This window comes from Streptomyces sp. TRD_SC_5 (assembly GCF_056836825.1).
On the sequence record NZ_JBWZZS010000001.1, the window covers coordinates 3630585 to 3688255 of the forward strand.

Sequence of the window (57671 nt, forward strand, 5' to 3'; positions counted from 1 at the left end):
GACGGTGCTCACCCGCGTCCTCACCTCGGGCGTGGTCATGAGCATCGAGAAGAGCGACCGGGAACTGCCCGGTCTGGAACGGCTGCTCACGAAGCAGACCGGCCGCGCGAAGGCCGTCCTGGTCAACAGCCGCACCGGGGCCGTCCACGCGGCCCTCACCGGCCAGGGCATCGGCCACGGGGACACCGTCTCCCTGGCCGGTGCGGACACGGACACGACGGCGTTCGTGAACTGGCTCGGCGTCACCGTGAGCGACGAGGGCCCGGCGGGGTACGACTACCTGGCGCTGGATTCCACCAACGCGGACCGGCTTGCCGAGCTGGCCGCAGAATCCACCGCCCCCGCGCTGGTCGTGGACCTGACCGGGCTCGGCTTCGGGCCGGCCGCGGCCGTCCTGACCGACGACCCCGGCATCTGGAACCGCGCCGAGCGGCTGAAGATCTTCGGCGCCCACGACCTGCGGACGATGTGGACGCAGGAGGAGGCCGACCCCGGCCTGGTACCCGGTGTCCAGTTCAACTACCGCCTGAGCCCGCTGGTGGCCGCCTGCGCGCGGATGGCCCTGACCCAAGCGGCGCGACCCGCCGCCACATCCGGAGCACGTTCATGATCACTGACTTCCCGGCAGCCCCGCTGCCCCTGCCCGCTGCCGCGGAGATCGAGGAAGAACTCGCGGCCCTCGGCGGCGGGGCGATGATTCCCAAGGCCATGCGCCGCACGCTCTTCCCCGTCATCACCAAGGAAGACGTCTTCAACCTGATGCTCGCCCAGCGTCAGGCGCCCCAGAAGGTCGTCGCCGACTTCGCCGAGGCCTACCGTCGTTACGTCGGCGCCGAGTACGCCCTGCCGACCGCCAGCGGCACCTCCAGCCTGCACATGGCTCTCGTCGGCGCCGGCGTACAGCCCGGCGACGAGGTGATCGTGCCCGCGTTCACCTTCATCGCCACCGCCCAGGCGGTCGTGGCAGCGCATGCCGTCCCGGTGTTCGTCGACATCGACCCGCTCACCTACTGCATGGACCCGCAGGCAGCGGCCGCGGCGATCACCGGTCGCACCCGCGCCCTCATGCCGGTGCACGTCCACGGCCTGCCCGCCGACGTGAGCGCGCTGCGGGCCCTGGCCGACCGGCACGGCCTCGCCCTCGTCGAGGACGCCTCGCACGCCCACTCCGCCAGGATCGGCGGCCAGGTGGCCGGGTCCTTCGGCGACGCCGCAGGCCAGAGCCTGATGGCCGACAAGAACTTCCCGCTCGGCGGCGAGGGCGGTATCGCCTTCTTCTCCACCGAAGAGGCGTACGACCGGGCCGTTTCCTACCTGGAGCGCCACGGCATCGACTACGGCATGTCCTGGGTCGCCGCGGCCTTCGGCAGCAGCCAGCTCAGGCGCCTGCCGTACTACGACGAGATCCGCGCCCGCAACGCCGCCCTGCTGGGCGAATCCCTCGCGCAGACCGGCCTGTTCACCGCGCCGCACGTCCCGGACGGGCACGTGCACGCGTACAACATGTACCGGATCACCCTGCACCCCCAGGCCGTCGGCCTGGACGACCTGCCCGTGCACGCGGTCAAGGAGGCGGTGCACGAGCTGCTCGTCGCCGAGGGCGTCCCGGCCCGCGAGTGGCAGAACACACCGATCCCCTGCCACCTGCCCTTCCAGCACCGGAACGGCTTCGGCAACGGCTACCCCTTCTCCCTGAACCCCGGTGCCGTACGCGACCACCGCCCGCAGGACTTCCCCGTCACCCTCGGGATGCTCGACAGCACCCTCGTCCTGTGCCGCGAGCTGCGCTCCCCGGTCGAGTGGGAGCGGGCCCAGCGCTACGCCGACGCCTTCAAGAAGATCGCGCTGCGCCCGGACGCCATCCGCAAGCTCGTCGAGACCGGCGACTACCGCCGTCCGTACGAGAAGGCGGCCCGCCTTGGCTGACACGGCGAACAAGAAGATCCGCGCGGCCGTCATCGGCGGCAGCGGTTACACCGGCGGCGAAGTGATCCGGCTGCTCCTTGAGCACCCGCACGTGGAGCTCGCCTTCCTCTCCGCGGAACGCAACGCGGGCGCCACCGTCGGCAATGTCCACCCCTGGCTGCGCAACCACCCCAAGGCCGCCGGCCTCAAGTTCCGCCCGCTGGCCCAGCTCGCGGACGTCGACGCCGTCGACATCGCCTTCGGATGCCTGCCCACCGGCGCGCTGCCCGAGCAGCTGCCCCTGATCGCCGCACACGCCAAGCGCGTCCTCAACCTCGGCGGCGACTTCCGGCTGCGGGACAGCCAGGACATCAGCACCCACTACCCGAAGACGTCGGCCCACCCCCCTGTGGAGGACTTCGCGTACTTCGTCCCGGAGCTGAGCCCGCACGTCCCGGAGAGCCGGTTCATCAGCCTGCCCGGCTGCATGGCCGTCACCAGCATCTACGCCCTCTATCCGCTGTTCGCCGAGTCCCTGGTGAGCGAGCACGTCATCGTCGACGCCAAGACCGGCTCCACCGGTGGCGGACGCAGCAGTGACGAGCCGCCCGCCGAGCGCACCGGGAACTTCCGCGTGCACAAGCTGTACGGGCACCGGCACGCCCCGGAGATCCACCAGGCCCTCGCCGAGTTCACCGGGACGGCCCCGGACCTCCAGTTCTCCACGCACAGCCTCGACGTGGCGCGCGGCATCATGGTCACCGCGTACACCAAGCTGCGCCCCGGAGTGACACCGCTGGACGTCAAGCGTGCCTACGCCAAGGCGTACGTCGGCAAGCCCTTCGTCCGGGTCCGCCCGGCGCCCAAGGCCCCGCAGGACTTCCCGATGCTCAAGGCCGTCGTCGGCTCGAACGTCGCCGAGGTCGCGATCGCCGTCCGGGACGGGCAGTGCATCGCCGTGGCCGCCCTCGACAACCTGATCAAGGGCGCGGCCGGCCAGGCCATCCAGGCCATGAACCTGATCAGCGGATTCGACGAGACGGCCGGCCTGCCCACCACGGCGGTGTCGCCATGACCAGGCCTCTGTACGTGATCAAGGCCGGCAGCGCGACGCTCGACCGGGGGACCGTCCACCAGGAAGTGGCGGGCCTCGTGGCCCGCGGCGCCCGGGTGCTGCTGGTCGCCGGCGGCGCCACCGGCATCGAACGTCACTACCGTGCGGCCGGCCGCCCGATGCCCCAGCTGCGCCTGGCCAACGGTGACTCCGTGCGCTACTGCCCGCCGCAGGAGATGGCGCACCTCGTCGACGCCTACGAGCGGGTGACGCTGCCGGCCGTCGAGACGGACCTGAAGGCCCTCGGGCTGAGCGTGTTCACCGCCGTCGCCTCACGCGGCGGCCTGGTGACCGGCCGGGCGAACCGCCCCCTGAAGGCGCTGTCCGCCGAGAACAAGCCGCTCGTGGTCCGCGACCACCGGGCCGGTGTCCCCACCGACGTCGACGCCGTACGGCTGAACGCCCTGCTGGACGCGTACGACGTGGTCTGCCTGTCGCCGCCGGTCGCCGACCAGGGCGGCGGCTCCCCGCTGAACGTCGACGCCGACGTCCTGGCCGCGGTCCTCAGCAACGCGCTGGGCGCCGACCATCTGCGCCTGGTCACCGGCACCGCCGGTCTGCTGACCGACCCCGCCGACCCCCGGTCGACGCTGGGCAACGCCTACCCGGGCGACGGAGCCCGCTACGCCGGCGGCCGCATGCGCCAGAAGGTACGGGCGGCCGAAATGGCCCTGGACGGCAGCGCGGACGTGGCTGTCACCGGCCCGCACACCATGGCCGAGCCCTCGGGATGGACCCGCTTCTGGCGTACCCGGGAGCCCTCCCCCGACCTCGCGCTGCTCACCAAGCTCGTCTCCGTACCCTCGGTGTCGGGTGACGAGGCGGAACTCGCGGCCTTCCTCGCCGACTGGTGCCGCGAGCGCGGCATGACCGCCACGGTCGACAAGGTCGGCAACCTCGTCGCGACCCGCGGCACCGGGCCCCGGCGCCTGCTGCTCCTCGGCCACCTCGACACGGTCCCCCACCACTGGCCCGTCGCATGGCGCGAGGACGAGCTGTGGGGCCGCGGCAGCGTCGACGCCAAGGGCAGCCTGGCTAACTTCCTGGAGGTGCTCGCCCACGCGGACATCCCCGAGGACGGCCAGCTGTGCGTGGTCGGCGCGGTGGAGGAGGAGATCTCCTCCTCCAAGGGCGCCTTCCACGCCCGGGACCACTACCCGGCCGATGCCGTCGTCATCGGCGAGCCCAGCGGCTCGCAGAAGCTGACCCTCGGCTACTTCGGACTCTTCAAGCTCAAGGTGACCGCGTCGGTGGCCAGTGGCCACTCGGCCGGCATGGACGCGGTGTCCGCCGCGGACCTGCTGATCTCCTCCCTCGGCGGCATCCGGGAGGACGTGCTCGCGAAGGCGCCCGACGCGCTGAGCGCCGTCATCGACATCACCTGCGCGACCGGGCGCGAGGAACACCGGGCCACCGGAATCCTCAACTTCCGCGTGCCCCCTTCGGCCGACCTCGACGCGCTGCGCACCGCCGCGCTCGGCCCCGGCCGCGAGGGCGTGGGCATCGAGGTGCTGCGAGCCACCCCGGGCTACTCGGGCGGCCGCTCCAGTTCCCTGGTCAAGGTCTTCACCCGCGCCTTCGCCGAGGCCGGCATCAGGCCCCGCTTCGTGGTGAAGAAGGGCACGTCGGACATGAACACCCTGGCCACCACATGGAGTGATGTGCCGATGGTGGCGTACGGGCCCGGCGACTCGGCCCTCGACCACACCGACGAGGAGCGGATCGGCGGCATGGAGTACCGCACGGCCCGCTCGCTGCTGGCCGACGCGGTCAACCGCTGGTTCGCCCTTCCCGAGGGGAGCCGCTGATGACCGTCGTACTCGACACACCGGCCGGCGCGCCCGGCATCGACGACGAGGTGTTCGCCACCCTGTCCGAGCGTGCGGCGGAAGCCCGGCGGCTCGTCGTCGACATGGCGGCAAGCCCGCGCGGCTGCCACCTCGGCGGAAGCCTGTCCGTACTCGACATCCTGATCGCGTCCCTGCACCGGGCCTCGGCGGGGGACGGCACCGAAGTCGTACTGAGCAAGGGGCACGCGGCAGCGGGCCTCTACGCGGCCCTGTACGTCAGCGGGATCCTGCCGGAGAACCCGGCCCCGCTGTACGGTCTGGCCGGCCACCCCTACACCGGCCACCCGGGCCCCAAGGTGCCCGGAGTGCGGTTCCCCACCGGGAGCCTCGGCCACGGGATCCCGTACGCCGCCGGGTGGGCGATGGCCCGCCGCATCGGCGGCCGGAGCGGGCTGGGTATCGCCGTCGCCGGCGACGGCGAGCTCCAGGAAGGGCTCGTCTGGGAGACCTGCCAGGTCGCGGCGGCCCGGGAACTCGGCAACTTCGTGCTCGTGGTGGACCGCAACGGCGGCCAGAACGACGGATTCGTCGACGACATCTCGCCGCTGCACAACCTCGGCGAACGGTTCGCCGCCTTCGGGTTCGAGGTGGCCCACACCGACGGGCACGACCTCAGGGCGCTGACCGCGCTCCTGTCCACCGACCGCTCGGCGGCCCGCAGGCCGCTCGCGGTCATCGCCGACACCGTCAAGGGCAAGGGCGTGGCCGCCGTACAGGGCAAGGCCGCCTCCCACTACGTAAGCATCGACGCCACCCGCGCCGCCAAGTGGAAGCGAGCGATCCGATGACTCTTTCGGGACGTGACGCCTATCGGGACGAGCTCACGAGGCTCGCTGCCGAGGATGCCTCCATCATCTGCCTGGAGGCCGACCTGGGCGGCAAGGGACACCCGTTCCAGGCCGCCCACCCCGACCGCTTCTTCAACCTCGGTATCGCCGAGGGCGCCATGGTCGACATGGCGACGGGGCTCGCCGTGGCCGGGTACAAGCCGTTCATCAGCACCTTCGCGCCGTTCGCGGCGCTCAGGGCGGCGGAGAGCCTCAAGCTGACCCTGGGATACCTCGCGGCCGGCGTCACCGTGGTCGCGCCGTACGCGGGGGTCTCCGGAGCATGGTTCGGCACCACCCACCACTGCCTGGAGGACCTCGCGGTCCTGCGGAGCATCCCGGGTGTCACCATCGCCGCCCCCTACGGCGAGGCCGAGATGCGGGCGGTGATCCGGGACGCGGCGCGCTCCGGAAGACCGCACTACATCCGTACGGGACGCAACGCGGCCTACTCGTCGCTCGACTGGGACGAAGACGTCCTGCCGCTGGTCAACTGGGAGTCGCGGACCGCATCCGACGAGGTGTGCCTGGTGTCGGTGGGCGAGGAGGGAACCCGCCTGGCCATCGCCGCGCGCCAGGCCTCGCCGGACACCTCCCACGCGCACCTGGTCTACCTGGACCACGAGCACCTGACCCGGGCCGCGGCCGAACTGTCGCTCCACCACCGGCGGTTCGTGGTCGTCGAGGAACACCGCAGCCAGGGCTCGGTGGCCGAGGCGCTGGCTCTGCTGATGCCCCGGTGCGAGGTCACCGGGGTGGCCGCGGACCAGAGCTGGCCCACGCAGGGCGGTGACCACCAGGAGGTCATGGCCGCGCTCGGTTTCGACCTGCCCGCCGTGCTCTCGGCCGTGCACCGGGCACGCGGCGCGGACCGCCCGGCCCCGGCCGCCGCCTGATCCCGCCGAACCATCGGCCGGGCCCGTCAACGAAATCCAGGAGCTCCTCATGCACATCCTCATGATCGAATGCAACCCGAACGGCATCGCCGGCATCGCCAACGCCCTGAAGCTGGGGCACGACGTAACACTGGTGTCGGTCGACCCCGACTTCTACCTCGCCGCATCGCCGCTGGCCGAGGCGGCCTACGCACACCCCAACTGCCGTGTCGTCAAGAGCGAGCAGGCGTTCTCCATCGACGAGCTCATCGCGCTGGCGACGACCCTGCACGCAGAGCGGCCCATCGACGGGGTCACCACCTACAGCGAGTACCACACCGTGCACACCGCCGCGGTGGCGCAGGCGCTCGGCCTCCCGGGAATGAGCGTCGAGGGCGCCCGCAACGCACGGCACAAGCACCTGACGCGCCTGACCCTGGACGGCACCGGCGTACGCCAGCCGCGCTTCGCCCACGTCGCCGACGTCACCGAAGTCGAGGCCGCCGTACGGGAGATCGGGTTCCCCTGCGTGGTCAAACCCTCGGACGGTACGGCCGGCCTGCACGTCCTGCACCTCCAGGACGAGGACGACCTCAACGCCTACCTGGCCGAGCTGGCGGACGTCGTCGACTACGGGCGCGGCGTCGTACGCATCCCGGACATCCTCATCGAGGAGTTCGTCACCGGTGAACTGATCTCGGTCGAATCCTGCGTGCTGGGCAATGGCGAGGTCGTCAACCTCGGTCTGACCGACCGCCCGCTGAGCGGCTTCCCGCACTTCATCGAGATGGGCGCCACCTACTTCAGCGGCCACCCCCTCCAGGACGAGCTGTTCGCCATGACCACCAAGGTCCTCGGCGAGCTCGGCGTGGACTTCGGCTTCATCCACACCGAGTTCCTGCTCGGTGCGGACGGGCCGGTGCTGTGCGAGGTCAACGGCCGCCTGATCGGCGGAATCGTGCCGACCCTCATGGAGATCTCCTCCGGTGTCGACACCTACCTGCAGGTCATCCGGCAGGCACTGGGCGAGCGCCCCGAGCTTCCCTTCCCGGGACAGACCACAGCGGGCGGCCACTGGTTCGGCGCCCCGATCGCCGGCGCCGTGGACTCCATCGGCTTCGACGAACTGGCGCAGGCGCCCGGTTTCCACAGCGCCCAGGCCTACAAGAAGCCCGGCACGGAGGTCACCCGCCTCTCCAAGAGCAACTTCGACTGGATCGGTCACATCATCTTCACCGGCAGCGACCGCGACGAGGTCAACAAGCGCTGCGAGGAAGGCCTGGACCGTATCGACCTGCGGATGAGGGTCGAGGTCGCCCGATGAGCGAGGCCCCCTTCGAGCGGCCCGGCGCCCTCCTCCTACGGAACGTGGCCGTCCCGTCCCTCGACCCCGAGGCCCTGTTCGATGTGACCGCCGAGGACGGAGTCTTCACCCGCATCGAGCCCACCGGGCAGACCCCCCGGGGCGACGAGAACGAGCTGTGGCCCGGCTACACCGAGACCCACGCCCATGTCTCGCTGCCCCCCAACTGGGACGACTCGGTCGACGACCCGCGCATCGTCGCCCTGCAGTACCTCTACCACGGGGTGACCCACGTGGTGGACATGTTCGGGTTCCCCCTGCTGGCCGATGCCTGGGAGGCCGGCCGGGCCGCGTCGCCCTGGCCGTACCCCGAACTCGTCCACTGCGGCTACGCGGTGACGGCGATGACCAACAGCGCCGGACTCACCGGTCACGGTGTGGAGTTCCCCGCCCCCGTCCACATGCTGGCCGTCGAGGCCGACCTGGACCACGCGCTGCGCACCAACGCCGAACGCGGCGGCACCTTCCTGAAGGTGATGTTCACGGACGGCACCGAGCAGCCGGGCAGCCCCGTGCGGTTCTCCCGGCTGTCCGAGCACGTCATGCGGTTCACCGCCCGCACGGCCGCCGAGCGCGGTGTCACAGCGGTCATCGACTGCAACACCCTTGAGGAGACCCTCTTCGCGTACGAGTGCGGCTTCCGGCTCTTCGCACACTCCGTACGGGACAAGACCCTCACCGAAGCGGAGTGGAAGGGACTCCAGGGCGCCCGGTTCGTCTCCACGCTGGCCGGACTGCGCTCGATGATCATGTCCCGCGAGGACTTCCTCACCGAGTACGGCCGGGAGGGCTTCCGCGAGACGCAGGACGGATACAACCTCGAGTTCGTCCAGGGCATCGAGAAGCCCTTCGGGATCGAGTACGGCTGCCAGGAGACCCGCAGCGCCGCGCTGAGGGACATGCGCGCCAACGCCCTCGCCGCCCTGCGCAGCGGGAACCTGCTGGTCGGTACGGACTCGGGCAATCTGGGTGCCTACCACGGCTACTCCTTCCTCGGCGAGCTCGACGCCCTGTGCGGCGACGACCCCTCGCTCGCCCCGCAGCTGCGCCACCAGGCCACCGTCGGCGGCAGGCGTTACTTCGACGAACTGCGCGCAGAGCGCACCGGCACGCACCCCCTCACCGTCGGAGCGAGCGCGACCTACAACCTGCACGCTCCCGGCAAGCCGCTCTCGGCCCTGCCGCTGGCCACCGTCGTGCGGGGCGTCCCGGTGGACAGGCCCGCACTCGCACGCGCCATCGCGGACCTCCGTTCCACCGAATCGAAAGGGAAGGCCAGACTGTGACCAGCGAACGCAGGCGAGCCCTGATCGGCATCAACGCCGGCATATTCCTCGCCCACATCGGGAACTTCATCTGGTTCCCCGTCCTCGTCGCCTCGCTCAGCGGCACGGACAGCGGCTTCTGGGCCGGCGTGGTCATGTGTATGACCTATGTCGGCCGCCTCCTCGCCACCTTCTTCTACGAGGGGACCGCCGCCCGGCTGGGCGTCCGCGGGGCGGTGTTCCTCGGTACGGCACTGGAGGCCGTGGCGCTGGGCCTGATGGGCTTCAGCGGCGGAGTGCTGATCTACAGCGTTCTGGCGTTCTTCATCGGATTCGGTTCGGGAACCGCGTTCCCCGGCCTGAAGAACATTCTGATGTCCTATCCGGACAGCGAACGCCCCAAGGCCTTCTCCACCTTCCAGATGTCCGCCCAGGTGGGACTGTTCGCAGGTGCGGTGGCCGGCGGACTGCTGGTCGACATCGATCTGCGCACCCTGTTCGGCCTGGTGTTCGCGATATTCATCGGATTCTGCCTTGCCGCTTCGGCGTTCATCCCACGGGACGGCTTCGCGGCTCCGGCCGACGCGGCCGAAGCCCCGGCCGGCGAAACGACCGAGCGGCCACGCAGCCCGCTGTTCAGTACCGCCGTCCTCAAGGGCATCGAAGTACGGGGCGCCACACGCTACTTCGTGCTGTCCGCCGTGTTCTGGTTCCTGTCCATCGGCTTCGTCGTCGGCATCCCCCTGCACATGGCCGAGTTCGCCCCGCAGTGGGCCCCTTCGGCCCCCTTCTGGATCACCGGGCTCAGCGTGCTGGCACTTCAGTACCCGGTGTTCAAGTTCCTGATCAAGCACCTGCGGCCCGGCGCCGTCATGGCGATCGGCCTCGCCGGAATGACAGTTGCGTTCCTTGCCTTCGGAGCCGGCCGAAGCGCCGTATGGGTGATCGTCGGCTGCCTCACGGTGGTGCTCGGCGAGATCCTGTTCGTGCCCTCCTTCGACATCTGGGTGGCCCGCAAGGTCCCCGCGGACCGGCTCGCCAAGGCCATGGGCGCCATGCACTTCTTCCGCAGCGCCGGAAACATGGTCGGCTCACTGCTCGCCGGCGCCCTGTTCGACCTGTCGCGCAACGCCGGCCTGCCGGGAGCCAACTGGTTCGTCGCCGCGGCGGTGGCCGCAGCGTGCGCTGCCGTCTGCCTGCTCAGCCGGGACGAGAACGACGAGAACGACAAGCCCCAGCCCCCCGAGGACACGGCCGGGGACAAGACCGGGGACGCGACCGAGGAACCCGAGCGCGCGGTGGTTGCGTGAGCGACACGGCGGCCCGCGAGCGATGACGGCAATACAAGCGATGAGGAGAGCGGCACATGGCTGACGTCTGCGTGATCGGAGGCACTCGGTTCTTCGGCAAGCTCCTGGTTCACAGACTGCTCGAAGAAGGCCACCGCGTCACCGTGGTCACCCGCGGCCGGACCCCCGACGACTTCGGACAGTCCGTACTGCGGCTGCGCGGCGACGTCACCCGGCCCGGGCAACTGACCGACGCGGTGGCCGGACGGCGTTTCGACGCGGTGATTCACCAGATGTGCTGCACGCCGAACGCTGCCATTGAGGCATGCCAGGCCTTCGGCGACCGGGCGGGGAAGTTCATCCTGACCAGCAGCATGGAGGTCTACAACGCGCAGACGTTCCGGTGGCGGATTCCCGCGCCGGCGCTCAGCGCCTTCGCCCGCGAGGACGAACTCGACCCGGCGCAGTACGCGTACGACACCGCACTTCCCTGGGACGACCCCGACTTCCTGGGGGCCAATTACGGTGAGGGAAAGCGCCAGGCCGAGGCCGCGCTGACCCGCTGCGCCGAGGTTCCGGTCGTCATCGCCCGGGTGGCCCATGTGCTGGCCGCGAGAGGAGACTTCACCGGCCGGTACCAGTTCCACCTCGACCGGATCCGCGCCGGGCTGCCCATCGTCACGCACGCCGGCCCCGGCCGGACCTCCCTGGTCCACGCCCCGGACGCGGCCCGGTTCCTGGCCTGGGCGACGACCTCCGAGGTCACCGGGGCCGTCAATGTCGCCTCTCCCGACACCACCGGCGTCCATGGCATCTGCGCCGCCGTGGAACAGTCGACGGGGCTCAAGGCCGTCGTGGTGGAGAAGGCCGATCCGTCCGGCGACCCCGCGCTGTCCCCCTTCTCCTGTCCGGCCGACTTCGGCCTGTCGACGGCCAGGGCCGACGGGCTCGGCCAACGACTGCCCGCCATTGCCGAGTGGCTCCCGGACCTCGCCCGTACCGCGGCCGAGGAGCAGTGATGTTCGATCTGATCGTCATCGTCCGGGTCCCGCTCCCCGGTGACGTGGGCCCCGTCGCCGACGCCCTGGCCCGGATGCGCCCGCTGTGTCTCGCGGAGGACGGGTGCGTCCACTGGGAGGCGTACCAGTCCCACGAGGACAGTGGACGGTTCGTCCTGGTCGAGCGGTGGGAGAGCCGCTCCCACTGGGAGGCCCACGGCGACGGGAGCGCCATCCAGGACATCTACCTCCCGGAGATCCTGCCGCGCGTCGAACGCGAAGTACACCCGAGTACCCCCGTAGTGCCCAGGTCCGAAGGAGCGACCGCATGACCACCACCCCCCGCCGTATCGCCGTCGTCGGCGGCCGTCCCGCCCCCGTCCACGGGGCCAGGGAACTCGGCATCGACGTCACCCTGGTCCACACGGAAGGCCAGTTCGACCCCGCCGAGGCCGAGCCGCACTGCTCCGCGATCCTCACCGGCGACATCACCGACACCGGTGAACTGCTCCGCCTGCTCCAGCCGCTGCACGAAGCAAACCCGTTCGAATTCATCCTCACCACCACCGAGCTGGCCGCGGTCCCGGTGGGGGAGGTCAACGCCAAGCTCGGCCTTCCCGGCACCAGCCCGGAGGTCTCCCGGATCATCCAGGACAAGGCGCTGACGCGGCAGGCGCTGGACCGGCACGGCCTGAGCCCGGTCCGCCACCGGCAGATCACCGGCGAGGCCGAAGCGGTCGAGTTCCTCGCGGCGGTGGGCGGACCCATCGTCCTGAAGCCGGGCAAGGGCGCCGGCAGCCTGCACATCCACAAGGTGGACAACGCGGACGACGCCGTCGCCGCGGTGCGGGAGGTGGCCGCGTTCGGCTACGGCGGCGTACTGGCCGAGGAATTCCTCCAGGGACCGGTCGTCAGCGTCGAGGGGTTCTCCCACCGGGGGCGCCATGTGGTGCTGGGGGTCTGCGAGTACCAGGTCAACGAGCACTTCGCCGAGTGGGAGTGCAGCGTCCCCAGCGACCAGGCGGCGCCGTACCTGTCCGAGATCCATGAGCTCACCGCCGGCGTCCTCGACGCGGTCGGCCTCACCGACGGCCCCTCGCACAGCGAGTTCGTGCTCACCCCGGACGGACCCCGGCTGCTGGAGACGCACAACCGGCTCTCCGGCTCCGGCATACCCGAGATGGTCAACCGGTCCACGGGCTGGGACCCGGCTCGGCTGTTCATGACCGTCCCGCTGGGCATCGACCGGCTCCCCGAGGTGGCGCCGGAGCCGAAGCGCGGCGCCGCGATCCGCTTCCTGGACTCGGAGCCGGGCGTGGTCACCGACATCACCGGCGTCGACGACCTCCCCGTGCCGGTGCGCCGGGTCCCGGCGGGAACCACCCCCACGCACATGATCCCCTTCCTCAAGAGCTTCACCGGGTCGCCGGCGGGAGCGGTCATCAGCAAGCACGTCGGCGACCGGACGGCGGCCATGGACTCGCTCCTGGCCTGTGACAAGGGTTACGTGTTCGCCAACGCGCCCACGCGCGCCGAGGCCGTCCGGCGCTGCGAGGAACTGGCGGCGCGCATCCGCTTCCACGTCGTCGCCGAGGATGCGGCCCAGGGCTGAGCAAAAAGACCCCTCCGGCTGCGTTTGCGCAGTTCAGAGGGGTCTGGAGGAGTGGAGCCTAGGAGATTCGAACTCCTGACATCTGCCTTGCAAAGGCAGCGCTCTACCAACTGAGCTAAGGCCCCGAACACGGGTGGAGGTGACCGGTTGGAACTCCACCGTGGCCACCGCCGCAGACAAGAGTACCGGGTGTCCCCCCTGATCCTGCAAAAGGATTGGGACTCCCCCTCCGCGACCACGCTCCGTAAGATGCTCGGCGAGGTTCGCAGCAGCGAAGGGGAGACGCAATGGACGCAGCGCAGCAGGAGTCGACGGCCAGAGCCAGAGAGCTTCAGCGCAGTTGGTACGGGGAACCGCTCGGGGCGCTCTTCCGTCGCCTGATCGACGATCTGGGCCTGAATCAGGCCAGGCTCGCCGCGGTGCTCGGCCTGTCCGCGCCCATGCTGTCCCAGCTGATGAGCGGCCAGCGCGCCAAGATCGGCAATCCGGCCGTGGTGCAGCGCGTCCAGGCTCTGCAGGACCTGTCGGGCCAGGTCGCCGACGGCAGCGTCAGCGCCGCCGAGGCCACCGACCGGATGGAAGAGATCAAGAAGTCCCAGGGCGGCTCCGTGCTCAACAACACCAGCCAGACCACGGCCAGTTCCGGTGCGCCGACCGTGCGGCGCGTGGTGCGTGAGATCCAGTCGCTGCTGCGCTCCGTAGCGGCGGCCGGCGACATCATGGATGCGGCGGACACCCTCGCCCCGACCCACCCCGAACTGGCAGAGTTCCTCCGGGTGTACGGCGCGGGGCGCACCGCGGAAGCGGTCGCCCACTACGAGGCGCACCAGAGCTGAAGCAGGCGGACCGGGGAGCGGGCACAGCGCAATGGGTGAGATCTTCGCTGGGCGGTACGAGCTGATCGACCCGGTCGGACGCGGCGGGGTGGGCGCCGTCTGGCGGTCGTGGGACCACCGGCGCCGCCGGTACGTGGCCGCCAAGGTGCTCCAGCAGAGCGACGCGCACACGTTGCTGCGTTTCGTGCGCGAGCAGGCCCTGCGGATCGACCACCCCCATGTCCTCGCCCCGGCCAGCTGGGCCGCGGACGACGACAAGGTGCTGTTCACCATGGACCTGGTGAGCGGCGGCTCCCTGGCGCATGTGATCGGTGACTACGGACCGCTGCCGCCCCGCTTCGTGTGCACCCTTCTCGACCAGCTCCTCTCCGGTCTCACGGCGGTCCACGCCGAAGGTGTCGTGCACCGCGACATCAAACCGGCCAACATCCTGCTGGAAGCCACCGGTACCGGACGTCCGCATCTGCGGCTGTCCGACTTCGGCATCTCGATGCGCAAGGGCGAGCCCCGTCTCACCGAGACCAACTATGTGGTGGGTACGCCGGGTTATTTCGCACCCGAGCAGATGATGGGCGCGGAACCCGACTTCCCCGCCGACCTGTTCGCGGTAGGCCTGGTCGCCCTCTACCTGGTGCAGGGTCAGAAGCCCGACTCCCAGGCGCTGGTGGAGCACTTCGCGACGTACGGCACACCGGGCGCCCCGCAGGGCATCCCGGAGCCGCTGTGGCAGGTCATCGCCGGGATGCTGCAGCCCGACCCGCAGGCCAGGTTCCGTACGGCGACGGGCGCGCGCAAGGCACTGACCGCCGCCGTCGAGATGCTGCCCGAACCGGAGCCCGGCGAGGAGCCGGTGGAGGTCTTCGACCAGATCGGCCCCCTCCCGCCCGGCTTCGGCCCGGACGGTCCCGTAACGCCGCCTCCGCCCGGCCCCCAGGGCCACGTACAGAGCCACGTACAGGGCCAGGCGCAGAGCGGCGTACACAACGGCGGTGGCCAGGCGCAGCCCGTACAGCAGCCGTCGTCCATGTCGCAGACGGGCAGCTTCCACCTCGCGCCGCCGCCGCAACGGCCCCCACTGCCGCACCCGGCACCGCCGTCGACGCCCCCCACCGCTACGCCCGCGCCCGCCCCCCTTCCCGCGCATGCGGCCTCCCCCCTCTCCGGCGCGGCGCAGTACGAACAAGCCCTCACTCGTCCCTACACCGCTCAGGGCCCGGAGGTTCCCACTCCACAGGCACCACCGGTCCCGCGGGGAGCCCAGGCTCCCGTACAGGCGCCGCACAAGCGGCCGGGACCGCCCCCGAAGGTGACGGTCCCGGTGCTGCTGCTCGCGCTGGTCTGTTTCGCGGTGGGCATCTGGGCGCTGACCCAGACCTGAGCGGGCCCGGGCCGCCCCGGAGGGGCCCGCCGCCAGGGCCGGCCGTCTACCAGGCGGCAGGCGGCCCGTACCGCGTAGGCGCCCCACTGTCCTGACCGGGCCCGACGCCGAGCTCACCGCCGGCCCCGGCACCGGGCCCGCCGTCCGGGCCCGCACCGGCCCCGGCGGGCGCCGCCCCGGCCGCCGCGCGCCGTCTGGCGACGAGCGTCCACACCCCGAGCCCGAGCAGCAGCACGCTGCCCGCCCCGATCCCGGCCGCCGCGACGAGCTGCATCGTGGCGCTCTTCTCCGCCGCCGACGTGCTCTGCCCGCTCTGCGCCGCGCTCCGGTCGTCCTCGGTCACCCGGAAGTCACCGGCGGGCCCGGCATACGCGGGCGCGCTCTGCGCAGCGTTCTTGACGTTCAGCCGCAGCGTGAGCCCGAGAGCCCCCGGCCCGAACTCCTTCTCCACCTCCGGGCTCAGGCTGACCCTCAGGTAGTACCAGCCCGCGAACCGCATCCCATTGACGTCGTCGGACGAGTCGAAGCGGTTCTCGTACGCCACCGGCGGCAGCGGCTCCAGCGAGGACGACTTCTGCTTGCCGTCGTACGAAGCGCCGGTCGCGCTTTCGACGAGCCCCCGCGCCGGGTTGAACAGCGCGAAACTCAGCGCGTTGGACACGTGTCCCTCGCCCGCCGTGCTGCCGATGTCGGCACTCGCGAAGAGCTGCTGCCCCCAGTCGACGGGCACCTTGTAGAACAGCGTCTCGCCGGGCTTGATCCTGTCCCGCCACTCGCCCTGCTCCAGCCCGGTCGCGCTGTAGAAGCTCGTGCCGCCCCTGCGGTCCTGCGCTCCGCCGGCCGGCGGACCGGGCGACCTGCTGGGCCAGTTCTCCGGCGCCGCGCTCGCCCCGCCCGCCGCCACCTTCGGCTCCGTCACGTGCCGGATCTCCAGCTCCCACGGCTCACTCGACGAGGTCGCCGCACTCGTCCGCTCGATCAGGACGTAGTACGTGTCCTGCTCCTGGCAGGAGCCGTCCACCTCGATGGTCCGGTGAGCGTAGGTCCCGATCGGCCGCGCGAACTCCGCCGAGCTGAACCGCGCGTCGTTGTAGTTGCACGAGTTTCCGCCCCGGTCCTGGAGCGTCACCTTGAGTTCGTCGGAGTACGAGACCTTCGTACCCGGCTTGGGCACGGCCGTCGCCGACACATAGGCATTGGACTTCGCGTCGAGCTCCACGCGGTAGAAGCGCTTGTCGCCCGGCTTGATCGAGTCCAGGTACGTCCCACCCGCCTTCAGCTGCTCGGAGTCGGTGTTGGTCACCGCCCCCTCGACCGGCTGCGCCGACGGCTCATAGGTGTACGGACCGGACTCGTCCGCGGCCCACGCCTGCGCCGGCAGCGCCGCCACCGCGCACAGCGCCGCCACCACGGCCGGCGCCACCCTGCCCCTGCTGCGCTGCCCCATCACGCGCCCACCCCTTGTGTCGTCTCCTTGGCCGCCCTGCGCCGCATCGCCGCGAACACGAGCCCCGCAGCCGGGACAAGAGCCCGGCCGACCGCCGCGGCGGTGGCAGTGCCGGTCCATCCTGCCCCGCCGGCCCCATCACTGTCTGCGCGGGCCGCCGTATCACCCCCAGACCCCTCCCTTTGCTCTCGCAAGCTAACTATTTGCCTGAGCGAATACAAGAAGGGTGCTGTCACGGTCCCGCAACAACCGGCCGCCACCCGTTCGGCCGCCTCGAAACCGCCCCCGGACAGCACAAAGCCCCGGCCGCTGAGCGACCGGGGCCAGTGCTGGGACTACTGGGTCTCACACACCCGAACCTGCGGGCACGGAGTCAGTCGCCTCCGTCCACAGATCCTGCTCGGCGCGATCCGCCTGGATCTGGCGGTACACGAGGAGCCCGCCGATGGCGGCCAGTGCGACCAGGAGAAGCTTCTTCACCGCGCGACCTCGTCTTTCCTTGACGTAGGAGACTTCTGGCGCCCGACTATACACACCGACCGATACCGATCGGTGACCTAGTTACCCGCCGGGCAGAACGCAAAAAGCCCGGCAGATCTTTCGATCTGCCGGGCCTTCGACCTTCTCAGGTCCGCGGTGGGGCTAACAGGATTTGAACCTGTGGCCTCATCCTTATCAGGTCGGTCAGGGGGCACCCCGCACCACGGTTGATCCGCACCCGTGCTGCGCCTACCTGCCGTGCGAGTTCGGTGGGAGTCGCCCACGATCGGCAGCGTTGGTGTCAGCCGCTGATGTCACCCTGAGACGGCGCTCTTGACACGCTGTCGCTCATGGCTTCCTCGTCGTCCTCGCCACCCATGGCATCCAGCAATCGTTGCCTGGCCTGCTCCAGGCGATCGCCATAGTCAGGCGCGAAGATCTCGGTCAGTGACGTTTCGAGGGTGCCGGAGATCTTGTAGATCCCCGACCAGACCGCACGATCGGGCACGATGGCATCGAGCTTGTCGGACTGCATCATGACTTCGTAGAGCCAGTCCGAGAGCACGAACGCCTGGTCGTGCGTGAGCTTTATGATCACCGGTTCTTCGTCCACGCGGTCACGCTACGCGAGGTCGGCGGAGCGGCTTTGGGCTGGAGCTGCTTTGGGGCGAGTGATCATGGCCCCTTACGCTGGCCGCGATTCGGGCAGCACCTAGCCTGCCCGCAATAGCCCGAATCGGGGCCATGATCTTAGAGGCTCGCCCCAAAGTGGCTGCCTAAAGCCGTGGAGCCGACCGCCCCCACAACGGGTTTCCTGCCCATCCCCGAGCACGCAGCGCGCCGCCGGGCGCGGCCAGCCGGGGCGGAGACAGGAGGCAGGCCGCGCCGCAGAGGCGGCGCGCCCCGCGCCGTGCGCGGGGTCTTGATGAAGTAGAGAAACCTGTAACAGGTCTAGCTGGTGCGCGTGAGCGCCGTCAGGTGATCCAGGTACTCGCGGCCTGCCGATTCTGCGGCGTAGTCCCGGTTGATGATGGATGCCAGTTCTCGGCTGACCATGAGCAGCGATGGCAGAGATTGGCGCTCTCCCTTCAGCGCCCACTCGCCGTAGTTGACGGCCTGGTCCAAGTCGCCCTGCCGGGCAGCCACCACGCCAAGAGTGATCCGCGCCTCCGCCATTCGCATGGGCGAGCGCTCGGAACCGTCGAAGTCCGTACCCGCGCGGATCACCTCGTGGGCAAGGTTCTCAGCGAAGCGGTCTTCTCCGAGCAGTCGGTAGCAGTCCATCGCGTAGAAGTCGAACTTGGCGGGATCTACGACGAAGTGGTGATCAAGGTTCTCGGGATACGGCATCCCTTCGAGAAGCTTCCTTCCCCTGTCCAACGCCACTTCGGTCTGTCGCCTGTCCCCCAAGCGCGCCCATCCCTTGGCTTCCTGCCCCGCGAGCTGTACCGCGACGCCGTGCGAAGGAGACGCATTCGTCCCGGCCTGCGACGCCGCCAGGATTCCGCGGTAGTCCCCTGTGGTGAGTGCGAACCATGCGCGCATCTCGTGGGCCCATCCGGAGATCTCCGGGTTGTCAGCTTCGCGAGCTAACGACAGCGCTGCCCTGCGGGTGCTCTCTGCTGCCGCGCGATCGCCCATGTCGTACTCGACGCAACCGATCAAGAGCGCCAGCCAACCTGACAGCGTGAGAACTTCGCGATGCTGGGCAAGGGTGAGCCGCTGCGACTGGAGGCCGGCCACGCGCTTGAGCCACTGGCGCCCCTCCTCCGCAAGCTGCCCACTCGGCAGATACGGGTACTCCGAGCACAGCCGATCGGTGGTGATCCGCAGCGCATCGAGCGTGGCGTTGTCGACGTCCGACGCCTGCAACCGGCTGATGATGTCGAGGGTCTCCATGCCGCTCGCCGCGACGATCTCGGCGTTACCGTCCCGCTGCCCGGCAACCGGAAAGATCGCATGGGTCACTGTGCCGAAGGTGGCTGCAATGAGCGGTTGGTAGAAGTCGCTCGGCATGACCTCGCCGGACTCCCACCGCTTCCACTGCCGCACCATGCTGGAGCCTTCCGGCAATGGCTTGGGTGAGTGAGCGCGTAGGGCTGCAACCACCTCAGCCTGAGACCACTGCCGAACCTCTCGCTCCGAGGCGATTCGTCGCGCCCATGCCGGTCGTTCGTCGCTCATGTGCTGCCCTCCCGTCGGGGTGCTTACCTTCGAGTCTGGCACTCAGGGAGCTGGTGACACGGGGGGTGACAGGGGGTTGGCACCAAGGCTGTCCCCCAGTGACACCAGGCCTGTCCCTAGTTACCCGTTCGCCCGGCGCGCATGGTGGATCACTGTCAGGCACTGCTCGGGGACTGGGATCGCTTCTCCAACTCAGCTACTCGGGCGGCAAGTTGCTGAATCTCGGAGTGGATGGCATTGATCTCATCTCGGTTAGCGGGCCCGCCGGTCACTTGCCCGGCCCCACCTGCACTCGGCGGGGACTGCACGAAGTACCCACGAGTCGGCACCGAGACGATCACGCCTTCGTCAGCCAGCACTTTCAGCGCGTTCCCCACGGTCACCGTCGTGACCTTGAAGCGGTCGGCCAAGTCGCGGAGCGAGGCAAGTCGATGCCCTGCCGGGAGGGGCGTCTTAGCGATCTCGTCCCTCAGCGCATCCGCGATCTGCACCTTCTTGGACCTGGGGTCGTGGGCTTCAACCGTCATGAGCCGAGAGTACCGATCGAAGCGACATAGCACAGCCTATGCCGCCCTACCTCTTGTGCTCTACTTTACTATATAGCAAGCTATGTCACGTGGTCTTCAAAGCCACAAAACCCGGAGGGCGACGCTCCTACCGCCAAGCAGATTCGCCGCCCTCCTTCGTCCCACGAAGGGAAGTTCCATCATGCCCGCGACGCTCTCTGTCTCGCACCTCGCGCCCTTAGCGGCTCCGCTGTCCCGTACGGATGACGGCGTTCGCTACCTGCCCAGCCCGTGCCAGGCGTGCGGGAACGTCCCGATGGCTGGCTGGATCAAGGTGGACGGCGTCGGCTTCCTGATGCACGACACCGACGACGGGGAGCGCTGCCCGGTGGCCGTGCCGTTCGACTGGGAGACCGGAAAGCCGCTGCCTGCTCTCGTCCTCGGGGCGGTGGCCGCGTGAACGCCTCGACGGTCGTCGCACTGCCCGGTTTCACCCGGCCCCCGGTGCAGCCGCCCCGGAGTCCCTTGTCCGCCCCGGATTCGCCGCTCGGTCGTGCCCGTGTCGCTCGCGGCTGGTCTCAGGCCAAGCTCGTGCGTGCGCTGCTGCTCCTGGCTGAGAGCTGGGGCTGGGAGATCGCGGCTGAAGCCTCGTTGAAGGTGTGCGTGTCCCGGTGGGAGAACGAGGTCACCAAGCCGGGTCCGTCTTATCAGGTCATGCTGTGCGCCCTGTTCCGGGCCACCCCCGACGCTCTGGGCTTCAACCGGCCCACCACCAAAGCGGCCCTGACCCGGCGCGTGAGCGAACTCGAAGACCTCGTCACCAGCCTCGCTACTCGTCTCGGGGAGGTCGCCGCGTGACGCACTTCCCCGTTCCCCCGGCCGCTGTCGCTGATGTGGCGGCGGCCGTGGGCACCGACCCCACTACCCTCGCCGACCTGCTGCGGGTCGCGAACACCCCCGGCTTCGACCGCTGGCAGGAACAGGTACGCCGAACCGGCGGCTGCTCCGACCCCGTCCACCTGATGGGCTGGACCGTCACCAAGGACAAGGCCACCGCCGAAACCCTGTACGCGTACTCGACGGAGAAGGAACCGGGCGGACGGCTCCGGGTCGCCTGCGGCAACCGGCGGGCCTCCCGCTGCCCGTCCTGCGCCTGGACCTACGCCGGGGACACCTATCACCTGATCCGCGCCGGGATCACCGGGGACGCACGCAAAGACGTACCCGCAACGGTCCGCGACCACCCCCGCGTCTTCGCGACGCTCACCGCACCCTCGTTCGGCCCCGTCCACAACCGTCCTGCCTCCGGGCGCTGCCGATGTGGCACCCAACATGACGACACGTCACCGGTCCTGGGCACGGCCCTGAACCCGAGCACGTATGACTACGCGGGCGCGGTGCTGTGGAACAACCACGCCGGGGCCCTGTGGCAACGCTTCAGCACCTACCTGCGCCGCGAGATCGCCGGGCGTGCGGGCCTGTCTCAGCGCGAGTTGGCCGACCACTGCCGGGTCTCCTTCGGCAAAGTCGCAGAGTTCCAAAAGCGGGGCTCGGTGCACTTCCACGCCGTGGTGCGCCTCGACGGACCCAACGGGCCCGACACCGAACCGCCCGCCTGGGCCACGGTCCCGCTCCTGACCGACGCGATCCGCGCTGCGGCCTCCCGCGTCTCCGTGAAGGTTCCGCCGGCCGATCCGCATCCCGGCCGAACCCTGCACTGGGGCGAGCAGGTCGACGTGCAGCCCATCGGCGCACTCGGGCATGAGGACCTGACCGAGCAGGCGGTTGCCTCCTACGTCGCGAAGTACGCCACCAAAGCCGCAGAGACCACCGGCACCGTAGACCGCCGCATCGGAGAGCTTGCCGAACTCGCCAAGCTGCCGGGCCTGCCCGCCCACACCCGTCGCCTGATCGAGGCGTGCTGGGAGCTGGACGACGCCTACCCGGACCGGCTGCTCGCGCACTGGTCCCACATGCTCGGCTTCCGCGGCCACTTCTCCACCAAGTCCCGCCGCTACTCCACCACCCTCGGCGCCCTCCGCCAGGTCCGCGCCGACTACCGCGCCCAACAGGAACGCCAGACCCGCGGGCTGCCGGACCTCGATTCGGACGACTCGGAGGGCAGCACGCTCGTCCTCGCCCACTGGACCTACGCCGGACACGGCCACACACCCGGCGAATCCTGGCTCGCCTCCACCATCGCCCGCGACCTCCAAACCAACCGCGAAACCGCCCGCGAGATGCGCGCCGAACTCGAAGCACTCGACCACAACGGGGAGTGGTGACCATGCCGGATGAGCTGCTGACCGTGCCTGAGGTCATGGCGCGGCTGAAGGTGGGCCGTACTGCGGTCTACGACCTGATCCGCACGCGGCGCCTCCCCTCTCTCACCATCGGTCGAAGTCGCCGTGTTCCGGTGGACGGCTTGCGTTCGTACCTCGCTTCTCGGCTTGAGGAGGCAGCCTGATGGCGAAGCGTCGCCCCAATGGCGGGGGCACCATCACCAAGCGCAAAGACGGCCGGTACCAGGGCGCTGCTTACGTCACGAACACCGACGGCCACCGGGTGCGGAAGTTCGTCTATGGCGCGGATTACGACGAGACCGCCGAGAAGCTGGCCAAGCTGCAAGACCAGGAGCGCAACGGCGTACCGGTGCCCTCCCGCTCCTGGACCGTCGGGCAGTGGCTGAGCTACTGGCTTGAGCAGATCATCAAGCCGAACCGGGAGTACAACACGTACGTCAAGTACGAATCGAAGATCCGGCTCTACCTGCTGCCGCACCTCGGTAAGAAGCCGCTCATTCGGCTCACCCCTGCTCAGGTGCGTACGTTCATGGCCGCGCTGGTGCGTGAGGGTGTCCCGGCCTCGGTTCGCTTCGAAGTCCTGCGGGTTCTGAGGAACGCTTTGAATCGTGCTCGCTGCGAGGAGATCGTCACTCGGAACGTCGCTGAGTTGGTCGACATGCCCAAGGTCACCAAGCGTGAGACCAAGCCATGGACCGCGCGGGAAGCGATCCTCTTCCTTCGGACAGCACGGGCTCACCGCCTCTACGCGGCTCTCGTCCTGGTGCTCGTCCTCGGCCTGCGTCGGAGTGAGGTGCTGGGCCTGCGCTGGCAAGACATCGACTTCGAGAGTCACCAGTTCACGCCAGTCAAGCAGGTGCAGCGCGTACGCGGCGGCCTGGTCCTCAAAGACCTCAAGACCGAGTCGTCACACGCCGTGCTTCCGCTGCCCGACTTCTGCGCCCGTGCCCTGGAAGAACGCCGGTACCTGCAAGAACTGGAACGACAGATCGCCGGTGCGGAGTGGGAGCAGCAGCCCGAGGAAGACCTGATCTTCTCCGAACGGCATGGCGGCATGATCGAGCCGGGCGGATTCTCCCGTACGTTCTCCGCCCTGGTGAAGCGCGCCGGCGTCCGCCGGATCACGGTCCGGCTCGCCCGGCACACCTGCGGCACCCTGCTGGCCTTCCTCAAGGTGCACCCCAAGGTCGCTCAGGCGATCCTGCGCCACAGCCAGATCAGCATGACCATGGATGTCTACACACACGTGGTGGGGGACGATCAGCGGGAAGCGGCCGATCTCCTCGCGGACCTGTTGGAAGATCCGCTCATCGGCTGATGTCACCCGTAGATGTCAAAGACCCCCAACCATGATCGGTTGGGGGTCTTTGCGCTGGTGGGGCTAACAGGATTTGAACCTGTGGCCTCATCCTTATCAGGGATGCGCTCTAACCAACTGAGCTATAGCCCCGCGCTGCCCCTGAAGATTAGCGCACCTCGGGGGCAGTGCCAAAATCGGTTCCGCCGGCTTCCTACTCGTCCTCGGCGAGCGTCAACTCGACGCCGCCGACGAAGCCCGCCGACAGGTTGTAGATGAAAGCGCCCAGCGTCGCGAGCGCTGTGGCGAGCACCACGTCGATCATCGCGATGACCGAAGTGAAGATCAGCACGCGCGGCAGCGAGAGGAAGGACTGCAGGTCGAAGCCGTTGCTCTCGTTGGAGCCCGTCGCCTCGCTGATCGTCCCGCCCACCGTGGAGAAGACGCCCATCGCGTCCATCACCATCCACAGCACCGCCGCCGCCACCACCGTGCAGATGCCCAGCGCGATGGAGAGCAGGAAGCTCACCTTCATCACCGACCACGGGTCGGCCTTGGCCACCCGCAGCCGCGCCTTGCGCGTACGCGGCGTCGTACGCGCACCCGTCCGCGGCAGCCGCACCGCGGCGACACCCGGCTGCTGCCCGGCCCGCTGCTGCCCGCCCTGCGTCCCGCCACCGGCCGTCGCACCGCCGCCCGGCGGAGACGGATACGCCTGCGGCGGGTGGTACGGCTGCGCCGACTGGCCCTGCCCCTGCGGCTCACGCTCACCGGGCAACGGCCCGCTCGCGTACCCGTCGTAACTCTGAGGCTGAGGCCCCCGCGTATCGGTCACAGTCCCCCCCTGGGAGTCCGCGGCAGAGCCACGGGCACCGGGTGCTCCAGATTCGGAAGCGGCCGCTCCGGCGCCCGTGGCTCCACTCACGCTTTACTCCTCGTGCTCCCCGGCCGAAGGCGCTGCGCCCTCGGCGGATGAAGGCTCAGCGCCCTCGACGGATTCGGCAACCTCGACCGCATCGCCATCGACCGCATCGCCGTCGACCGCGTCGGCGTCAGCCCCTGCGGGACCTTCCACCTCTTCGGCCTCACGACCGGCCTCGGCATTACGAGCGATACCTACGACGGCATCGCGCTTGCCCAGGTTGATCAGTTGGACGCCCATGGTGTCACGGCCCGTCTCCCTGACTTCGTTGACTCGCGTACGAATCACACCACCGCCGAGCGTGATGGCGAGGATCTCGTCCGTCTCCTCCACCACCAGCGCGCCGACCAGCGAACCCCGGTCCTCAACAATCTTGGCGGCCTTGATACCCAGACCACCGCGACCCTGAACCCGGTACTCGTCGACGGGGGTCCGCTTCGCGTACCCACCATCGGTGGCGGTGAACACGAACGTACCCGCCCGCACGACATTCATCGAGAGCAGCTCGTCGCCTTCGCGGAAACTCATGCCCTTCACACCCGAAGTCGCGCGCCCCATCGGCCGCAGCGCGTCGTCCGTCGCAGTGAACCGGATCGACTGCGCCTTCCGGCTGACCAGCAGCAGATCGTCCTCGGCCGACACCAGCTCCGCGCCGATCAGCTCGTCGTCGCTGCCGTCCGCGGTCTCCCGCAGATTGATCGCGATGACACCACCCGAACGCGGCGAGTCGTAGTCCTTCAGCGACGTCTTCTTCACCAGGCCGCCCTTCGTGGCCAGGATCAGATACGGCGCCGCGTCGTAATCACGGATCGCCAGGATCTGCGCGATCTGCTCGTCCGGCTGGAAAGCCAGCAGATTCGCGACGTGCTGCCCGCGCGCGTCCCGGCCGGCATCCGGCAGCTCGTACGCCTTCGCCCGGTACACCCGGCCCTTGTTCGTGAAGAACAGCAGCCAGTGGTGCGTCGTCGACACGAAGAAGTGGTCGACGATGTCGTCTTCCTTCAGCTTCGTACCCCGCACGCCCTTGCCGCCGCGCTTCTGCGACCGGTAGTCGTCCGTCTTCGTACGCTTCACATAGCCGCCACGCGAGATCGTGACGACGATGTCCTCCTCGGCGATCAGGTCCTCAATGGACATGTCACCGTCGAAGGGCACCAGCTTGGAACGCCGGTCGTCACCGAACTTGTCGACGATCGCCGCCAGTTCCTCGCTGATGATCTGCCGCTGACGCTCCGGCGAGGCGAGAATCGCGTTGTACTCATTGATCTTCGACTGCAGCTCGTCGTGCTCCGCGACGATCTTCTGACGCTCCAGAGCCGCCAGCCGGCGCAGCTGCATCTCCAGGATCGCGTTCGCCTGGATCTCGTCGATCTCCAGCAGGCCCATCAGGCCCTCACGCGCCACATCGACCGTCTGGCTGCGCCGGATCAGCGCGATGACCTCGTCGATCGCGTCCAGCGCCTTGAGCAGACCGCGCAGAATGTGCGCCCGCTCCTCCGCCTTGCGCAGGCGGAACTTCGTACGCCGGACAATGACCTCGATCTGGTGCGTCACCCAGTGCCGGATGAACGCGTCGATCGACAGCGTGCGCGGCACACCGTCGACGAGCGCCAGCATGTTCGCGCCGAAGTTCGTCTGCAGATCGGTGTGCTTGTACAGGTTGTTCAGGACGACCTTCGCGACCGCGTCCCGCTTCAGTACGACAACCAGGCGCTGGCCCGTACGAGAAGACGTTTCGTCACGGACGTCCGCGATGCCGCCGACCTTGCCGTCCTTCACCAGGTCGGCAATCTTCTGCGCCAGATTGTCCGGGTTGGTCTGGTACGGAAGCTCCGTGACCACCAGACACTGACGGTTCTGGATCTCCTCGACCGCCACCACCGCGCGCATCGTGATCGAGCCACGGCCCGTCCGGTACGCCTCCTCGATGCCCTTACGCCCCACCACCAGCGCACCGGTCGGGAAGTCCGGGCCCTTGATGCGCTCCATCAACGCGTCAAGGAGCTCCTCGTGACCCGCCTCAGGGTTCTCCAGGAACCACTGCGCACCGGCCGCCACCTCCCGCAGGTTGTGCGGCGGAATGTTCGTGGCCATACCGACCGCGATACCCGCCGAACCATTGATCAGCAGGTTCGGGAACCGCGCCGGCAAAACCGTCGGCTCCTGGTTGCGGCCGTCGTAGTTGTCCTGGAAGTCGACGGTCTCCTCGTCGATGTCCCGGACCATCTCCATGGCCAGCGGCATCATCTTGCACTCGGTGTACCGCATCGCCGCGGCCGGGTCGTTGCCCGGAGAACCGAAGTTGCCGTTGGAGTCCACCAGCGGCATACGCATCGACCAGTGCTGCGCCAGGCGCACCAGGGCGTCGTAGATCGAGGAGTCGCCGTGCGGGTGGTAGGTACCCATGACGTCACCGACGACACGGGCGCACTTGTAGAAGCCCTTCTCGGGCCGGTAACCGCCGTCGTACATCGCGTACAGCACCCGGCGGTGCACGGGCTTCAGACCGTCCCGCACGTCGGGCAGCGCACGCGACACGATGACGGACATCGCGTAGTCGAGGTACGAACGCTGCATCTCCGTCTCGAGCCCCACGGGCTCGACACGCATGCCCACGCCCTCGACGGGCGGCACCTCTTCGGGCGTCACAGGGACAGGGGTGTTCTCGTCGGCCATTGCTGGTCAAAGTCCTTTCGAGCTGCGGCTGCGGCTTCGGCTGCGGCCGGTGGCGTGCACAGCCGACTCAGATGTCGAGGAAGCGGACGTCCTTGGCGTTGCGCTGGATGAACGAGCGCCGCGCCTCGACGTCCTCACCCATCAGCACCGAGAACAGGTCGTCGGCCTGCGCCGCGTCGTCCAGGGTCACCTGGCCGAGAACACGGTGATCGGTGTCCATCGTGGTGATGCGCAGCTCCTCGGCGTTCATCTCACCGAGACCCTTGAAGCGCTGGATCGAGTCGTCCCTGATCCGCTTGCCGTTCTGCTTGCCGAGCTCGACAAGCGCGTCGCGCTCCCGGTCCGAGTAGGCGTACTCGAAGTCGTCCCGGCCCCACTTGATTTTGAACAGCGGCGGCCGCGACAGATACACGTGCCCCGCCTCGACCAGCGGCCGCATGAAGCGGAACAGGAACGTCAGCAGCAGCGTGTTGATGTGCTGACCGTCGACGTCGGCGTCCGCCATCAGAATGATCTTGTGATAGCGGAGCTTCTCGATGTCGAAGTCCTCATGCACACCCGTACCGAACGCCGAGATCAGCGCCTGCACCTCGGTGTTCTGCAGAATCTTGTCGATCCGCGCCTTCTCGACGTTCAGGATCTTGCCGCGGATCGGCAGGATGGCCTGGTACAACGGGTTACGCCCCGACTTCGCCGAACCACCGGCGGAGTCACCCTCGACGATGAAGATCTCGCACTTCGTCGGATCGTTCGACTGGCAGTCACTCAGCTTGCCCGGCAGCGACGCCGACTCCAGCAGACCCTTACGACGCGTCAGATCACGCGCCTTACGAGCAGCGACACGCGCCGTCGCCGCCTGGATCGCCTTGCGGACGATGTCGGCGGCCTCGTTCGGATTACGGTCGAACCAGTCATTGAGGTGCTCGTGCACGACCTTCTGCACGAAGGTCTTCGCCTCCGTGTTGCCCAGCTTGGTCTTCGTCTGACCCTCGAACTGCGGCTCGCCCAGCTTCACCGAGATGATCGCCGTCAGACCCTCACGGATGTCCTCACCCGCCAGGTTGTCGTCCTTCTCGCGCAGGAACTTCTTCTCGCGCGCGTAACGGTTCACCAGACCCGTCATCGCCGCACGGAAGCCCTCCTCGTGCGTACCGCCCTCATGCGTGTGGATCGTGTTCGCGAAGGAGTACACACCCTCCGTGTACTGCGAGTTCCACTGCATCGCGATCTCGACCGAGAGCATGCGCTCCTTGTCCTCGGCCTCGACATCAATGACGGTCGGGTGAATCAGCTCACCCTTGCGCGAGTTCAGATACTTCACGAAGTCGACGATGCCGCCCTCGTAGTGGTACTGCACCGTCCTCGCCGGCTGCCCCTCCGCCGCCTCGGCATCGGGATCATCGGCGTTCATCGTCGCCTTGGCCGAGTCACGCTCGTCCGTGAGCGTCAGAGTCAGACCCTTGTTGAGGAAGGCCATCTCCTGGAAGCGGCGCGCGAGCGTCTCGAAGGAGTAGTCAGTGGTCTCAAAGACGTCCGGGTCGGCCCAGAACGTCACCGTGGTGCCGGAGTCATCGACCCGCTCGTGCTGGGCCAGAGGCGCCGTGGGCACACCCAGCTTGTAGTCCTGCGTCCACCGGTAGCCGTCACGCTTGATGTCCACGGCAAGCCTGGAAGACAGCGCGTTGACGACAGAAACACCCACACCGTGCAGGCCGCCCGACACGGCGTATCCGCCACCGCCGAACTTGCCACCCGCGTGCAGGACGGTGAGCACGACCTCGACAGCCGGCTTCTTCTCGACAGGGTGCATGTCCACCGGGATGCCGCGACCGTTGTCGACCACGCGCACCCCACCGTCGGCCAGGATCGTCACATCGATCGTGTCCGCGTGGCCGGCAAGGGCCTCGTCGACCGAGTTGTCGACAACCTCTTGCACAAGGTGGTGAAGTCCACGCTCACCGGTCGAGCCGATGTACATGCCGGGGCGCTTGCGGACCGCGTCCAGACCCTCGAGGACGGTGATCGCGCTGGCATCGTAGGCCGATGCATTCGCCGTCGCCTCGCCCACGTCGGCAGCAGTGGAAGGAATGTTCTCGTTGGGGTCGCCGGAATCGGCCACGAAGCGCCCTTTCTGGCACAGCACGGACCGAAACCCGGACAAACGGGACCGGCCGCGTCGTTCTGTATAAGTCGACGTGTCCCGCAAGCGGGCGGGATTGTGCACCAGTCTACCGGTAGCGCGGACACTCATGGGGGTTTGCCGGTACCTGAGTACCCATGTGCCGTCCTGAACCGGCGCCGTCCGACTCCCCATATCCGGGAAGGGGCTCCAAGAGGCTCACACGGGCATCCAGCGCTTCCGGCTGTCAAGGACCCACCACCGTGAGGGACACCTCACGCGTACACCCACATCTCAGCCGTACGTATCCCCGGGACCAGTACTCCCCGGAGCCCGCAACGCACCAAAACGACGCGGCGGACCACCCGGCCCCCAGATCTTGATCACCCGCACCGTGTCCCGGCCCAGATCAGCGTTCAACCGCTTCAACAGCTCCCGCTGCATCAACCGCAACTGCGTCGCCCACGCCGTCGAATCACACTGCACCGTAAGGACCCGCTCGTCCTCGTCATAACGCTGCGGCACACAGTGCTTCGCCAGATCCCCGCCCACGATCTCCGGCCACCGGCCCATCACACCGCCGACCGCCATCGGCATCTCCCAGCCCCGCTCCGTCTTCAACCGGTCCAGCGCCGCACCCAACGCCAACGGATCACGACCGTCCGCCCCCGAACCCGACCGCAACCCCCCACCACGCCTGGCCTGATTCTTCTGCTGCGCCGCCGCACCCCGCGCCCGCGCCTGCTCCTTAGCCGCACGCAACGCCACCCGCGCCAGATCCACCCCCGACGACTCCAGCCCCGACGACTCCGACGCCGGCGACTGCCCAGGCACCTTCGGCGACTCCCGCGGCAGCTCCTCACCCAGCCCGCTCATACCCGCGCCACCTCGCCACCGGACACCACATACCGCGCCCCCGCCAGCACCCCCGGCACATCGTCATCCACCGCAGCCGTCACCAGCACCTGCTCACCCGGCGCCACCAACTCCGCCAACCGCTCCCGCCGCCGCGCATCCAGCTCAGCGAAAACGTCATCGAGCACCAACACCGGCTCATTGCCCTCGCCGCGCAGCAGATCGTACGAAGCCAGCCGCAGCGACAACGCGTACGACCACGACTCCCCATGACTCGCGTAACCCTTCGCCGGCAACTGCCCCAGCTTCAGCACAAGATCATCCCGATGCGGACCGACCAACGTCACACCCCGCTCGATCTCCTGCTTCCGCGCATCCGCGAGCGCCGCGATCAACTGCCCGTACAACTCCTCACGCGACAGCGCCGCCCCGACACCCTCACCGACCGAACACCGGTACTCCAACAACACCGGACCACCACCCGGCGCCAGCTGCTCATACGCCTTGTCCGTCAACGGCTGCAACGTCGCGATCAGATCCAGCCGCTGCGCCAACAGCTCCGCACCCACCTGCGCCAAATGCTGGTCCCACACATCCAGCGTCGACATGTCCATCGACCGGCCACCGTGCCTACGCGCCATCGCCGCCGACTTGAGCAACGTGTTCCGCTGCTTCAGCACCCGCTCGTAGTCCGACCGCACACCCGCCATCCGCGGCGACCGCGCCGTGATCAGCTCATCCAGGAACCGACGACGCTCACCCGGATCACCCTTCACCAGGGCCAAATCCTCCGGCGCGAACAGCACCGTCCGTACGATCCCCAACACATCACGCGGCCTGACCTGCGAAGACCTGTTGATACGAGCCCGATTCGCCCGCCCCGGATTCAGCTCCAGCTCCACCAGCTGCTGCCGCTCGCCCTGCGTCACGGCCGCCCGGATCACCGCCCGCTCCGCACCCATCCGCACCAGCGGCGCATCCGAAGCCACCCGATGACTGCCGAGCGACGCGAGATAACCGACCGCCTCGACCAGATTCGTCTTACCCTGCCCGTTCGCCCCCACGAACACGGAAACGCCCGGATCGAGAGGGACCTCGACCCGGGCGTACGAGCGGAAGTCGGCCAGCGACAGATGCGTGACATGCATGACGTGCGCCGACCTTCTCCCAGCTGTGAACTACTTACTTCTTCGTCGACTCGACCGCGTGACCACCGAACTGGTTGCGCAGAGCAGCGATCATCTTCATCTGAGGCGAGTCGTCCTGACGCGACGCGAAACGCGCGAACAGCGACGCCGTGATCGCGGGCAGCGGCACCGCGTTGTCGATCGCCGCCTCGACCGTCCAGCGACCCTCACCCGAGTCGGCGGCAAAACCACGCAGCTGGTCCAGGTGCTCGTCGTCGTCCAGCGCGTTGACCGCCAGATCCAGCAGCCAGGAACGGATGACCGTACCCTCCTGCCAGGACCGGAAGACCTCACGCACATCAGTGACGGAGTCGACCTTCTCCAACAGCTCCCAGCCCTCGGCGTACGCCTGCATCATGGCGTACTCGATGCCGTTGTGAACCATCTTCGCGAAGTGACCGGCACCGACCTTGCCCGCGTGCACCGAACCGAAGTCGCCCGCCGGCTTCAGCGCGTCGAAAACCGGCTGAACCTTCGCCACGTTCTCGGCGTCGCCGCCGTACATCAGCGCGTAACCGTTCTCCAGGCCCCACACACCACCCGAAACGCCGCAGTCGACGAAACCGATGCCCTTGAGGCCCAGCTCCACCGCGTGCTTCTCGTCGTCCGTCCAGCGCGAGTTCCCGCCGTCCACGACCACGTCACCGGGCTCCAGCAGCTCGGCCAGCTCGTCCACAGTGGACTGCGTCGCGGCACCGGCCGGAACCATCACCCACACCACGCGCGGACCCTTGAGCTTGCTCACAAGCTCCTCAAGGCTGTGGACATCGGCCACATCCGGGTTGCGGTCGTAACCGATGACGGTGTGGCCTGCGCGGCGGATGCGCTCACGCATGTTGCCGCCCATTTTGCCGAGGCCGACGAGACCGAGCTCCATCAGAGATTCCTTAAGCGTCGTGGCGATTCGTACCCGAGACCGAGCCTACGCCCGGCCCGCAGAGGCCTCAGCCCGAGAGCCGCACCGGCATGATCAGGTACTTGTACGCCTCGTCCGCCTCGGCATCCACCGCGGGCCTGCCGCTCAGCAGCGCCGGCTTCGTCGACGTCGTGAAGGACAGCTGGGCCACCGGCGAGTCGATCGCGCTCAGCCCGTCCAGCAGGAACGTCGGGTTGAAGGCGATCGAGATGTCGTCACCGTCGAGGTTCGCGTCGACCCGCTCCACAGCCTGTGCATCGTCGCTCGAACCCGCTTCGAGGATCAGCACGCCCTGCTCGAAGCTGAGCCGCACCGGAGTGTTCCGCTCGGCAACCAGCGCCACACGCTTGACGGCCTCGACGAACGGGGCGGTCTCGATGACGGCGATCGAGTTGAACTCGGTCGGGAAGAGCGTCCGGTACTTCGGCAGATCGCCTTCCAGCAGTCGCGTGGTCGTACGCCGACCCGCGCCCTCGAAGCCGATCAGGCCCTCGCCCGCACCGGAGCTGGACAGCGCGATGGTGACCGTGTCACCGCTGGTCAGCGACTTGGAAGTGTCCAGCAGAGTCTTGGCGGGCACCAGCGCGACGGCGGACGCCTCCGGGTCCTCCGGCTTCCACATGAACTCGCGGACCGCGAAGCGGTAGCGGTCGGTGGACGCCAGCGTGACCCGGTCGCCCTCGATCTCGATGCGTACGCCGGTGAGCACGGGCAGCGTGTCGTCACGGCCGGCGGCAATGGCCACCTGGGCGGCAGCGGAGGCGAAGACCTCACCGGGAACGGTGCCGGTCGCGGTCGGCATCTGCGGCAGCGCCGGGTACTCCTCCACAGGAAGCGTGTGGAGTGTGAACCGCGAGGAGCCGCAGACCACGGTCGCCCGTACACCGTCTGTGGAGATCTCCACCGGACGGTTCGGCAGGGCGCGGCAGATGTCGGCGAGGAGCCGGCCGGAGACGAGAACGGTGCCGTCCTCCTCCACGTCCGCGTCGACCGAGACCCGGGCCGAGACCTCGTAGTCGAAGCCGGAGAGGCTCAGCGCGCCCTCCTCGGCCTTCAGAAGAAGGCCCGCGAGAACGGGCACCGGCGGACGGGCCGGAAGGCTGCGAGCCGTCCAGGCCACCGCCTCCGCGAGTACATCGCGCTCAACCCGGATCTTCACCGGAACCGCCTCCTGCTTGTTGCTGGCTCGCCCTGCTGGCCGTCGTGGTCTGGGGTCGTCTGGCTGTGTTGCCGGGGACCAGTCTGACGCACGGCACCGACACTCGGTGCGGCTCGGGGTCAAGTCGTGGCGAGAGGCGTCGCCGGCTCCGGGACCGAGTTGTGCACAGGGCCCTCTTCCAAGCGAATTCCGAGCTAACTCTAAGTGGGAGTAGTAGTAGGGCCTGTGGAAACGGTGGATAACCCTGTTTGCGCAGGTCAGACCCACTTTTTTGTCCACCGCGCCTGTGGGCGGAGCCCGTGGACAACTCGGGCTTTCTGTGGACGCCCGAAAGTTACACACACTCGGTGCACAGGCAGACGTCACTTCTCCCCAGCACTGTCCCCAGCTTTACCCGTGTTCCCCACAGCCCAACCAGCCTCCTTGGTGTGACCGCTTTCACTCGACCCGGTGAGGGCGCGTGTTTCGTTGCCGAACAGTGGACAGAGGTGTGGATTAGCTGTGCACAAGCTGGTCCAGCCTGTGGGTTGCCGGTGGACAACCAAGATCGCGCCCTGTGGACAGATTTCCTGTCCACAGCCTGTGGACGAAGGTTGACCACAATTCCACAACCATCTGACCTGGGGTGATGAAGTCTCAGGAACCGCACCTGTGGACCCAATCTGGACAACTTCTGGGTCCCCAGGGTGTGGACGGAACATCCTGCCCTGTTCTGTGGAGAACAGAGACCTGCGGGCGCGTATTCGAACACCCCGAAGGCACGGAACGACGAAGGGCGCCCGGGGAGTTCGTCCCCGGGCGCCCTTCGGACGGTGTTTCAGAGGGTGTATTGGCGGCGTGTCAGCCGTTCTTGATGCGGTTCGTGAGCTCGGTGACCTGGTTGTAGATGGAGCGCCGCTCCGCCATCAGTGCGCGGATCTTGCGGTCGGCGTGCATCACGGTCGTATGGTCGCGGCCGCCGAACTGCGCGCCGATCTTGGGCAGCGAGAGGTCCGTCAGCTCACGGCACAGGTACATCGCGATCTGCCGGGCCGTCACCAGCACCCGGCTGCGGGACGACCCGCAGAGGTCCTCCACCGTCAGCCCGAAGTAGTCCGCGGTGGCCGCCATGATGGCGCCCGCCGTGATCTCGGGAGACGCGTCCTCGCCGCCGGGGATCAGGTCCTTGAGGACGATCTCGGTGAGGCCGAGGTCGACCGGCTGCCGGTTGAGCGACGCGAAGGCCGTCACCCGGATCAGCGCGCCCTCCAGCTCGCGGATGTTGCGCGAGATGCGGGACGCGATGAACTCAAGGACCTCGGGCGGAGCGTTGAGCTGCTCCTGCACCGCCTTCTTGCGGAGGATCGCGATGCGCGTCTCCAGCTCGGGCGGCTGTACGTCGGTGGTCAGGCCCCACTCGAAACGGTTGCGCAGCCGGTCCTCCAGCGTCACCAGCTGCTTGGGCGGCCGGTCCGAGGACAGCACGATCTGCTTGTTGGCGTTGTGGAGCGTATTGAAGGTGTGGAAGAACTCCTCCTGCGTCGACTCCTTGCTCGCCAGGAACTGGATGTCGTCGACGAGCAGGATGTCCACGTCGCGGTAGCGCTTGCGGAAGGCGTCGCCCTTGCCGTCGCGGATGGAGTTGATGAACTCGTTGGTGAACTCCTCGGAGCTCACGTAGCGCACCCGCGTGCCGGGGTAGAGGCTTCGCGCGTAGTGCCCGATGGCGTGCAGCAGGTGCGTTTTGCCCAGGCCTGACTCTCCGTAGATGAAGAGGGGGTTGTACGCCTTGGCCGGCGCCTCGGCCACGGCGACGGCGGCCGCGTGAGCGAAGCGGTTGGACGAGCCGATGACGAAGGTGTCGAAGAGGTACTTCGGGTTGAGGCGGGCGTGCGGTTCGCCGGGGCCGGGCGTCGAGGCCTGTGCGGCCAGCGGGCCGGGGACGCCGCCGGACTGCATCGAGCCGGGCTGCATCGAGCCGGGGCCGCCGCGGTGCGGGGCGGACTGGTCCTGGTGGTCGCGGCGCTCGGGGCGTTCGTGACGCGGCGGCTGGTCGTAGTGCGGCTGCTCGTACTGCTGGTGCTCGGGCGCCTGCTGCCGGTAGTCGTGCTGCTGGGGGCGGGTGGCGTACGGGTCGCGTTCCTGGAATCCGCCGAGCCGCTGCTGCTGCCAGCCGTGGTCCTCCTGCTGGCGGGGCCAGGAGCCCTGGTCGTGGCGGGGCTGGCGGTAGTCGGGGTAGGCGGGCCTGGCGGTCGGCAGGTCGTCGGGCTGCGGCCGGTGTCCGTAGGTGTCGTACTGCTCGTGCTGGGGCTGCTGCTGCTGCTGCTGCGGGGCGGGCTCCCCGGCGGAGTCGTCGACGGTGATCGCGATCCGGATGGGCCGGCCGCACTCGCGGCTCAGCGTCTCGCTGATGAGCGGTGCGAGCCGGCCTTCGAGTACGCGCTTGCCCCATTCATTGGGTACCGCGAGCAGCGCCGTGTCGGCGACCAGGGCGAGCGGCTGGCAGCGCTCGATCCACTGTTTGTCCTTGGGTTCGATGCCCTGCTGGCCCTCTCCGAGGAGATGCTCCAGCACTCGTGGCCACACTGCGGCAAGATCGGCAGGTACGTCAGCCACAGGGCACGCTCTCTCACAGGTCCCACGAATGTGTGGTTCTTGGGACGGGATGGGAAGGACAGGCAAGGACACAACGGATAAGAATCCAAGTTCATGCACGGTAGTCGCGGGTCATCGCGTGCATCAAGTTGTTGTCCACAGCCTGTGCACAGTGGACCCTGGTGAAGGGTCGGTTTGACCGGATGGCGTAGCCGCGCGTACCGTGACCAGGTCGAGTTGTCGATGGCTGCTGCCGCCTGCCTCCGATGGGCAATGATCACGGTCTGTGATCGTGAAGCGGTGCACACGGGCGTTGCGAGCTTCCTCGTGGGCGCACGGTGACAGCCAGGCGATGCCCCGCCACCACACCACTTCTGGAGCCCCCGAGTGAGCAAGCGCACCTTCCAGCCGAACAACCGTCGTCGCGCCAAGACCCACGGTTTCCGTCTCCGCATGCGGACGCGTGCCGGTCGCGCCATCCTGGCGACTCGCCGTGGCAAGGGCCGCACGCGCCTTTCCGCCTGATCACCTACAGGTCATGACGTGCTGCCTACCGAGAATCGGCTGAGGCGGCGCGAGGACTTCGCGACCGCGGTACGCCGAGGACGCCGGGCCGGACGCCCGCTCCTCGTTGTCCACCTACGAAGTAGCGGCGCCACGGACCCGCACGCGCCTGGGGAGAGCGTTCCCCAGCCGCGTGCGGGTTTCGTCGTCAGCAAAGCCGTTGGCAATGCTGTCGTACGGAACGTGGTGAAGCGCAGGCTTCGCCACCTTGTCCGCGACCGTCTGTCGGAGCTGCCCCCCGGTAGCCTGGTTGTCGTACGGGCATTGCCCGGATCAGGCGATGCCGACCATGCACAGCTGGCCCGAGACCTGGATGCCGCTCTTGAGCGGCTGCTGGGAGGGGGCGCGCGATGAAGTACCCGCTGCTGGCTCTGATCAAGCTGTACCAGTGGACGATCAGTCCGTTGCTCGGGCCTGTCTGCCGGTACTACCCGTCGTGCTCCCACTACGGGTTTACGGCTATCGACCGGCACGGTGCGGTCAAGGGCACGGCCCTGACCGCCTGGCGCATTCTGCGGTGCAATCCGTGGTCGCCGGGCGGTGTGGACCATGTCCCGCCGCGCACACGTCCGCGTTGGCACGAAGCGCTGCGCAATGCGTGGAGCGGCGACCGCGGCAGCAAGGGCGGGCAGCACTCCGCCGCTGAGATCAACCCGGCCGCAGAGACCTCGCCCAATGCTCAAGGAGCCTGATTAGTGGACACGATTGCCAGTCTGTTCAGCTTTATCACCACCCCAGTTTCGTGGGTCATCGTCCAGTTCCACACGATGTACGGCGCGGTCTTCGGGCCTGACACGGGCTGGGCCTGGGGTCTGTCCATCGTGTCCCTGGTGGTGCTGATCCGGATCTGTCTGATCCCGCTGTTCGTCAAGCAGATCAAGTCGACGCGTGGGATGCAGGCGCTCCAGCCTGAGATGAAGAAGATCCAGGAGCGCTACAAGAACGACAAGCAGCGTCAGTCCGAAGAGATGATGAAGCTGTACAAGGAGACGGGTACCAACCCGTTGTCCTCGTGCCTTCCCATCCTGGCGCAGTCGCCGTTCTTCTTTGCCCTGTACCACGTGCTCTCGAGCATCGCCTCGGGCAAGAACGTCGGCGTCATCAATGACTCGCTGCTGGCGAGCGCGCGTGAGGCGCACATCTTCGGCGCTCCGCTGGCCGCGAAGTTCACGGACAGCGCGGCGGACATGGTGCAGTTCGGCGCCTCCCTGACGGATGTCCGTGTCATCACCGCGATCATGATCGTCATGATGTCGGCGTCGCAGTTCTACACGCAGCGCCAGCTGATGATGAAGAACGTCGACCTGACGGTCAAGACGCCGTTCATGCAGCAGCAGAAGATGCTGATGTACATCTTCCCGGTGATGTTCGCCGTCATGGGCATCAACTTCCCCGTGGGTGTCCTCGTCTACTGGCTGACCACCAATGTGTGGACCATGGGCCAGCAGATGTACGTGATCCGCGGGAACCCGACTCCGGGCAGCAAGGCGCAGGGCGATCTGCTCGCGCGGATGCAGAAGTCGATCGTCAAGCACGGCAAGGTCCGCGGCCGGCGCGAGCGCAACGTCATCAAGGTGATCGCGGCCAAGGGCCGTGAGCGCAATGAGGCCGAGCGTAAGTTCGTCAAGGGTCTCGGGATGGCGCGGCTGACCATCCAGGAGGATGGCACCGTGGCGAAGGGCGAGCCCGAGGTCGAGGCCGAGGACGGTACGACGTCGGAGTCCGGCGCGAAGCGGCAGCAGCCCAAGCGGCTGACCAAGGCCCAGCGCCAGGCTGCACTCACCGAACCTGCGGCGAAGCCTTCGCTGCAGAAGGAAGAGCCGCAGGACGACAAGCCCAAGACGGCCGGGAAGCCTTCTTCCGGTTCCGCACGCCAAGCCAAGTCCGGGCAGCGCAAGGGCCAGCAGCGGCCCAAGCACCCGTCCAAGAAGTAATAAGGAGTCCATCCCGTGACGGAAGGCACCATCTCCGCGCCCGCTGAGGGTGTAGACACCCTGACCCGCCTGGAGCAGGAGGGGGAAATCGCGGCCGATTACCTCGAGGGTCTGCTCGACATCACCGACCTCGACGGTGACATCGACATGGATGTCGAGGCCGACCGGGCCGCGGTGTCGATCATCAGCGACACGGGCAGCCGTGATCTGCAGAAGCTCGTGGGTCGTGACGGTGAGGTGCTGGAGGCACTTCAGGAGCTGACGCGTCTGGCCGTGCACCGTGAGACGGGGGACCGCAGCCGGCTGATGCTGGACATCGCGGGCTTCCGGGCCAAGCGGCGTGAGGAGCTCGCAGAGCTTGGCGCGAAGGCTGCGGACGAGGTGAAGGGCACCGGTGCGCCGGTGAAGCTGGACCCGATGACGCCGTTCGAGCGCAAGGTCGTGCATGACGCGATCGCGGCCGCTGGTCTGCGCAGTGAGTCCGAGGGTGAAGAGCCCGAGCGCTTCGTCGTCGTTCTCCCGGCCTGATCGGCCTGTTTATCTGTCGGCCCCGTCTGTTCGCAGGCGGGGCCGATCTTTGTCAGCCTGTTAGTCAGCCATCAGTTCGGTAGCGCGGTACGGAAGGACGGTCCCCGTGACGGAGGAAGCAGAGCTTCCCCAGGCGCCTGAAGAGGCACGGGCGGTATTCGGAGAGTACTTTCCAGCGGCCGTCCGGTACGCGGAGCTCCTCGCGGACGCCGGCGTCAAGCGAGGCCTGATCGGTCCTCGTGAGGTGCCGCGGTTGTGGGAGCGTCACTTGCTGAACTGCGCGGTGCTCTCCGAGGTCGTCCCTGAAGGTGTCACGGTCTGCGACGTCGGTTCAGGGGCCGGGCTTCCGGGCATTCCGCTGGCGTTGGTGCGTCCGGACCTGAAGATCACGCTGCTGGAGCCGTTGCTGCGGCGTACGAACTTCCTTCAGGAGGTTGTCGAGCTGCTGGGCCTGGACCACGTGACGGTGGTGCGTGGTCGTGCGGAGGAGGTCCTCGGGAAGCTGCCGCCGGTTCATGTCGTGACGGCGCGGGCTGTCGCGCCGCTGGACCGGCTGGCGGGCTGGGGGGTTCCCCTGTTGCGTCCGTACGGGGAAATGCTGGCGCTCAAGGGTGACACTGCCGAGGAGGAGCTCAAGAGCACGCGTTCCGCGCTGAGCAAGCTCGGTGTGGTGAAGACGGAAGTGCTGCAGGTGGGTGAGGGTGTGGTGAATCCGCTGTCCACGGTGGTGCGTGTGGAGGTGGGGGAAAGCCCCGGCGGGGTGCGGTTCGCGGCGAAGCGGGCGAAGGCCGCACGGCCGTCGCGTACGCGACGGCGGCGTTGATCTGCCCTGTTTATCAGCGATGCTCCATACAAGCTGCCATACGTACGCATCGCGGAGTGTCGTGAGGGTGTAGGCGCACCGCCGGTGCATCGTGTTTCACGTGAAACGTCGCTCTCTGCTGCATGGAATCATCAGCCGCGGTCGTGCGGCTGCCGTATCGCGCGACCGCTGGCCCACGAGGGGTACGGAGTTGTCCACAGAGGTGGATTCCTCCACAGAAGAACGGGCCTCGCTGGTTCATGACCCCGAAAGCATGGCAGGCTCTGTGCATTGCGAGCCTGAAGTCGAGGAGAGTGAATCCTTGCGGTCCGACGCCAACATCGCGGGACCGATGACCGACCCGGTCCCCGGTCCCCGATCCGAATCGGTGGGGGAGGATGTTTCACGTGAAACACCGCCCCCGATGGACGACACCCCCATTGGTCGTGCTGCCCAGCTGGCGGTAGAAGCTCTCGGCCGTGCCGGCGAGGGTCTTCCCCGTCCTGAGCAGACGCGCATCATGGTGGTGGCCAACCAGAAGGGTGGCGTCGGGAAGACCACGTCGACGGTCAACCTTGCTGCTTCGCTCGCGCTGCATGGCGCGCGCGTCCTGGTGGTCGACCTCGACCCGCAGGGCAACGCTTCCACGGCGCTGGGTATCGATCATCACTCGGAAGTTCCGTCGATCTATGACGTTCTGGTGGACAGCAGGCCGCTCTCGGAAGTGGTGCAGCCGGTCCCGGACGTCGAGGGTCTCTTCTGTGCTCCAGCGACCATCGATCTCGCCGGTGCGGAGATCGAGCTGGTGTCGCTGGTGGCACGGGAGAGTCGCCTGCAGCGGGCGATTCAGGCGTACGAGCAGCCGCTGGATTACATCCTCATCGACTGCCCGCCCTCGCTTGGCCTGCTGACCGTCAATGCGATGGTCGCCGGGGCGGAGGTGCTGATCCCGATTCAGTGCGAGTACTACGCGCTGGAGGGGCTGGGGCAGCTTCTTCGGAACGTGGATCTGGTGCGGGGGCATCTCAACCCGGACCTGCATGTGTCGACGATCCTGCTGACCATGTACGACGGAAGGACCCGGCTCGCCTCTCAGGTGGCCGACGAAGTGCGTACCCACTTCGCCAAGGAAGTGCTCAGGACGAGCATCCCGCGGTCCGTTCGTATCTCCGAAGCGCCGAGTTACGGGCAGACCGTACTCACCTATGACCCGGGATCCAGTGGATCGCTTTCGTATCTGGAAGCGGCCCGTGAGATCGCGCTGCGGGGTGTTGGGGTGCACTACGACCCGCAGCATGCCCACTTGGGCAGCCAGAACAGCGAGCAGAGCATGTCGGAGGGGATCCAGTGAGTGAGCGACGTAGAGGATTGGGACGTGGGCTCGGTGCGCTGATCCCGGCCGCTGCGCAGGAGCATTCGGGCCCGCCCGTAGGGTCGGCTTCGACGTCTCCTGGGGCCGTGCCGGTGCTGACCGCGGAGCGGGGGGTGGCGGCCGCGAAGGTGACTGCGCTTCCCGCGAGTCCCGTTTCACGTGAAACGGGGACTCCCGGGCAGGTGCCGCAGCCGGATCCGGCGGGGCCCGCCGAGGTGGCCGGGGTTCACTTCGCGGAACTTCCGCTGGACTCCATCAAGCCGAATTCGCGTCAGCCACGTGAGGTGTTCGACGAGGACGCACTCGCGGAGCTGGTCACGTCCATCAAGGAAGTGGGGCTCCTCCAGCCCGTCGTCGTGCGGCAGCTGGGGCCCGAGCGCTATGAGCTCATCATGGGCGAGCGTCGGTGGAGGGCCTGCAGGGAAGCCGGTCTGGAGCGGATTCCGGCGATTGTCCGGGCCACGGACGACGAGAAGCTTCTGCTCGACGCGCTGTTGGAGAACCTGCACAGGGCGCAGCTGAATCCGCTGGAAGAGGCTGCGGCGTACGACCAGCTGCTGAAGGACTTCAACTGCACGCACGACCAGCTGGCGGACCGGATCGGGCGCTCGCGTCCGCAGGTCTCCAACACGTTGCGTCTGCTGAGGCTGTCGCCGTCGGTGCAGCGCCGGGTCGCGGCAGGTGTGCTGTCCGCCGGGCATGCGCGGGCCCTGCTCGGTGTGGAGGACTCCGAGGAGCAGGACCGGCTGGCGCATCGCATTGTGGCCGAGGGGCTGTCGGTGCGTGCGGTCGAGGAGATCGTCACTCTGATGGGCTCACGTCCGCAGAGCTCTCCCAAGTCGAAGGGGCCGCGGGCGGGTGCCAGGCTGTCGCCGGCTCTGTCGGGTCTCGCCTCCCGGCTCTCCGACCGGTTCGAGACTCGGGTGAAGGTCGACCTGGGGCAGAAGAAGGGAAAGATCGTCGTCGAGTTCGCTTCGATGGACGATCTGGAGCGGATCCTCGGGACGCTTGCTCCCGGTGAGGGGCGGGTCCTGCAGAAGGGGCTCACCGAAGAGGACGGGAACGGCGACGAGAGCTGAGCTCTGGCCGAGAGCTGTTTGCAGGGCGGGCCGTGTCCGGAGCAATCTGGAACACGACCCGCCCTTTGCTCTCTCTCGGTATCCGTCCGGTGGCGCGGTGGATACGATGCGTTCTGGTACGGCGCATCCACCTTGGTTCACTTTGAGAGGGAGGGCGGGGGCCATGCGATCGGTGAGTCGCAGCCAACTGGTGACAGCGGGTCTGAGTGTCGGAGCGGTCGGCGGGTTCGTCGGAAGCCTGCTCCGGGAACGGGGCGCTTTGGCAGCTGCCCGTGACGCGGCAGGGGAAGGAAGCGAGGAATATCCTTCATGGGACGTCGGCTCGTACCGCTCACGCTGGACAATCTTCCGGACCTCCCCAAGCGCTGCCGGTCCTGCGTCTTCTGGGAACTTGATCCGGTCAGTGGAGAAGCAGCGGTAAAGGCGGGCACTCCTGAGCTGGAGAAGGAAGCCTGGATCTCGGCTGTCCTGCTGGAGTGGGGGTCGTGCGGGCGATTGGTGTACGTCGACGAGGTTCCGGTGGGCTTCGTGCTGTACGCGCCGCCGGCTTACGTACCGCGGTCGACGGCCTTCCCGACCAGTCCGGTTTCGCCGGACGCTGTGCAGCTGATGACCGCATGGATCATGCCCAGCCATCAGGGGCAGGGGCTGGGGCGCGTGATGGTGCAGACCGTCGCCAAGGACTTGCTGCGGCGGGGATTCAAGGCCATCGAGGCTTTCGGTAACGCCCGCTGGACGGAGCCGGCTTGTCTGCTGCCGGCGGAGCATCTGCTGTCGGTCGGCTTCAAGACCGTACGCCCGCATCCGCTGCATCCCCGGCTGAGGCTGGAGCTGCGGACGACGCTTTCCTGGAAGGAAGATGTCGAGCTGGCCATCGACAAGCTGCTGGGTGCGGTTCAGAAGGAGCCGGTGCTGCGGCCGCTGTGAGAGCTGAAAAACGTGTGTGGGCCCATCCCGTCAGGGATGGGCCCACACACGTTTCACGTGAAACAGAAGCCGGCGGTCAGGCCTTGGTGGCCTCTTCGCCGATGAACTCCTGGAGGTCACGCAGGAGCGCGGCCTTCGGCTTGGCGCCGACGATGGTCTTGGCGACCTCGCCGCCCTGGTAGACGTTCAGCGTCGGGATGGACATCACGCCGTACTTGGCTGCGGTGCCCGGGTTCTCGTCGATGTTGAGCTTGACGATCTCGATCTGGTCGCCGTGCTCGGCAGCGATCGCCACGAGCGACGGGGCGATCTGGCGGCACGGACCGCACCAGGCGGCCCAGAAGTCCACCAGTACGGGCTTGTCGCTCTTGAGGACATCCTCCTCAAAGGACGCGTCGGTCACGTTCTTCAGGTCGCCGGCCACGGCAGTCTCCTTAACTTCAACTTCGGGTGGGGTGTGGGGTGGGGCGGGACGATCAGGCAGCGGCGGTCTTCTCGGGCTCGGCCACCTTGTCGGTGTCGGCGAGAGCGGCCAGGAAGCGCTCGGCGTCGAGTGCGGCCGAGCAGCCGGTGCCGGCGGCAGTGATGGCCTGCCGGTAGGTGTGGTCGACGACGTCACCTGCGGCGAAGACACCGGTGAGGTTGGTGCGGGTCGACGGCGCGTCGACCTTCACGTAACCCTCTTCGTCCAGTTCCAGCTGACCCTTGAACAGTTCGGTGCGCGGGTCGTGGCCCACGGCGATGAACAGTCCGGTGACGGGCAGCGGAGTGACCTCGCCGCTCTTGGTGTCCCGCAGGGTCAGGCCCGCGAGCTTCTGATCGCCCTGGAGCTCGGCGACCGAGCTGTCCCAGGCGAACTTGATCTTCGGGTCGGCGAAGGCGCGGTCCTGCATGGCCTTGGAGGCACGCAGGGTGTCCCGGCGGTGGACGATGGTGACGGACTTGGCGAAGCGGGAGAGGAAGGTCGCCTCCTCCATCGCGGTGTCGCCGCCGCCGACCACGGCGATGTCCTGGTCCTTGAAGAAGAACCCGTCGCAGGTGGCGCACCAGGAGACACCGCGTCCGGAGAGCGCGTCTTCCTTGGGGAGGCCCAGCTTGCGGTGCTGGGAGCCCGTCGAGACGATGACCGCCTTGGCGCGGTGGACCGTGCCGGCGGTGTCGGTGACGGTCTTGATGTCGCCGGTGAGGTCGACGGACACGATGTCGTCCGGTACGAGCTCGGCGCCGAAGCGCTCGGCCTGTGCGCGCATGTTGTCCATCAGGTCGGGGCCCATGATGCCGTCGCGGAACCCGGGGAAGTTCTCCACATCGGTGGTGTTCATCAGAGCACCGCCTGCGGTCACCGCGCCCTCGAACACCAGCGGCTTCAACGACGCACGCGCGGTGTACAGCGCGGCGGTGTAGCCGGCGGGCCCGGAGCCGATGATGATCACGTTTCGGACGTCGCTCACGGGTTATTTCCTCGTCTCTGCGGACTGCCTGCTGCCTACGGGGTGCCTGTCTAGGACTCTCACCCCACCCAACGGATCCTACGGGGCATGCATTCCCGAGGTTTCCGGCCCCATTCGGGCCCGAGGTCAACGGCGGGGGTAGGCCTGTGTCAGCAGAATCTCACCCTTGGCGGGAGGAGCCGCACCGTCACACGCGGCATCGACGACGTAGGCCTGCACCCGGGTGGTGTCGGTGGCGTGCGGAAGTACAAGGAGAAAGGCCTTCTTGCCGTCGTACGTCCCCTGCTCCGCGGCGAGCGGCACGGTGTTGCGGCCGGTGCCTTCCTGGACGCACGGGGGCACCGGCAGATCGGTTTTCCGCAGTGGCGTGTGGGACTCGATGCCCATGGAAGGGGCGTTCTCGGTCGTCTCTCCCTGGCCCGGCGGCTGCTTGTCGATCAGGCTTTGGACCCGCTTCTCGAGGGCGGTAGCGGAGAACGTGGGGCCCGTCTTCTTTGTGGCGGAGAGGCTCCTGTCGGCGGAGGCGTCCTTGTTGTCCGGTGACTGGAGGGTCTGCAGCAGGAGCGCGCCCATGCCGAGGGCGGCGGTACCGAAGAGGGCGCCGATGACCGTGTGGCGTCGACGGCGCTTTGCCTTGTTGTCCCGGCCGGGCCCGGTGGTCGCACGTGGGTGACCGGCGGGGCGGTCCGTGGGGGCCGGTTCGGCGTGGTGCGGTGCGGGCGTTGTTTCACGTGAAACACGCGCGGTCTCTTCGTGCGACGTGGAGTCCAGGAGCGCTTCGGCGGCCAGGGCGGCGTCGATGCGGCCTGCCACGTCGGCAGGCATGCGGTGCGGGCCCGGCAGGGTGCCGAGCAGTCCGCGGATCTCGTCCAGGGAGGTCTGTACGTCGGAGCACAGCGCGCACTCGTTGAGGTGCCGGCGTACGTCGGCCGTGCGGGAGGGCGTGAGGAGGCCCTCGGCGAGGTCGGAGATCTCCGAGACGTCCGGGTGCTGTGCTGTGTCGGCCCTGCCGCCCGTCGATGTCATGCGCGTCCACCTCCGCCCTTCACAGCTGCAGGATCACTCGGTCCCGGATCCTTCGGTCCTGCGTTCTTCGGTCCCGACGCCGGTGGGACGGATGCGCCGGGCGTCCGGTTCCTTCCCCCGTCGGCGTCCTTGTTACCCCCGGCATCGGTGCGCAGATGAGTGAGGAGTGGCAGGAGCCGGGCGCGGCCGCGCGCGCAGCGGCTCTTCACCGTCCCGGTCGGCACGTCGAGGACGTGGGCGGCCTCCGCGACCGGGTAGCCCTGCATGTCCACGAGTACGAGTGCGGCGCGCTGCTCGGGGGGCAGGGTGGCCAGGGCGGCGATGAGCTCTCTGTGGAGGTCCTGGCGCTCCGCGGGGGCCTCGGCGGACTCGTGGGGTTCCAGGAGCTGGTCCAGGCGGTCCGCGTCGTCGACCGGCGCGGTCTTGCGGGAGGCTGCCTTGCGGGCCCGGTCGAGGCAGGCGTTGACGGTGATGCGGTGGAGCCAGGTGGTGACGGCCGACTGGCCGCGGAAGGTGTGGGCGGCGCGGTAGGCGGACACCAGGGCGTCCTGGACCGCGTCAGCGGCCTCCTCGCGGTCGCCCAGGGTGCGCAGGGCCACGGCCCACAGCCGGTCGCGGTGGCGACGTACGAGCTCACCGAAGGCGTCGGGGTCGCCTTTGACGTGGGCGGCCAGGAGGTCCTGGTCGCTTGTGGCGCTGAGCGCGGCGTCGTCCAACGGTGAGCCCCCTCCCCCTGGTGTACCGGTCAGCCCGTGACCTTGATCTCTGAGATTCCGCCACGGAAGGTGCTGGATCCCTCGGGCGGCAGTTCGGTGATGTGGATCAGGATGTACCGGGTACGGACCGGCTTGTCGAGCGTGGCTTCCAGCTTGCCCTGTACACGCTCGAGTTTGGTGATCCGCTGCGAGAAATCGGAGACGGCGGCCGGATCCGAGGCGTCTTCGCCGGCGGCGAGCACTTCGACGGTCTGCCCGCTGCGGTACATGTCGGAGTCGATGCCGGACACGTCCTTGACGCTGCCGAGATCGACGATGATCCCGCTGCCGTCCTTGCGATGCGGGAGATTGCCGAAGTTGGCGAACCCTTGGTAGTGCGGGGTGATCCAGGCGGTGCTGGTCTGGCCGTCGATCGTGTTCGGTACGTCCTCCGGCTCTATTCCCGAGCCGTTCGGGGCGAACACGGTGGCGTCGGAGATGCGCAACGGCTTCGGGTCCGGCTTCTTGGGAGCCTCGTCGTCGTTCGGCTGCGAGGTCTTCGTCTCGCCGGAGCCCTGGCCACGGTCCAGGAGGGTGTCCGCGAGCTGCCAGCTGCCGAGGCCGAGCGCGGCGATGAGCAGAGCGGCCACGCTCCACTTGAGGGCCTTGCCGGTGCGGCCCTGGAGCGGGCGAGGGGGTACGGCGGTGACGGCCTGGGTCGTGGGAAGGCCAGGGTGCGGGCCCGGCCGGCCGTAGGTGCCCTGCTGGTAGGTGGTGCGCTGGTATTCGGGCAGCGCGGTGAAGGTGGGCTCCGGCGGGCGGATGCGGGGCATCGCGGCGACGGCCTTGGCGAGCTCGTCGGGGGTGGTGCAGGGCGGTTCCTGGCGTGAGGCGGTGGCGCCGTCGTTGACCAGGGCCCGCATGGCGAGCTCGGACAGGCCCCGGTGGATGCCGGCGCGCACCTGGTCGGGGGCGATCAGGCCGACGCCCTTGGGGAGCCCGGAGAGGCCGTAGGCGTCCCTCTCGTAGGGCCAGCGTTGTGTGAGGGCGGCGTAGAGCAGGGCGCCGATCGCTTCGGTGTCGCTGCGCTGAGGGCGGTCGGAGGTGATGCCGCGCAGGGCGGCGTTCACCGCGAGGCCGCGGATGCGGTACTGCCCGGAGGAGGTGCGAAGGATGGCGCCGGGGGTGAGCTTGAGGTGGGCGAGGCCCTCACGGTGGGCGGCGGCCATGGCCTGGGAGATCTGGCTGACGAGCTGGTACGCCTCGTGGGCTTCCAGCGGTCCCGCGGCCAGGAGCGCGGTCAGTTCGGTGGCGTCGGGCAGCCACTCGTGGACGACGTAGACGAGGTCGTTCTCCTCCACCGCGTCCAGGACCTGCACGAAGCGGGGGTCGCCGAGCAGCGCCGACGAGCGGGCCGCGGCGAGTACGGATCTGGCGCGCGGGTGGTCCGCCGGCAGCAGATGTACTCCGACGGCGCGGCGGAGCTTCTCGTCGACCGCGCGCCAACTGCTGAATCCGTCCAGACGGGTGACGCATTCTTCGAGCCGGTAGCGTCTGGCGAGCTTGTGCCCGCTGTGCAGCTCGGGTGTGGCGACGGTGGGTTCGGCGTCGTGCTGCTCGCCTTCCGCGTCGCTCTTGCTGTCATCCGCTGGCTCCTGGGCTTTTGCCACCCCGTCGGCCGTGGCCTTGTCCGCCTTGGCGGCCAGCGGTTCGTCACCGCTGTTGTCTGCCACGTCGACGGCAGCCGTGCTACGTTCCGCCACCGTCGTTCCTGCCTCCCCATCCGTTGCGCGCTGTTGAACAGCCATGCCAATTGTGCCCACAGTCCGGCGCTATGCACGACACGCGGCGGCCGTAGATGGTTGTGCGGGGCCGCCGGGCCGATCAGCGGCCGAGGCGTCCGCGCACCATGCCGACCATGGCGTTGAGTTCCACGATCCGCATTCTCTTCGCGGCGAGGAAGAAGACTCCCAGGAGCACGATGCCGCCCGCGACGAGGGCCGCGAGTGATCCGAGGGCGTCGCTTCCCAGGACCCGCATGATGCCGAAGGCAGCGGCGCCGCCGAGGATCGCCGCCGGGAGGGAGGCGCCGGAGAGCCTGGCGTACGTACGCAGGACGTGGGTGCCGTCCAGGTCGCCGCCCAGCCGGTTGCGCAGGCGCCGCCAGGCCACTCCGACGCCGATGGCGTAGGCCAGGCCGTAGGAGGCGGCCATGCCGACCACGGCCCACTGGGCGGGCAGGACGAGGTAGCAGGCGGCCGAGGCGGCGGCGTTGACCGCGGCGACGATGACGGTGTTGTAGAAGGGGGTGCGGGTGTCCTCGTAGGCGTAGAAGCCGCGCAGGACGACGTACTGCACGGAGTACGGGATGAGACCGAGACCGAAGGCCATCAGGATGAAGCCCATGGCCTGGGCGCCCTGGTGTCCGGTGGACGCGAACAGCAGCGTGCACATGGGGACGCCGAGTGCCAGGAACGCGAAGGCGACCGGGACGATCGCGACGGCCGAGTTGCGGAGTCCCTGGGAGATGTCGTCGCGGACGGCGCCCGGGTCGTTGTCGTGTGCGGCGCGGGAGATGCGGGGCAGCAGGGCGGCCATGACCGAGACCGTGATGATGGCCTGCGGCATGCCCCAGATCAGCTGGGCGTTCGAGTAGGCGAGGATGCCCGCGCCGTCCCTGCCGGATGCCTCGCCCGCCGCGGTGGCGAGCTGGGTGACGACGAGGACGCCGGCCTGATTGGCGAGGACGAACAGGACCGTCCACTTGGCGAGCTTGACGGTCTTGCCGAGCCCGTGGCCCTTCCAGTCGAAGCGGGGGCGGAAGCGGAAGCCGGTCTCGCGCAGGTACGGGAGCATGGCCAGGGCCTGGACGGTGAGGCCGAGCAGGGTGCCGATGCCCAGCAGCTGGATGCCTTCGTCGGGAATGGTCTGGACGCCCATCCGGGATTCGGCGGAGGTGCCGTACACCCAGATGAACAGGCCGAACGTGGTGATCATGACGATGTTGTTGAGGACCGGAGTCCACATCATCGCGCCGAACTTGCCGCGGGCGTTGAGGATCTGCCCCATGACCACGTGCACGCCCATGAAGAAGATCGTGGGCAGGCAGTAGCGGGCGAAGGTGACCGCGACACTGTTGGCCGCCTCGTTGTCGGCGATCTCCACCGACATCAGCCGGACCAGCAGTGGAGCTGCGAAGACCGCGATGACGACGATGAACCCGAGCGCGACCATGACGAGGGTCAGCAGGCGGTTCGCGAAAGCCTCGCCGCCGTCCTCGTCGTTCTTCATCGCGCGCACCAGCTGGGGCACGAAGACCGAGTTGAGGCCGCCGCCGACGGTCAGGATGTAGATCATCGTCGGCAGGGTGTACGCCACGGTGAAGGTGTCACCGAGCAGGGCCGCGCCCAGCGCCGCGGTGATCACCAGGCTGCGTACGAAGCCGGTGAGGCGGGAGACCAGTGTGCCCGCCGCCATCAGCGCGCTCGACTTCAGCACACTGGCCGCGCGCCCGGCGGGCTTCTTGGCCGGCGCGGGGGCAGGGACAGGCTCGGGGGTGGCCGTGGGTGCGGGCTGCCCGGGCGCCTGCTGGTCGCGGTAGAGGTGGGCGAACGCGTCCTGCTCGGGGATCTGCTCACCGGCCTTGGTGACCAGGTCGTCCACGCCCACGAACTCGGTGGTCACGGGATTGTCCCCGTACGGCAGACGACGCGAGGGGCCGTCCGGCTCGGGCGGCGGGGTCTGCGCCCATACGTGGGGGTCCGGCGCGTACTGCGGCGCGGCCGGCTGCTGGTACAGCGGCTGCGGCTCCTGGTAGGTGCCGGGCGGCGGCGGGGGGTGCGAGGCGCGGTCGTACAGCGCCTCGGTCACCGGGTCCTGCGCGGAGAGGTCCTGGGAGCGGTACGGGTCGTGGCTGTAGGCGTCCTGGACATACGGGTCCGGGGCGGCAAAGGGCTCCTGGGCGGGCTCGGGCTGCTGCGGCGCCGGCACATGGCCTGCTGCCGGGGGCTCCGGGGGCACGCCCGGCGAAGGCGCGGTGCCACTCGCGCCCTGTCCACGGTCACCGTCGTACGGCGCGTTCACTGGTGCTCCCCTCGAGCTTCCTGTTCCGGCGAGCTGTGCCCCGATGGCCGACCACGTTGATCGTGTGGGCCGACCGGGAATCCGGGGACTCTCCCCCGGGAAGACGCTGCATCGCAACCCCACCTCATCGTCCCCGGCCGACCGGCCACGGCGTAGCTCAACGGTCCACTTTCTCACCCGTGCCGTACGGGTTGCCGCTTTCGGGACCGGTGTCCGGTGTCGGGTCACTCGGCTGCTCGGAGTCGTCACCCTCGTCGCCGTCCCCGTCGGCGGCCTCACGGGCCGCCGCGCGCTTGCGCTGGGTGTACATCCTGACCCCGGCGAGTACGAGCAGCAGCACACCGCCGGCGATGACGAGCATCACGGTCGGAGTGAATTCGTTCACGTCGACCGTGAACTCCATCTGGCGTCCGTACGGTGTGCCGTCCTCGGTGTAGAGCTGGGCGATCACCGGGACCGGGCCGTTGGCGTTGGCGGTGGCTGTGAACTTCACCGACTGGCTGTGGCCGCCCGCGACCTTCACCGGGCTTTCGGCGACGCTCTCGCCGCCGTCCAGCTTGAGGCGGGTGGGCTTGGTCGACTTGAGCCGAAGCACCAGGTGCTCGACGCCCTGCACCAGCTGGTTCTGCACCGTCACGGGCACGGTCGCGCTGCGCCCCGACAGGGTCGCGTCGGACTTCTGGATGAGCTGCACCTCGTCGGTGAGGCTCACCAGGTAGCTCTGCACCCCGTCGCGGTACTTCTGGGCCTTTTGCGCACTGCCCCGCCAAGACGTCGACATCGCGCGGTTGATGGCGTTGCCGAAGGGAGTGACCACACGGTCGCGGGCGGTGAGGATCACCTTGAAGTTGTCGAGCTTGGCCTGCGTGGCCTTGATGTCCTGGAACGCCTTGGCCGGAAGCTCCTGCCTGCTCAGCGACCGGGGGTACGAGGCGGGGCCCGGCACGTCGGTCGTGGCACGGGCGTCGGGCTTGGCCTTCGCCGCGGCCACCAGGTCCAACGGCTGCGACCAGCGCTGGGCGTCGAGGCTGTGCAGAGCGCTCGCCATCGACTGCGCCTGACTCGCCGACGGCAGGCGCTGCGGGGCGACGACGACGCTGCGCTGCTTCTCCTCGTCCTGGAGTGTCACCGCCAGGGTCTGGGCGAGGAATTTCTGTACGGCCAGGGTGGAGTCCCCGGCCTTCGACATGTCGCCCTCGAAGGCGGTGGACAGCCGGGCGTCGGCAACCACCGCGGTCGTGCCGCCGCCGATCGGCCGGGCCGCGGTGGGCGTGTACGGCAGGCCGCCCGTCTCATGGAGGCTGTCGCTGCGTGCGATCACGTTGTGCGCGCCGGCCGACGTGGCGACATCGACGACGGACGGGTCGACGGCGCCGTTCACCGGCCAGGCGAAGTCGGTGGAGGGCTCCGTGTGGAGGATCGACTTCACGGCCGTCGCGGCGACATCGGTCGCGCGCCGCAGATGGCTGAGGGAGCCGGGGACGTCCTTGCCGCGGTGTGCCAGCGAGGCCAGGTCGGGGTCGGCGAACGGCAGCGCGACGACCTTCCGGCCCTCCACCGCCTTCTGGAGATCGCTCAGCCACCGGTTGGCCACGGCCTGGTACTTGCCCGCGACGGTTGTTTCACCGTCCTCGGACTTGACCTGGTAGCTCTGCGTCATGGCATTGACGGTGGCGAGCAGGTCAGGGTCTACGACCCAGGTCACGGGCAGTTCATTGCCGAGGGAGACGAGCTGGTTCAGCCGCCCGCCCGGGGCGAGCTCCGCGCCGAGGTTGTCGTTCTCGAACACCGGGGTCTGCTGCTCGTCCGAGCCCGTCTCGGCGGTGAGATGCGTAGAGGAGATCAGCGGCCAGAGGTAGGTGAGCTGGGTCTTCTTCTCCGTGGCCTCGGGCTGCCAGGGAAGGAACGTCTTCTGGATGCCCAGCGTCTGCTCGTACGGATGGCTCGGGGTCTGCCCCGACAGGGACACCCCGAGCTGATAGACACCCTGGTCGTCAAGATCCAGTTTGTCCACCGGCACGGTGATGCTGAAGTCCTCGCTGATACCTGACTGGAGCTTCGCGAACTTCTTCGTGAACTTCCCGCCGAGCTCGGCGGGGTCACGGCTGTCCGTGTCACGGCTGCGCTCGTCCGCGGTGTCGATCGCCGCCCTGCCGGACATGCGCGGTCCCACGCTGAGTCCTACATGCGCGTCGGTGACGGCTTCCTTACCTCTGTTGGTGACCGTGCCGGAGATGGTGACCTTGTCACCCTCCACCGGGGCGCCGGGGGTGAGTGCGTTCAAGGACACATCAACCGTGTGCGAGCCGGTGGCGTCGTCGGCATGCGCGGGCGGGGCCGCCGGGAGGTACAGCAGACCTGCCACCAGCGGGGCGCCCGCGAGCAGCCCTGCCGTGCGCCGCAGCCACCGGCGGGCAGGTGAGGGAACCATCCCCTGAAAGTCTGCCGCCTCGGCCACGCCCACGCCCGTCCCTAGTCTTTGTCTGCTGCTGGTGTTGGTTGTCGGTTCCTGCGTCCACGCATGGTAACGAGGTGCGCTGTGGCGAAGTGCTGCCCACTGCTCCACATGATCGGAAGAGTCTTGTCGGGCGGCAATAAACGAGGAAGCTTCGGCCGGCCGGGGCACGTACCCTTTTCTGTTGTGCCGAACGCCAACGAAGACAACCCCAGTGCCCTGAATCAGGTGCAGCGCCGCGCGGTCAGCGAACTGCTGCGGGTCTCCCCTGTCGCCGACGATCTCGCGCGCCGTTTCCAGGAGGCGGGCTTCGGTCTCGCGCTCGTCGGCGGATCGGTCAGGGACGCGTTGCTCGGCCGCCTCGGCAACGACCTGGACTTTACGACCGACGCCCGGCCCGACGACGTACTGAAGATCGTCCGGCCGTGGGCGGACTCGGTGTGGGAGGTCGGGATCGCCTTCGGGACGGTGGGCTGCCAGAAGGCGGGCTACCAGATCGAGGTCACGACGTACCGCTCCGAGGCGTACGACAGGACCTCCCGCAAGCCCGAGGTGTCCTACGGCGACTCCATCGAGGAAGACCTCGTACGCCGTGACTTCACCGTCAACGCGATGGCCGTCGCACTCCCGGAGAAGGAGTTCGTCGACCCGCACGGCGGTCTGGAGGACCTCGCTGCCCGTGTCCTGCGTACGCCCGGGACGCCTGAGGAGTCGTTCTCTGACGACCCCCTGCGGATGATGCGCGCCGCGCGGTTCGCCGCTCAGCTCGACTTCGAGGTGGCGCCCGAGGTCGTCGAGGCGATGACGGCCATGGCGGAGCGCATCGAGATCGTCTCGGCAGAGCGGGTGCGTGACGAGTTCAACAAGCTGATTGTTTCCGCGAACCCGCGCAAGGGCCTGCGGCTGCTTGTCGACAGCGGGATCGCCGGATACGTGCTCCCCGAGCTGCCCGCACTGCGGCTGGAAAGTGATGAGCATCACAAGCACAAGGACGTCTACGAGCACTCGCTGACCGTCCTGGAGCAGGCCATGGACCTGGAAGAGGACGGGCCGGACCTCGTGCTGCGGCTCGCGGCGCTGCTGCACGACATCGGGAAGCCGAGGACGCGGCGCTTCGAGCAGGACGGCCGCGTCTCCTTCCACCACCACGAGGTGGTCGGCGCGAAGATGACAAAGAAGCGCATGACCGCCCTCAAGTACTCGAACGACATGATCAAGGACGTCTCGCTGCTGGTGGAGCTGCACCTGCGCTTCCACGGCTACGGGACCGGCGAGTGGACCGACTCCGCCGTGCGGCGGTACGTCCGTGACGCGGGCCCGCAGCTGGAGCGGCTGCACAAGCTCACCCGCTCGGACTGCACCACGCGCAACAAGCGCAAGGCCGGCGCGCTCTCGCGGGCGTACGACGGACTTGAGGAGCGCATCGCGCAGCTTCAGGAGCAGGAAGAGCTGGAATCCATCCGGCCGGATCTGGACGGAAACCAGATCATGGAAATCCTGGGCATCAGGCCCGGCCCGGAGATCGGCAAGGCATACAAGTTCCTGCTGGAGCTGCGCCTGGAGAACGGGCCGATGGAGCACGACGCGGCGGTCGCGGCGCTCAAGGAGTGGTGGGCGACGCAGAGCTGAGGTCATGTTTCACGTGAAACATGCCGACGGGCGGATGCGGTGAGGGGCGGTGTTTCACGTGAAACACCGCCCCTGCGGCCTTGCTGCGGCACGCGCGCACGCTATGGGGCGCCTCCAACCCGGTTCCAGCGGAACATGGCTGCGGCAACCACCGCGTAGATGACAGCGACCGTGACCACCAGGGCGACCGAACGGCCGTCATCGGGCAGCATCAGCGCGGCCGTTGCGGCAGCGCCCACGAAAGCGACGTTGAACAGCACGTCGTAGATCGAGAAGACCCGCCCGCGATAGGCGTCGTCGACCGATGACTGCACCACCGTGTCCGTGCTGATCTTCGCGGCCTGCGTGGTGAGGCCCAGTACGAAAGCGGCGATCATCATCGGCACGGGCTCGAAGGGCAGTCCGAGGGCCGGTTCGAGTACGGCGGCCGATCCCGCGCACGCGACCATCCACCCGTACGTTCCGAGCCGCCCCACCGCCCACGGCGTCAGAACGGCGGCGGCGAAGTACCCCGCTCCGGAGAATCCGGCGGCGATCCCGAGCAGCGCCAGTCCCTCGGACCCGGCCCCCGGCCCGTCCGACCAGGCGTACCGGACCAGCATCAGCACCATGACCGTCAGCGCGCCGTAGCAAAAGCGCATCAGCGTCATCGCGGCCAGCGTGCGTGCCGTGGCCGGGCGCTGCGCCAGGTGCCGCATGCCGTCGGCGAGGCCCCGCGCCGTGGAGGCCAGGGCGGCCCGCAGCCGCGGCTGCACCTGATCGGTGTCGGGGCCGAGCAGCTCGCGGCTCATGCGCAGCGACGACAGGGCGGCGCACAGATAGAGAGCCGCCCCCAGCAGCACCACCGCGGCATCGGAGTCCGACGCCACCAGCCGTACGGCGAAGGCGAGGCCGCCGCCCGCGGTGGCGGCGAGCGTCCCGGCGGTCGGGGACAGCGAGTTGGCCATGACGAGGCGGTCGGCGTCGACGACGCGCGGCAGCGCGGCTGAGAGCCCGGACAGCACGAAGCGGTTGACAGCGGTGACGGAGAGGGCCGAGGCGTAGAACAGCCAGTCCGGCACGGACGCGAGGATCAGCAGAGCCGTGCCGCAGGCGAGCACCGCCCGCAGCAGGTTCCCGTACAGGAAGACCTGCCGGCGCCGCCAGCGGTCCAGGAGTACGCCCGCGAAGGGGCCGACCACCGAGTAGGGGAGCAGTAGTACGGCCATCGCCGAGGCGATCGCCCCGGGCGAGGTCTGCTTCTCCGGGGAGAAGACGACGTACGCGGCGAGCGCGACCTGGTACACACCGTCCGCGGACTGCGAAAGCAGCCGGACCGTCAGCAGGCGGCGGAAGTCGGTCAGGCGCAGGAGTACGCGCAGATCACGTACGACGGGCATGCGAGCAAGCGTCACACACGTCGAGGGTCCCCGGGCGGATTAGCCCGGGGACCCTCGACGATCTGTCTGCATGGAGCTTCAGGAGACGCAGGACAGCAGGTGGAGCTTTTAGCGCTCGACCTCGCCCTTGATGAAGCTCTCGACGGCGCGGTGGGCCGCGTCGTCGAAGTACTGCACCGGCGGGGACTTCATGAAGTACGAGGACGCGGAGAGGATCGGGCCGCCGATGCCGCGGTCCTTGGCGATCTTCGCGGCGCGCACGGCGTCGATGATGACACCCGCGGAGTTCGGGGAGTCCCAGACCTCGAGCTTGTACTCCAGGTTCAGCGGGACGTCACCGAAGGCGCGGCCCTCGAGGCGCACGTACGCCCACTTGCGGTCGTCCAGCCACGCCACGTAGTCCGACGGGCCGATGTGGACGTTGTCGGCGCCCATGTCGCGGTCGGGGATCTGCGAGGTGACGGCCTGCGTCTTCGAGATCTTCTTGGACTCCAGGCGCTCACGCTCGAGCATGTTCTTGAAGTCCATGTTGCCGCCGACGTTCAGCTGCATCGTGCGGTCCAGGATGACGCCCCGGTCCTCGAAGAGCTTCGCCATGACGCGGTGCGTGATGGTGGCGCCGACCTGCGACTTGATGTCGTCGCCGATGATCGGGACACCGGCCTCGGTGAACTTGTCCGCCCACTCCTTGGTGCCGGCGATGAAGACCGGCAGAGCGTTGACGAAGGCGACCTTGGCGTCGATGGCGCACTGCGCGTAGAACTTCGCAGCGTCCTCGGAACCGACGGGCAGGTAGCAGACGAGGACGTCGGCCTGCGTGTCCTTGAGGGCTTGGACGATGTCGACCGGGGACTCGTCGGACTCCTCGATGGTCTGGCGGTAGTACTTGCCCAGGCCGTCGAGGGTGTGACCGCGCTGCACGCTGATGCCGGAGTTCGGCACGTCGCAGATCTTGATGGTGTTGTTCTCGCTGGCGCCGATGGCGTCCGCGAGGTCGAGGCCGACCTTCTTGGCGTCGACGTCGAAGGCGGCGACGAACTCGATGTCCTTCACGTGGTAGTCGCCGAACTGCACGTGCATGAGACCCGGCACCTTGCCCGCCGGGTCGGCGTCCTTGTAGTACTCGACGCCCTGCACCAGCGAGGCGGCGCAGTTGCCCACGCCGACGATGGCTACGCGAACCGAACCCATTGGCGGTTGCTCCCTGTGTTCTCGACGAGGCCTGCGGATGTGCAGGGCCTCACTTGACGGTGTCGTCGGACGGATCCGGACCGGTGTCGTCCCGGTGCCGGGGCAGGCCGTCCGTCTCTCCAGATGTGATGTCGTTACGAGCCGGGCCACCGGGGTCGGATCGTCGCTGATCCCGCCCCGCCCGCTCGCTCTCGATGAGCTCGTTCAGCCAGCGCACTTCGCGCTCCACGGACTCCATGCCGTGCCGCTGCAGCTCAAGCGTGTAGTCGTCCAGGCGCTCGCGGGTACGGGCCAGGGAGGCGCGCATCTTCTCGAGACGCTCCTCCAGCCGGCTCCTGCGGCCCTCGAGCACCCGCATCCGCACCTCGCGCTCCGTCTGTCCGAAGAAGGCGAAACGGGCGGCGAAGTGCTCGTCCTCCCACGTATCGGGACCGGTGTGGGAGAGCAGCTCCTCGAAGTGCTCCTTACCTTCGGCCGTCAACCGGTAGACGATCTTCGCCCGGCGTCCCGCGAGCGAAGCGGCGAGCGCGTCCTCGGGAGCGCTGCCGGGCTCTTCGATCAACCAGCCGCTGGTGACGAGCGTCTTGAGGCAGGGGTAGAGCGTCCCGTAGCTGAAGGC

Annotated in this window: 52 protein-coding genes and 2 tRNA genes (2 of these 54 cut by a window edge); 29 read left to right on the forward strand and 25 right to left on the reverse strand. The window is 68.4% G+C overall.

Features of this window, described 5'->3' with window-relative positions:
- The 12 genes in view from AC1P0E_RS16875 to AC1P0E_RS16930 are tightly spaced (at most 56 nt apart) and all read left to right on the forward strand, a layout consistent with a single transcriptional unit that may run on beyond the window.
- A protein-coding gene (locus AC1P0E_RS16875) for a PLP-dependent aminotransferase family protein (protein WP_482742993.1) crosses the window boundary here: on the forward strand, positions 1–610 show its 3' portion. 20 nt of this gene lie to the left of the window's left edge; the window shows 610 of its 630 coding nt (coding positions 21–630); its start codon lies beyond the left edge, outside the window; its stop codon occupies positions 608–610.
- Positions 607–1926 (forward strand): DegT/DnrJ/EryC1/StrS family aminotransferase, encoded by a 1320-nt coding sequence (locus AC1P0E_RS16880; RefSeq protein WP_482742994.1) that lies wholly within the window; start codon positions 607–609, stop codon positions 1924–1926. Before AC1P0E_RS16875 ends, AC1P0E_RS16880 begins: the two co-directional genes overlap by 4 nt.
- A complete protein-coding gene (argC, locus tag AC1P0E_RS16885; protein ID WP_482742995.1) occupies positions 1919–2980 on the forward strand; it encodes an N-acetyl-gamma-glutamyl-phosphate reductase in 1062 nt (353 codons plus the stop codon). The genes AC1P0E_RS16880 and argC overlap by 8 nt, the downstream gene beginning before the upstream one ends.
- A complete protein-coding gene (locus tag AC1P0E_RS16890) occupies positions 2977–4827 on the forward strand; it encodes a M20/M25/M40 family metallo-hydrolase (protein ID WP_482742996.1) in 1851 nt (616 codons plus the stop codon). Before argC ends, AC1P0E_RS16890 begins: the two co-directional genes overlap by 4 nt.
- Positions 4827–5657 carry a transketolase gene (locus AC1P0E_RS16895; RefSeq protein WP_482742997.1) on the forward strand — a complete coding sequence of 277 codons (831 nt, stop codon included), beginning with the start codon at positions 4827–4829 and terminating at the stop codon, positions 5655–5657. Before AC1P0E_RS16890 ends, AC1P0E_RS16895 begins: the two co-directional genes overlap by 1 nt.
- On the forward strand, positions 5654–6592 hold the full coding sequence (locus tag AC1P0E_RS16900; protein WP_482742998.1) for a transketolase family protein: 939 nt from the start codon (positions 5654–5656) through the stop codon (positions 6590–6592). The genes AC1P0E_RS16895 and AC1P0E_RS16900 overlap by 4 nt, the downstream gene beginning before the upstream one ends.
- Before the next feature lie 49 nt (positions 6593–6641).
- Positions 6642–7895 (forward strand): ATP-grasp domain-containing protein, encoded by a 1254-nt coding sequence (locus AC1P0E_RS16905; protein ID WP_482742999.1) that lies wholly within the window; start codon positions 6642–6644, stop codon positions 7893–7895.
- A complete protein-coding gene (locus AC1P0E_RS16910; RefSeq protein WP_482743000.1) occupies positions 7892–9220 on the forward strand; it encodes an amidohydrolase family protein in 1329 nt (442 codons plus the stop codon). The genes AC1P0E_RS16905 and AC1P0E_RS16910 overlap by 4 nt, the downstream gene beginning before the upstream one ends.
- Positions 9217–10509, forward strand: a complete 1293-nt coding sequence (locus AC1P0E_RS16915; protein WP_482743001.1) for an MFS transporter — start codon at positions 9217–9219, stop codon at positions 10507–10509. The genes AC1P0E_RS16910 and AC1P0E_RS16915 overlap by 4 nt, the downstream gene beginning before the upstream one ends.
- A gap of 56 nt (positions 10510–10565) precedes the next feature.
- Positions 10566–11507: an NAD-dependent epimerase/dehydratase family protein gene (locus AC1P0E_RS16920; RefSeq protein ID WP_482743002.1), complete on the forward strand. Its 942-nt coding sequence runs from the start codon at positions 10566–10568 to the stop codon at positions 11505–11507.
- Positions 11507–11818, forward strand: a complete 312-nt coding sequence (locus tag AC1P0E_RS16925) for a putative quinol monooxygenase (protein WP_482743003.1) — start codon at positions 11507–11509, stop codon at positions 11816–11818. Before AC1P0E_RS16920 ends, AC1P0E_RS16925 begins: the two co-directional genes overlap by 1 nt.
- Positions 11815–13098, forward strand: coding sequence for an ATP-grasp domain-containing protein (locus tag AC1P0E_RS16930; RefSeq protein WP_482743004.1), 1284 nt, complete (start codon positions 11815–11817; stop codon positions 13096–13098). Before AC1P0E_RS16925 ends, AC1P0E_RS16930 begins: the two co-directional genes overlap by 4 nt.
- 52 nt (positions 13099–13150) lie before the next feature.
- Here AC1P0E_RS16930 and AC1P0E_RS16935 read toward each other — a convergent pair.
- Positions 13151–13223: transfer RNA gene (locus AC1P0E_RS16935), tRNA-Ala, on the reverse strand.
- 162 nt (positions 13224–13385) lie between these two features.
- On the opposite strand from AC1P0E_RS16935, the gene AC1P0E_RS16940 reads away from it, so the two are divergent.
- Both AC1P0E_RS16940 and AC1P0E_RS16945 read left to right on the forward strand, forming a co-directional pair.
- On the forward strand, positions 13386–13934 hold the full coding sequence (locus AC1P0E_RS16940; RefSeq protein ID WP_482743005.1) for a helix-turn-helix domain-containing protein: 549 nt from the start codon (positions 13386–13388) through the stop codon (positions 13932–13934).
- 31 nt (positions 13935–13965) lie between these two features.
- Positions 13966–15312, forward strand: coding sequence for a serine/threonine-protein kinase (locus tag AC1P0E_RS16945; protein WP_482743006.1), 1347 nt, complete (start codon positions 13966–13968; stop codon positions 15310–15312).
- A 46-nt stretch (positions 15313–15358) separates the two neighbouring features.
- On the opposite strand, the gene AC1P0E_RS16950 is transcribed toward AC1P0E_RS16945, so the two are convergent.
- The 5 genes from AC1P0E_RS16950 to AC1P0E_RS16970 form a co-directional block, all read right to left on the reverse strand.
- On the reverse strand, positions 15359–16759 hold the full coding sequence (locus tag AC1P0E_RS16950; RefSeq protein WP_482743007.1) for a hypothetical protein: 1401 nt from the start codon (positions 16757–16759) through the stop codon (positions 15359–15361).
- Between the two features lie 345 nt (positions 16760–17104).
- Complete coding sequence (locus AC1P0E_RS16955; RefSeq protein WP_003958712.1) at positions 17105–17239, reverse strand: DLW-39 family protein; 135 nt, start codon at positions 17237–17239, stop codon at positions 17105–17107.
- A gap of 301 nt (positions 17240–17540) precedes the next feature.
- Positions 17541–17852 (reverse strand): hypothetical protein, encoded by a 312-nt coding sequence (locus tag AC1P0E_RS16960; RefSeq protein WP_482743008.1) that lies wholly within the window; start codon positions 17850–17852, stop codon positions 17541–17543.
- Positions 17853–18190: 338 nt separating this feature from the next.
- The gene (locus AC1P0E_RS16965; protein WP_482743009.1) at positions 18191–19423 is read right to left on the reverse strand and encodes an NsdA family TPR-like regulatory protein; all 1233 of its coding nucleotides are present in this window, start codon (positions 19421–19423) and stop codon (positions 18191–18193) included.
- A gap of 155 nt (positions 19424–19578) precedes the next feature.
- Positions 19579–19950 carry a GntR family transcriptional regulator gene (locus tag AC1P0E_RS16970; protein ID WP_482743010.1) on the reverse strand — a complete coding sequence of 124 codons (372 nt, stop codon included), beginning with the start codon at positions 19948–19950 and terminating at the stop codon, positions 19579–19581.
- A gap of 181 nt (positions 19951–20131) precedes the next feature.
- On the opposite strand from AC1P0E_RS16970, the gene AC1P0E_RS16975 reads away from it, so the two are divergent.
- Genes AC1P0E_RS16975 through AC1P0E_RS16995 form a run of 5 tightly spaced genes read left to right on the forward strand, consistent with a single transcriptional unit; the run spans position 20132 to position 23550 of the window.
- Positions 20132–20389 carry a hypothetical protein gene (locus tag AC1P0E_RS16975; RefSeq protein WP_482743011.1) on the forward strand — a complete coding sequence of 86 codons (258 nt, stop codon included), beginning with the start codon at positions 20132–20134 and terminating at the stop codon, positions 20387–20389.
- Entirely contained in the window at positions 20386–20787 is a 402-nt protein-coding gene (locus AC1P0E_RS16980) for an XRE family transcriptional regulator (protein ID WP_482743012.1), read from the forward strand. Before AC1P0E_RS16975 ends, AC1P0E_RS16980 begins: the two co-directional genes overlap by 4 nt.
- Entirely contained in the window at positions 20784–22214 is a 1431-nt protein-coding gene (repSA, locus tag AC1P0E_RS16985) for a replication initiator protein RepSA (protein WP_482743013.1), read from the forward strand. The genes AC1P0E_RS16980 and repSA overlap by 4 nt, the downstream gene beginning before the upstream one ends.
- A 2-nt stretch (positions 22215–22216) precedes the next feature.
- The gene (locus tag AC1P0E_RS16990; protein WP_482743014.1) at positions 22217–22396 is read left to right on the forward strand and encodes a helix-turn-helix domain-containing protein; all 180 of its coding nucleotides are present in this window, start codon (positions 22217–22219) and stop codon (positions 22394–22396) included.
- On the forward strand, positions 22396–23550 hold the full coding sequence (locus AC1P0E_RS16995; protein ID WP_482743015.1) for a tyrosine-type recombinase/integrase: 1155 nt from the start codon (positions 22396–22398) through the stop codon (positions 23548–23550). Before AC1P0E_RS16990 ends, AC1P0E_RS16995 begins: the two co-directional genes overlap by 1 nt.
- Before the next feature lie 55 nt (positions 23551–23605).
- Here AC1P0E_RS16995 and AC1P0E_RS17000 read toward each other — a convergent pair.
- The 9 genes from AC1P0E_RS17000 to dnaA form a co-directional block, all read right to left on the reverse strand.
- Positions 23606–23682: transfer RNA gene (locus AC1P0E_RS17000), tRNA-Ile, on the reverse strand.
- 61 nt (positions 23683–23743) lie between these two features.
- Entirely contained in the window at positions 23744–24364 is a 621-nt protein-coding gene (locus AC1P0E_RS17005; protein ID WP_482743016.1) for a DUF3566 domain-containing protein, read from the reverse strand.
- Positions 24365–24457: 93 nt separating this feature from the next.
- Complete coding sequence (gyrA, locus tag AC1P0E_RS17010) at positions 24458–27127, reverse strand: DNA gyrase subunit A (protein ID WP_482743017.1); 2670 nt, start codon at positions 27125–27127, stop codon at positions 24458–24460.
- Between the two features lie 67 nt (positions 27128–27194).
- Positions 27195–29270 carry a DNA topoisomerase (ATP-hydrolyzing) subunit B gene (gyrB, locus tag AC1P0E_RS17015; RefSeq protein ID WP_482745782.1) on the reverse strand — a complete coding sequence of 692 codons (2076 nt, stop codon included), beginning with the start codon at positions 29268–29270 and terminating at the stop codon, positions 27195–27197.
- A 270-nt stretch (positions 29271–29540) separates the two neighbouring features.
- Positions 29541–30122 (reverse strand): DciA family protein, encoded by a 582-nt coding sequence (locus AC1P0E_RS17020; RefSeq protein WP_482743018.1) that lies wholly within the window; start codon positions 30120–30122, stop codon positions 29541–29543.
- Entirely contained in the window at positions 30119–31249 is a 1131-nt protein-coding gene (gene recF / locus AC1P0E_RS17025; protein ID WP_482743019.1) for a DNA replication/repair protein RecF, read from the reverse strand. The genes AC1P0E_RS17020 and recF overlap by 4 nt, the downstream gene beginning before the upstream one ends.
- A 34-nt stretch (positions 31250–31283) precedes the next feature.
- Positions 31284–32165, reverse strand: coding sequence for a phosphogluconate dehydrogenase (NAD(+)-dependent, decarboxylating) (gene gnd, locus AC1P0E_RS17030; RefSeq protein ID WP_482743020.1), 882 nt, complete (start codon positions 32163–32165; stop codon positions 31284–31286).
- A 67-nt stretch (positions 32166–32232) separates the two neighbouring features.
- Complete coding sequence (gene dnaN / locus AC1P0E_RS17035) at positions 32233–33363, reverse strand: DNA polymerase III subunit beta (protein WP_482743021.1); 1131 nt, start codon at positions 33361–33363, stop codon at positions 32233–32235.
- A gap of 840 nt (positions 33364–34203) precedes the next feature.
- Positions 34204–35958, reverse strand: a complete 1755-nt coding sequence (gene dnaA / locus AC1P0E_RS17040) for a chromosomal replication initiator protein DnaA (protein WP_482743022.1) — start codon at positions 35956–35958, stop codon at positions 34204–34206.
- 366 nt (positions 35959–36324) lie between these two features.
- Here dnaA and rpmH point away from each other — a divergent pair, with 366 nt between their 5' ends.
- From rpmH to AC1P0E_RS17085, 9 genes are all read left to right on the forward strand, one after another.
- The gene (gene rpmH / locus AC1P0E_RS17045) at positions 36325–36462 is read left to right on the forward strand and encodes a 50S ribosomal protein L34 (RefSeq protein ID WP_078606731.1); all 138 of its coding nucleotides are present in this window, start codon (positions 36325–36327) and stop codon (positions 36460–36462) included.
- A gap of 18 nt (positions 36463–36480) precedes the next feature.
- On the forward strand, positions 36481–36855 hold the full coding sequence (gene rnpA, locus AC1P0E_RS17050) for a ribonuclease P protein component (RefSeq protein ID WP_079144545.1): 375 nt from the start codon (positions 36481–36483) through the stop codon (positions 36853–36855).
- Positions 36852–37193 carry a membrane protein insertion efficiency factor YidD gene (yidD, locus tag AC1P0E_RS17055; protein ID WP_482743023.1) on the forward strand — a complete coding sequence of 114 codons (342 nt, stop codon included), beginning with the start codon at positions 36852–36854 and terminating at the stop codon, positions 37191–37193. The genes rnpA and yidD overlap by 4 nt, the downstream gene beginning before the upstream one ends.
- A 3-nt stretch (positions 37194–37196) precedes the next feature.
- Positions 37197–38435, forward strand: coding sequence for a membrane protein insertase YidC (yidC, locus tag AC1P0E_RS17060; protein ID WP_482743024.1), 1239 nt, complete (start codon positions 37197–37199; stop codon positions 38433–38435).
- Positions 38436–38450: 15 nt separating this feature from the next.
- Positions 38451–38963 (forward strand): Jag family protein, encoded by a 513-nt coding sequence (locus AC1P0E_RS17065; protein WP_482743025.1) that lies wholly within the window; start codon positions 38451–38453, stop codon positions 38961–38963.
- Between the two features lie 106 nt (positions 38964–39069).
- Positions 39070–39786, forward strand: coding sequence for a 16S rRNA (guanine(527)-N(7))-methyltransferase RsmG (rsmG, locus tag AC1P0E_RS17070; RefSeq protein WP_482743026.1), 717 nt, complete (start codon positions 39070–39072; stop codon positions 39784–39786).
- Between the two features lie 253 nt (positions 39787–40039).
- Complete coding sequence (locus AC1P0E_RS17075) at positions 40040–41116, forward strand: ParA family protein (protein ID WP_482745783.1); 1077 nt, start codon at positions 40040–40042, stop codon at positions 41114–41116.
- Positions 41113–42216 (forward strand): ParB/RepB/Spo0J family partition protein, encoded by a 1104-nt coding sequence (locus tag AC1P0E_RS17080; RefSeq protein WP_482743027.1) that lies wholly within the window; start codon positions 41113–41115, stop codon positions 42214–42216. The genes AC1P0E_RS17075 and AC1P0E_RS17080 overlap by 4 nt, the downstream gene beginning before the upstream one ends.
- Positions 42217–42525: 309 nt before the next feature.
- Complete coding sequence (locus AC1P0E_RS17085; protein WP_482743028.1) at positions 42526–43143, forward strand: GNAT family N-acetyltransferase; 618 nt, start codon at positions 42526–42528, stop codon at positions 43141–43143.
- A 76-nt stretch (positions 43144–43219) separates the two neighbouring features.
- Here the strand turns inward: AC1P0E_RS17085 and trxA are convergent, their stop codons facing one another.
- The 7 genes from trxA to AC1P0E_RS17120 all read right to left on the reverse strand — a co-directional run bounded on the left by trxA (position 43220) and on the right by AC1P0E_RS17120 (position 52856).
- Complete coding sequence (gene trxA, locus AC1P0E_RS17090; RefSeq protein ID WP_482743029.1) at positions 43220–43567, reverse strand: thioredoxin; 348 nt, start codon at positions 43565–43567, stop codon at positions 43220–43222.
- 52 nt (positions 43568–43619) lie between these two features.
- Positions 43620–44594, reverse strand: a complete 975-nt coding sequence (trxB, locus tag AC1P0E_RS17095) for a thioredoxin-disulfide reductase (RefSeq protein ID WP_482743030.1) — start codon at positions 44592–44594, stop codon at positions 43620–43622.
- Positions 44595–44720: 126 nt separating this feature from the next.
- Positions 44721–45620: a hypothetical protein gene (locus tag AC1P0E_RS17100; RefSeq protein WP_482743031.1), complete on the reverse strand. Its 900-nt coding sequence runs from the start codon at positions 45618–45620 to the stop codon at positions 44721–44723.
- Positions 45617–46336: an RNA polymerase sigma factor SigM gene (gene sigM, locus AC1P0E_RS17105; RefSeq protein WP_482743032.1), complete on the reverse strand. Its 720-nt coding sequence runs from the start codon at positions 46334–46336 to the stop codon at positions 45617–45619. The genes AC1P0E_RS17100 and sigM overlap by 4 nt, the downstream gene beginning before the upstream one ends.
- 29 nt (positions 46337–46365) lie before the next feature.
- The gene (locus AC1P0E_RS17110; protein ID WP_482743033.1) at positions 46366–48078 is read right to left on the reverse strand and encodes a protein kinase family protein; all 1713 of its coding nucleotides are present in this window, start codon (positions 48076–48078) and stop codon (positions 46366–46368) included.
- A 121-nt stretch (positions 48079–48199) separates the two neighbouring features.
- Positions 48200–50398 carry a murein biosynthesis integral membrane protein MurJ gene (murJ, locus tag AC1P0E_RS17115; RefSeq protein WP_482743034.1) on the reverse strand — a complete coding sequence of 733 codons (2199 nt, stop codon included), beginning with the start codon at positions 50396–50398 and terminating at the stop codon, positions 48200–48202.
- A gap of 157 nt (positions 50399–50555) precedes the next feature.
- Complete coding sequence (locus AC1P0E_RS17120; RefSeq protein WP_482743035.1) at positions 50556–52856, reverse strand: DUF6049 family protein; 2301 nt, start codon at positions 52854–52856, stop codon at positions 50556–50558.
- A gap of 183 nt (positions 52857–53039) precedes the next feature.
- Between AC1P0E_RS17120 and AC1P0E_RS17125 the strand changes: the two genes are divergently transcribed.
- Positions 53040–54482, forward strand: a complete 1443-nt coding sequence (locus AC1P0E_RS17125; RefSeq protein ID WP_482743036.1) for a CCA tRNA nucleotidyltransferase — start codon at positions 53040–53042, stop codon at positions 54480–54482.
- Positions 54483–54583: 101 nt separating this feature from the next.
- Here the strand turns inward: AC1P0E_RS17125 and AC1P0E_RS17130 are convergent, their stop codons facing one another.
- From AC1P0E_RS17130 to AC1P0E_RS17140, 3 genes are all read right to left on the reverse strand, one after another.
- Positions 54584–55861, reverse strand: coding sequence for an MFS transporter (locus AC1P0E_RS17130; protein WP_482743037.1), 1278 nt, complete (start codon positions 55859–55861; stop codon positions 54584–54586).
- 108 nt (positions 55862–55969) lie between these two features.
- A complete protein-coding gene (locus tag AC1P0E_RS17135) occupies positions 55970–57052 on the reverse strand; it encodes an inositol-3-phosphate synthase (protein WP_482743038.1) in 1083 nt (360 codons plus the stop codon).
- Between the two features lie 49 nt (positions 57053–57101).
- A protein-coding gene (locus tag AC1P0E_RS17140) for a PadR family transcriptional regulator (RefSeq protein WP_482743039.1) crosses the window boundary here: on the reverse strand, positions 57102–57671 show its 3' portion. The gene runs 114 nt beyond the window's last position; 570 of the gene's 684 nt are visible here — the last part of the coding sequence; its start codon lies beyond the right edge, outside the window; the stop codon is at positions 57102–57104.

Bases quoted from the DNA above. Each gene is read 5' to 3' on its own strand.
- AC1P0E_RS16880 (WP_482742994.1), top strand. From the start codon at position 607: ATGATCACTGACTTCCCGGCAGCCCCGCTGCCCCTGCCCGCTGCCGCG.
- AC1P0E_RS16890 (WP_482742996.1), top strand. From the start codon at position 2,977: ATGACCAGGCCTCTGTACGTGATCAAGGCCGGCAGCGCGACGCTCGAC.
- AC1P0E_RS16895 (WP_482742997.1), top strand. From the start codon at position 4,827: ATGACCGTCGTACTCGACACACCGGCCGGCGCGCCCGGCATCGACGAC.
- AC1P0E_RS16900 (WP_482742998.1), top strand. From the start codon at position 5,654: ATGACTCTTTCGGGACGTGACGCCTATCGGGACGAGCTCACGAGGCTC.
- AC1P0E_RS16905 (WP_482742999.1), top strand. From the start codon at position 6,642: ATGCACATCCTCATGATCGAATGCAACCCGAACGGCATCGCCGGCATC.
- AC1P0E_RS16910 (WP_482743000.1), top strand. From the start codon at position 7,892: ATGAGCGAGGCCCCCTTCGAGCGGCCCGGCGCCCTCCTCCTACGGAAC.
- AC1P0E_RS16920 (WP_482743002.1), top strand. From the start codon at position 10,566: ATGGCTGACGTCTGCGTGATCGGAGGCACTCGGTTCTTCGGCAAGCTC.
- AC1P0E_RS16925 (WP_482743003.1), top strand. From the start codon at position 11,507: ATGTTCGATCTGATCGTCATCGTCCGGGTCCCGCTCCCCGGTGACGTG.
- AC1P0E_RS16930 (WP_482743004.1), top strand. From the start codon at position 11,815: ATGACCACCACCCCCCGCCGTATCGCCGTCGTCGGCGGCCGTCCCGCC.
- AC1P0E_RS16940 (WP_482743005.1), top strand. From the start codon at position 13,386: ATGGACGCAGCGCAGCAGGAGTCGACGGCCAGAGCCAGAGAGCTTCAG.
- AC1P0E_RS16945 (WP_482743006.1), top strand. From the start codon at position 13,966: ATGGGTGAGATCTTCGCTGGGCGGTACGAGCTGATCGACCCGGTCGGA.
- AC1P0E_RS16950 (WP_482743007.1), bottom strand. From the start codon at position 16,759: ATGGGGCAGCGCAGCAGGGGCAGGGTGGCGCCGGCCGTGGTGGCGGCG.
- AC1P0E_RS16965 (WP_482743009.1), bottom strand. From the start codon at position 19,423: ATGAGCGACGAACGACCGGCATGGGCGCGACGAATCGCCTCGGAGCGA.
- AC1P0E_RS16970 (WP_482743010.1), bottom strand. From the start codon at position 19,950: ATGACGGTTGAAGCCCACGACCCCAGGTCCAAGAAGGTGCAGATCGCG.
- AC1P0E_RS16975 (WP_482743011.1), top strand. From the start codon at position 20,132: ATGCCCGCGACGCTCTCTGTCTCGCACCTCGCGCCCTTAGCGGCTCCG.
- AC1P0E_RS16990 (WP_482743014.1), top strand. From the start codon at position 22,217: ATGCCGGATGAGCTGCTGACCGTGCCTGAGGTCATGGCGCGGCTGAAG.
- AC1P0E_RS16995 (WP_482743015.1), top strand. From the start codon at position 22,396: ATGGCGAAGCGTCGCCCCAATGGCGGGGGCACCATCACCAAGCGCAAA.
- gyrA (WP_482743017.1), bottom strand. From the start codon at position 27,127: ATGGCCGACGAGAACACCCCTGTCCCTGTGACGCCCGAAGAGGTGCCG.
- AC1P0E_RS17020 (WP_482743018.1), bottom strand. From the start codon at position 30,122: ATGAGCGGGCTGGGTGAGGAGCTGCCGCGGGAGTCGCCGAAGGTGCCT.
- recF (WP_482743019.1), bottom strand. From the start codon at position 31,249: ATGCATGTCACGCATCTGTCGCTGGCCGACTTCCGCTCGTACGCCCGG.
- gnd (WP_482743020.1), bottom strand. From the start codon at position 32,165: ATGGAGCTCGGTCTCGTCGGCCTCGGCAAAATGGGCGGCAACATGCGT.
- yidD (WP_482743023.1), top strand. From the start codon at position 36,852: ATGAAGTACCCGCTGCTGGCTCTGATCAAGCTGTACCAGTGGACGATC.
- AC1P0E_RS17075 (WP_482745783.1), top strand. From the start codon at position 40,040: ATGGCAGGCTCTGTGCATTGCGAGCCTGAAGTCGAGGAGAGTGAATCC.
- AC1P0E_RS17085 (WP_482743028.1), top strand. From the start codon at position 42,526: ATGGGACGTCGGCTCGTACCGCTCACGCTGGACAATCTTCCGGACCTC.
- AC1P0E_RS17100 (WP_482743031.1), bottom strand. From the start codon at position 45,620: ATGACATCGACGGGCGGCAGGGCCGACACAGCACAGCACCCGGACGTC.
- AC1P0E_RS17130 (WP_482743037.1), bottom strand. From the start codon at position 55,861: ATGCCCGTCGTACGTGATCTGCGCGTACTCCTGCGCCTGACCGACTTC.
- AC1P0E_RS17135 (WP_482743038.1), bottom strand. From the start codon at position 57,052: ATGGGTTCGGTTCGCGTAGCCATCGTCGGCGTGGGCAACTGCGCCGCC.